The 56,739-nt window shown below is 67.9% G+C and carries 49 protein-coding genes and 1 other RNA gene (2 of these 50 cut by a window edge); 25 read left to right on the top strand and 25 right to left on the bottom strand.

Annotation, left to right across the window (positions count from 1 at the left end):
- The 6 genes from C3942_RS14920 to C3942_RS14945 all read right to left on the bottom strand — a co-directional run.
- On the bottom strand, positions 1-504 hold the 5' portion of the coding sequence (locus tag C3942_RS14920; protein ID WP_104231152.1) for an acetoacetate decarboxylase family protein. It extends 432 nt beyond the left edge of the window; the window shows 504 of its 936 coding nt (coding positions 1-504); its start codon is at positions 502-504; its stop codon lies off the left edge, out of view.
- Positions 504-1,337, bottom strand: coding sequence for an SDR family NAD(P)-dependent oxidoreductase (locus tag C3942_RS14925; RefSeq protein WP_366516623.1), 834 nt, complete (start codon positions 1,335-1,337; stop codon positions 504-506). The genes C3942_RS14920 and C3942_RS14925 overlap by 1 nt, the downstream gene beginning before the upstream one ends.
- A 71-nt stretch (positions 1,338-1,408) precedes the next feature.
- Entirely contained in the window at positions 1,409-4,531 is a 3,123-nt protein-coding gene (locus tag C3942_RS14930; protein WP_104231153.1) for an efflux RND transporter permease subunit, read from the bottom strand.
- 123 nt (positions 4,532-4,654) lie between these two features.
- Positions 4,655-5,098: an ExbD/TolR family protein gene (locus C3942_RS14935; RefSeq protein ID WP_104231154.1), complete on the bottom strand. Its 444-nt coding sequence runs from the start codon at positions 5,096-5,098 to the stop codon at positions 4,655-4,657.
- Between the two features lie 4 nt (positions 5,099-5,102).
- Positions 5,103-5,828 (bottom strand): MotA/TolQ/ExbB proton channel family protein, encoded by a 726-nt coding sequence (locus C3942_RS14940; RefSeq protein WP_104231155.1) that lies wholly within the window; start codon positions 5,826-5,828, stop codon positions 5,103-5,105.
- Between the two features lie 18 nt (positions 5,829-5,846).
- Positions 5,847-6,509: an energy transducer TonB gene (locus C3942_RS14945; RefSeq protein ID WP_104231156.1), complete on the bottom strand. Its 663-nt coding sequence runs from the start codon at positions 6,507-6,509 to the stop codon at positions 5,847-5,849.
- Between the two features lie 232 nt (positions 6,510-6,741).
- Between C3942_RS14945 and C3942_RS14950 the strand changes: the two genes are divergently transcribed.
- Positions 6,742-7,437 carry a hypothetical protein gene (locus C3942_RS14950; RefSeq protein WP_104231157.1) on the top strand — a complete coding sequence of 232 codons (696 nt, stop codon included), beginning with the start codon at positions 6,742-6,744 and terminating at the stop codon, positions 7,435-7,437.
- Positions 7,438-7,500: 63 nt separating this feature from the next.
- Here C3942_RS14950 and C3942_RS22985 read toward each other — a convergent pair whose 3' ends face one another.
- On the bottom strand, positions 7,501-8,895 hold the full coding sequence (locus C3942_RS22985) for a fatty acid desaturase (RefSeq protein ID WP_104231158.1): 1,395 nt from the start codon (positions 8,893-8,895) through the stop codon (positions 7,501-7,503).
- A gap of 181 nt (positions 8,896-9,076) precedes the next feature.
- On the opposite strand from C3942_RS22985, the gene C3942_RS14960 reads away from it, so the two are divergent.
- The gene (locus tag C3942_RS14960) at positions 9,077-9,997 is read left to right on the top strand and encodes an AraC family transcriptional regulator (protein ID WP_104231159.1); all 921 of its coding nucleotides are present in this window, start codon (positions 9,077-9,079) and stop codon (positions 9,995-9,997) included.
- Positions 9,998-10,154: 157 nt separating this feature from the next.
- Positions 10,155-10,901, top strand: coding sequence for a putative outer membrane beta-barrel protein (locus C3942_RS14965; RefSeq protein WP_104231160.1), 747 nt, complete (start codon positions 10,155-10,157; stop codon positions 10,899-10,901).
- A gap of 49 nt (positions 10,902-10,950) precedes the next feature.
- On the opposite strand, the gene C3942_RS14970 is transcribed toward C3942_RS14965, so the two are convergent.
- The 3 genes from C3942_RS14970 to smpB form a co-directional block, all read right to left on the bottom strand.
- Positions 10,951-11,961 (bottom strand): fatty acid desaturase family protein, encoded by a 1,011-nt coding sequence (locus C3942_RS14970; RefSeq protein ID WP_104231161.1) that lies wholly within the window; start codon positions 11,959-11,961, stop codon positions 10,951-10,953.
- Between the two features lie 617 nt (positions 11,962-12,578).
- Positions 12,579-12,932: a transfer-messenger RNA gene (gene ssrA, locus C3942_RS14975) on the bottom strand.
- A gap of 163 nt (positions 12,933-13,095) precedes the next feature.
- Complete coding sequence (gene smpB / locus C3942_RS14980; RefSeq protein WP_104231162.1) at positions 13,096-13,578, bottom strand: SsrA-binding protein SmpB; 483 nt, start codon at positions 13,576-13,578, stop codon at positions 13,096-13,098.
- A 114-nt stretch (positions 13,579-13,692) separates the two neighbouring features.
- Here smpB and C3942_RS14985 point away from each other — a divergent pair, with 114 nt between their 5' ends.
- Genes C3942_RS14985 through C3942_RS14995 form a run of 3 tightly spaced genes read left to right on the top strand, consistent with a single transcriptional unit; the run spans position 13,693 to position 15,795 of the window.
- Positions 13,693-15,075, top strand: a complete 1,383-nt coding sequence (locus tag C3942_RS14985; RefSeq protein ID WP_104231163.1) for a sodium-dependent transporter — start codon at positions 13,693-13,695, stop codon at positions 15,073-15,075.
- A complete protein-coding gene (locus C3942_RS14990) occupies positions 15,075-15,512 on the top strand; it encodes a type II toxin-antitoxin system RatA family toxin (protein WP_104231164.1) in 438 nt (145 codons plus the stop codon). The genes C3942_RS14985 and C3942_RS14990 overlap by 1 nt, the downstream gene beginning before the upstream one ends.
- Positions 15,499-15,795 (top strand): RnfH family protein, encoded by a 297-nt coding sequence (locus C3942_RS14995; RefSeq protein ID WP_104231165.1) that lies wholly within the window; start codon positions 15,499-15,501, stop codon positions 15,793-15,795. Before C3942_RS14990 ends, C3942_RS14995 begins: the two co-directional genes overlap by 14 nt.
- A gap of 3 nt (positions 15,796-15,798) precedes the next feature.
- Here C3942_RS14995 and C3942_RS15000 read toward each other — a convergent pair whose 3' ends face one another.
- Together C3942_RS15000 and C3942_RS15005 are read right to left on the bottom strand one after the other, a co-directional pair.
- Complete coding sequence (locus C3942_RS15000; protein WP_104231166.1) at positions 15,799-17,154, bottom strand: DUF1329 domain-containing protein; 1,356 nt, start codon at positions 17,152-17,154, stop codon at positions 15,799-15,801.
- Positions 17,155-17,236: 82 nt separating this feature from the next.
- Positions 17,237-17,683 carry an outer membrane protein assembly factor BamE gene (locus tag C3942_RS15005; protein WP_104231167.1) on the bottom strand — a complete coding sequence of 149 codons (447 nt, stop codon included), beginning with the start codon at positions 17,681-17,683 and terminating at the stop codon, positions 17,237-17,239.
- A gap of 61 nt (positions 17,684-17,744) precedes the next feature.
- Between C3942_RS15005 and fur the strand changes: the two genes are divergently transcribed.
- Positions 17,745-18,161: a ferric iron uptake transcriptional regulator gene (fur, locus tag C3942_RS15010; RefSeq protein ID WP_104231168.1), complete on the top strand. Its 417-nt coding sequence runs from the start codon at positions 17,745-17,747 to the stop codon at positions 18,159-18,161.
- A 38-nt stretch (positions 18,162-18,199) separates the two neighbouring features.
- Here fur and recN read toward each other — a convergent pair whose 3' ends face one another.
- A complete protein-coding gene (gene recN / locus C3942_RS15015) occupies positions 18,200-19,885 on the bottom strand; it encodes a DNA repair protein RecN (RefSeq protein ID WP_104231169.1) in 1,686 nt (561 codons plus the stop codon).
- Between the two features lie 17 nt (positions 19,886-19,902).
- Positions 19,903-20,793: an NAD(+) kinase gene (locus tag C3942_RS15020; protein ID WP_104231170.1), complete on the bottom strand. Its 891-nt coding sequence runs from the start codon at positions 20,791-20,793 to the stop codon at positions 19,903-19,905.
- A gap of 104 nt (positions 20,794-20,897) precedes the next feature.
- On the opposite strand from C3942_RS15020, the gene hrcA reads away from it, so the two are divergent.
- The 5 genes from hrcA (at position 20,898) to C3942_RS15045 (ending at position 26,425) form a co-directional block, all read left to right on the top strand.
- Positions 20,898-21,938, top strand: a complete 1,041-nt coding sequence (gene hrcA / locus C3942_RS15025; protein ID WP_104231171.1) for a heat-inducible transcriptional repressor HrcA — start codon at positions 20,898-20,900, stop codon at positions 21,936-21,938.
- Between the two features lie 113 nt (positions 21,939-22,051).
- The gene (gene grpE, locus C3942_RS15030; protein WP_104231172.1) at positions 22,052-22,600 is read left to right on the top strand and encodes a nucleotide exchange factor GrpE; all 549 of its coding nucleotides are present in this window, start codon (positions 22,052-22,054) and stop codon (positions 22,598-22,600) included.
- Positions 22,601-22,687: 87 nt separating this feature from the next.
- Complete coding sequence (dnaK, locus tag C3942_RS15035; RefSeq protein ID WP_104231173.1) at positions 22,688-24,616, top strand: molecular chaperone DnaK; 1,929 nt, start codon at positions 22,688-22,690, stop codon at positions 24,614-24,616.
- Between the two features lie 122 nt (positions 24,617-24,738).
- Entirely contained in the window at positions 24,739-25,860 is a 1,122-nt protein-coding gene (dnaJ, locus tag C3942_RS15040; RefSeq protein ID WP_104231174.1) for a molecular chaperone DnaJ, read from the top strand.
- A 10-nt stretch (positions 25,861-25,870) separates the two neighbouring features.
- On the top strand, positions 25,871-26,425 hold the full coding sequence (locus C3942_RS15045) for an SRPBCC family protein (protein WP_104231175.1): 555 nt from the start codon (positions 25,871-25,873) through the stop codon (positions 26,423-26,425).
- 3 nt (positions 26,426-26,428) lie between these two features.
- Here the strand turns inward: C3942_RS15045 and C3942_RS15050 are convergent, their stop codons facing one another.
- Entirely contained in the window at positions 26,429-26,926 is a 498-nt protein-coding gene (locus tag C3942_RS15050; RefSeq protein WP_494546243.1) for a DUF7931 domain-containing protein, read from the bottom strand.
- A gap of 22 nt (positions 26,927-26,948) precedes the next feature.
- Positions 26,949-28,316, bottom strand: a complete 1,368-nt coding sequence (gene purB / locus C3942_RS15055) for an adenylosuccinate lyase (RefSeq protein ID WP_104231177.1) — start codon at positions 28,314-28,316, stop codon at positions 26,949-26,951.
- 63 nt (positions 28,317-28,379) lie between these two features.
- Between purB and C3942_RS15060 the strand changes: the two genes are divergently transcribed.
- The 10 genes from C3942_RS15060 to rraA all read left to right on the top strand — a co-directional run bounded on the left by C3942_RS15060 (position 28,380) and on the right by rraA (position 39,074).
- Entirely contained in the window at positions 28,380-29,783 is a 1,404-nt protein-coding gene (locus C3942_RS15060) for a class II fumarate hydratase (protein WP_104231178.1), read from the top strand.
- 192 nt (positions 29,784-29,975) lie between these two features.
- On the top strand, positions 29,976-31,445 hold the full coding sequence (locus C3942_RS15065) for a sulfurtransferase (RefSeq protein ID WP_243393620.1): 1,470 nt from the start codon (positions 29,976-29,978) through the stop codon (positions 31,443-31,445).
- 355 nt (positions 31,446-31,800) lie between these two features.
- The gene (locus tag C3942_RS15070) at positions 31,801-32,304 is read left to right on the top strand and encodes a cytochrome c3 family protein (RefSeq protein WP_104231179.1); all 504 of its coding nucleotides are present in this window, start codon (positions 31,801-31,803) and stop codon (positions 32,302-32,304) included.
- A gap of 1 nt (position 32,305) precedes the next feature.
- Complete coding sequence (extI, locus tag C3942_RS15075) at positions 32,306-33,481, top strand: selenite/tellurite reduction operon porin ExtI (RefSeq protein WP_104231180.1); 1,176 nt, start codon at positions 32,306-32,308, stop codon at positions 33,479-33,481.
- A 13-nt stretch (positions 33,482-33,494) separates the two neighbouring features.
- Positions 33,495-34,955, top strand: a complete 1,461-nt coding sequence (locus tag C3942_RS15080; protein WP_104231181.1) for a YeeE/YedE family protein — start codon at positions 33,495-33,497, stop codon at positions 34,953-34,955.
- Between the two features lie 19 nt (positions 34,956-34,974).
- On the top strand, positions 34,975-35,235 hold the full coding sequence (locus tag C3942_RS15085) for a sulfurtransferase TusA family protein (protein WP_104231182.1): 261 nt from the start codon (positions 34,975-34,977) through the stop codon (positions 35,233-35,235).
- Positions 35,214-36,461, top strand: coding sequence for a cytochrome c family protein (locus C3942_RS15090; protein ID WP_243393621.1), 1,248 nt, complete (start codon positions 35,214-35,216; stop codon positions 36,459-36,461). The genes C3942_RS15085 and C3942_RS15090 overlap by 22 nt, the downstream gene beginning before the upstream one ends.
- A gap of 69 nt (positions 36,462-36,530) precedes the next feature.
- The gene (locus C3942_RS15095; RefSeq protein ID WP_104231183.1) at positions 36,531-38,063 is read left to right on the top strand and encodes a fumarate hydratase; all 1,533 of its coding nucleotides are present in this window, start codon (positions 36,531-36,533) and stop codon (positions 38,061-38,063) included.
- Positions 38,064-38,088: 25 nt separating this feature from the next.
- Positions 38,089-38,595, top strand: coding sequence for a disulfide bond formation protein B (locus C3942_RS15100; protein WP_104231184.1), 507 nt, complete (start codon positions 38,089-38,091; stop codon positions 38,593-38,595).
- Complete coding sequence (gene rraA / locus C3942_RS15105; protein WP_104231185.1) at positions 38,592-39,074, top strand: ribonuclease E activity regulator RraA; 483 nt, start codon at positions 38,592-38,594, stop codon at positions 39,072-39,074. Before C3942_RS15100 ends, rraA begins: the two co-directional genes overlap by 4 nt.
- A gap of 60 nt (positions 39,075-39,134) precedes the next feature.
- Here the strand turns inward: rraA and C3942_RS15110 are convergent, their stop codons facing one another.
- A complete protein-coding gene (locus tag C3942_RS15110; RefSeq protein ID WP_104231186.1) occupies positions 39,135-41,564 on the bottom strand; it encodes a hypothetical protein in 2,430 nt (809 codons plus the stop codon).
- A gap of 287 nt (positions 41,565-41,851) precedes the next feature.
- Between C3942_RS15110 and aceB the strand changes: the two genes are divergently transcribed.
- Positions 41,852-43,438 carry a malate synthase A gene (aceB, locus tag C3942_RS15115; RefSeq protein WP_104231187.1) on the top strand — a complete coding sequence of 529 codons (1,587 nt, stop codon included), beginning with the start codon at positions 41,852-41,854 and terminating at the stop codon, positions 43,436-43,438.
- Positions 43,439-43,508: 70 nt separating this feature from the next.
- Positions 43,509-44,816 carry an isocitrate lyase gene (aceA, locus tag C3942_RS15120; protein ID WP_104231263.1) on the top strand — a complete coding sequence of 436 codons (1,308 nt, stop codon included), beginning with the start codon at positions 43,509-43,511 and terminating at the stop codon, positions 44,814-44,816.
- A gap of 309 nt (positions 44,817-45,125) precedes the next feature.
- Here aceA and C3942_RS15125 read toward each other — a convergent pair whose 3' ends face one another.
- Both C3942_RS15125 and C3942_RS15130 read right to left on the bottom strand, forming a co-directional pair.
- Positions 45,126-45,821 (bottom strand): 4'-phosphopantetheinyl transferase family protein, encoded by a 696-nt coding sequence (locus tag C3942_RS15125; RefSeq protein WP_104231188.1) that lies wholly within the window; start codon positions 45,819-45,821, stop codon positions 45,126-45,128.
- 13 nt (positions 45,822-45,834) lie between these two features.
- Positions 45,835-46,605 carry a ParA family protein gene (locus tag C3942_RS15130; protein ID WP_104231189.1) on the bottom strand — a complete coding sequence of 257 codons (771 nt, stop codon included), beginning with the start codon at positions 46,603-46,605 and terminating at the stop codon, positions 45,835-45,837.
- Between the two features lie 224 nt (positions 46,606-46,829).
- Between C3942_RS15130 and C3942_RS15135 the strand changes: the two genes are divergently transcribed.
- Entirely contained in the window at positions 46,830-48,353 is a 1,524-nt protein-coding gene (locus C3942_RS15135; RefSeq protein WP_104231190.1) for an amino acid permease, read from the top strand.
- Positions 48,354-48,418: 65 nt separating this feature from the next.
- Here the strand turns inward: C3942_RS15135 and acnA are convergent, their stop codons facing one another.
- The 6 genes from acnA to C3942_RS15165 form a co-directional block, all read right to left on the bottom strand.
- A complete protein-coding gene (gene acnA / locus C3942_RS15140; protein ID WP_104231191.1) occupies positions 48,419-51,088 on the bottom strand; it encodes an aconitate hydratase AcnA in 2,670 nt (889 codons plus the stop codon).
- Positions 51,089-51,268: 180 nt separating this feature from the next.
- Positions 51,269-53,860 (bottom strand): bifunctional aconitate hydratase 2/2-methylisocitrate dehydratase, encoded by a 2,592-nt coding sequence (gene acnB / locus C3942_RS15145; protein ID WP_104231192.1) that lies wholly within the window; start codon positions 53,858-53,860, stop codon positions 51,269-51,271.
- Positions 53,861-54,026: 166 nt separating this feature from the next.
- Entirely contained in the window at positions 54,027-55,130 is a 1,104-nt protein-coding gene (mnmA, locus tag C3942_RS15150) for a tRNA 2-thiouridine(34) synthase MnmA (RefSeq protein ID WP_104231193.1), read from the bottom strand.
- A gap of 24 nt (positions 55,131-55,154) precedes the next feature.
- Positions 55,155-55,610, bottom strand: a complete 456-nt coding sequence (locus C3942_RS15155) for an NUDIX hydrolase (protein WP_104231194.1) — start codon at positions 55,608-55,610, stop codon at positions 55,155-55,157.
- The gene (locus tag C3942_RS15160; RefSeq protein ID WP_104231195.1) at positions 55,607-56,395 is read right to left on the bottom strand and encodes a type II secretion system protein N; all 789 of its coding nucleotides are present in this window, start codon (positions 56,393-56,395) and stop codon (positions 55,607-55,609) included. The genes C3942_RS15155 and C3942_RS15160 overlap by 4 nt, the downstream gene beginning before the upstream one ends.
- A protein-coding gene (locus C3942_RS15165; protein WP_104231196.1) for a type II secretion system protein M crosses the window boundary here: on the bottom strand, positions 56,395-56,739 show its 3' portion. It continues 147 nt past the right edge of the window; 345 of the gene's 492 nt are visible here — the last part of the coding sequence; its start codon lies off the right edge, out of view; the stop codon is at positions 56,395-56,397. Before C3942_RS15165 ends, C3942_RS15160 begins: the two co-directional genes overlap by 1 nt.

Below are 56,739 nucleotides of genomic sequence, written 5' to 3' on the forward strand. Positions count from 1 at the left end.
GCCCAGGGCCGGGTCCTGCCCGCCGCGCAGCGCCTCGCGCAACAGCGACCAGGCCGGCAGGCGCCGCGGTGTATCGAGGAGCATCGGGGTGGCGATGTTCAGTTCCTGGTAGCGGCCCAGGCCGCCCCGGTGGAAATGGTAGGCCGATACCAGCAGCACGCCATGCCAGGGCGTCAGGCGCGCCGGCGCCAGGCGTGCGGTCTGCGGCAGCAGCGGTCGAAGGCTGTCCAGCGGCACGGCAAACGCCGCCGACACCATGCTGACGTCGGTGTGGACCATGGGGAAGCGGTTCGGCGGTCCATACCAGCCCGACCAGTCGATCTCCACCAGCGGCTGTGCAGCGAGCTCCTCGAACAACCGGGGAGCGATCAGGTTGTCGCGGCCCTCGGCCTCGTCGGCCAGCAGGGTCTGCGGGGCGGGCGCGACGCCGTCGCGCGTGCGCGTGCGCAGCTGGCCCGGCAGTTCCACCGGTACGACGGGCGGCAGGGCGGGCAGGCGCAGCATCAGGGATTCCGCATCAGGCGCGCCGCCAGCCAGGCCAGCACGGGGCGCGGCGTGAGACGCGTGAGGAAAGCCGACAGGGCGTTGAACCGTCCGGGCACGATCAGGTAGCGCCGCGCCAGCATGGCGCGGATGCCGGCCCTGGCGACAGCCGGGCTGCTCATCATCGTGGCGTTGTGGAACCAGTTGCGCTTCTGTCCCGAGACATCCAGGAATTCCGTGGCGGTGACACCGGGACAGATCACCGTGCAGGACACGCCGCTGCCGCGCAGCTCGAAGTTGAGGGCGTGCCCGTAGTTGAGCACGTAGGACTTCGCGGCGCCGTAGGCGGCGTAGCTGGGCGAGGGCTGGAAGGCCCCGGTGGACGCGACCTGCAGGATGTAGCCGGCACCGCGCTTGACCATGTCGCGCGCGAACAGCTGCGTCAGCTGGGTCAGGGCCACCACGTCCAGTTGCAGCATCTCGGTGCTGCGCCGCGGCGGCAGCTCCACGTCGCGGCCGAACAGGCCGAAGCCGGCATTGTTGACCAGGATGTCCACGTCGCGTTTCTGCTGGCGCAGCAGGTCGTGCAGGGCCCGGGGCGCTTCCGGCTGGGACAGGTCCAGGGTCACCACGGTCACGTCGGCGCCGTGGGAGGCCTTGAGTTCCTGCTGCAGCTGCTTCAGGCGATCCTCCCGGCGGGCCACGATGACCAGCCGGCAGCCGCGCGCGGCGAGCTCGCGGGCAAAGTCCACCCCGAGGCCCGAAGAAGCCCCTGTGACAAGCGCAGTTCTCCCCGCGATGACGGAATCCGCCACGACGTCCCCCGATTGGTCGTTCCACCCCAATTCTTGCACGCGGCGGCGGCGCGTGCTGAATCACCGGCGTAGGGATTTTCCCATCCCTGCCTGCGGATGCCGGCAGCGTCTCAGGCGATCGGCAGCTCCGGGGATCCCGCCTCTTCCCGCTGCAGGCGGGCCGCGTGGCGTCCGGGCGATCCGGTGCCGCGGCACAGCGCGGAGTAGAAGGCCGGGACCACGTACAGCGTCAGGACGGTCGAGAACAGCACACCGAAGAAGATCACGATGCCCAGGATGGCGCGAGCCTCATGGCCGGCGCCGGTGGAGAAGATCAGGGGCACGGCGCCGGCCATGGTGGCCACCGAGGTCATCAGGATCGGGCGCAGGCGGATGCGGCTGGCTTCCATCAGGGCTTCCTCGAAGCCCTTGCCGGCGTCGCGCTGCTGGTTGGCGAACTCCACGATCAGGATGCCGTTCTTGGCCGCCAGTCCGATCAGCATGACGATGCCGATCTGGGCATAGACATTGAGGGTGATGCCCAGGGCCCAGAGCGCCCCCAGCGCGCCGAATACCGCCAGCGGTACCGTGGTCATGATGACGATGGGGTGGACAAAGCTCTCGAACTGCGCCGCCAGGGCGAGGTAGACGATCAGCAGCGCCATGCCGAAGGTGAACAGCAGTGCGCTGCTGGATTCCTTGAAGTCGCGCGACTCGCCCTTGTAGCTCAGGCGGACCTGCTGCGGCAGTTCCTCGCGGATGAGGTCCTCCATGTAGTCCAGCGCCTGTCCCAGCGTATAGCCGGGCGCCAGGCTGGCACTGATCGTGATCGAACGCAGGCGGTCGGTGCGGTTGTAGGTGGCGGCGGCCGCCTTCTCCTTCAGCGTCACCAGAGAGGTCAGCGGTACCAGGCTGCCGTCGGTCTGCGAGCGCACGTAGATGTCGGAAAGGTCCTGCGGATCGCGGCGCTGTTCGTCGGGCGCCTGCAGGATGATGTCGTACTCCTCGCCGGCCTGTTCGAAGCGCGTCACCACGCGGCCGCCCATGAAGGTTTCCAGTGCGGTGGAGATGGCCGAAACGGGTACGCCGCGGTCGCCGGCCCTATCGAGGTCCATGTCCAGTTCGATCTGCGGCTTGGTTTCCTTGTAGTCGGAATCCAGGCGCTGCAGGCCCGGGTTCTCGGCGGCGCGGCTCAGGATGCGGTCGCGCCATTCGGCCAGCTCGGCATAGTTGCTGCCGCCCAGCACCACCTGCACCGGCTGGCTGGCGCCGCCGCGCTGGCCGAAGCCGGCGCGCTGGTTGACCACCGCGCGCACGCCGGGCAGGTCGCGCAGGGCCTTGCTGTACTCCTCGCCGATCTCCGCGGAACTGCGCTCGCGGGACTTCCAGTCCACCAGGGACAGGGACAGGTTGCCGTTGTTGACGTCGTCGTTGCCGCCGCCGATGGAGGGAATGCGCAGCATCACCCGCTCGATCTCGCCCTGGCCGATGCGCGGCGTGATCAGCGCCTCGATGCGCTCCATCTCGCGGCCGGTGTAGCCCAGGCTGGCACCCTCCGGGGCGGTCACCTGGATGATGAAGCCGCCGCGGTCCTCGGCCGGGGCGAACTCCTGGGGCACCATGCGGAACAGCAGCCAGGTGCCCAGCCCCAGCGCCGCCAGCGCGGCCCAGGCCAGGGCCGGGCGCCGGACGAAGCCGCCGAGCGTGCGGCCGTAGGCCTGCGACAGCCGTTCGAAGCCGTTCTCGATGCCCTCGACAAAGCGGCTGCCGTGGTCGTTCTTGCGCAGCAGCGCGGCGCTCAGCACCGGCGACAGCGTCAGCGCCACCACGGCGGAGCAGATCACGCTGCCGGCCAGGGCCAGTGCGAATTCGCGGAACAGGCGGCCGACGTTGCCCTCGAGGAAGCCGATCGGCACGAATACCGCCACCAGCACCGCGGTGACGGCGACGATGGCAAAGCCCACCTCGCGCGCGCCGCGGTAGGAGGCCAGCAGCGGCGATTCCCCCAGCTCGATGCGGCGATGGATGTTCTCCACCATGACGATGGCGTCGTCCACCACCAGGCCAATCGCCAGCACCAGCGCGAGCAGCGTGAGGATGTTGATCGAGAAGCCGAAGGCATGCAGGAAGATGAACGAGGCCAGCAGCGAGATCGGCACCGTGATCGCCGGGATCAGCGTCGCGCGGGCATTGCCCAGGAACAGGAAGATCACCAGGATCACGAACAGCGCCGCATAGATCAGGGTGAGCTCCACCTCGTGCAGCGAGGCTTCGATGAAGCTGGAGGTGTCGTAGTTGACCTCCAGCTTCATGCCCTCGGGCAGATCCGGACCGATGGCGCTGGCCATTTCCTTGGCCTGCTGCGCCACGGTCAGCGTGTTGGCCGTGGAGGTCTTGACGATGCCGATGCCCAGCGCGCCGGCGCCGTTCGCACGGAAGGCGCCGCGCGGGTTCTGCGGACCCAGCTCCACCTTGGCGACGTCGGACAGGCGCACCGGGAAGCCGTCGGCGCCGCGGGATACGACCAGGTTGTTGAAGTCCTCGGCGCTGCGGAAGGGCCGCGCGGTGCGCAGGCCGAACTCACGCTCGTCCGACTCGATGCGCCCCGCGGGGCGCTCGATGTTCTGCTGGCGCAGCGCGTTCTCGATGTCCTCGGCGGTCAGCCCGCGCGCGGCCAGGCGGCCGCGGTCCAGCCAGACGCGCATGGCGTAGCGGCGGTCGCCGCCGTAACGCACCTGCGAAACACCGTCGATGGTCGAGAAACGGTCGACCAGGTAGCGCTCCGCATAGTCGGTGAGCTGCAGGGTATCCATGCGGTCCGAGGTGAGCACGAACCAGAGGATGGGACTGGAGTCCGCGTCGGCCTTGGCGATCTCCGGCGGGTCCACCTGATCGGGCAGGCGTCCTACTACGCCCGAGACGCGGTCGCGCACGTCGTTGGCGGCGTCGTCGATGTTGCGCGACAGCTCGAACTCCACGTTGATCTGCGAGCGGCCGTCGCGGGAGGACGAAGTGACGGTGCGGATGCCCTCGATACCGGCGACGCGGTCCTCGATCAGCTGCGTGATCTGGGTTTCCACGACGGCCGCCGAGGCCCCGGTATAGGCCGTGCTGATGGAGACGATCGGCGGATCGATGTCCGGGTACTCGCGGACCGAGGTCGAGCTCAGGCCGAACAGGCCGAAGACCACCAGCAGCAGGTTGATCACCGTGGCGAGGACGGGGCGCTTGACCGAGGTGTCGGTGATCCACATGGCGGGGCAGGTATGGGTTCCGGAATTCGCCTTCAGACTGGACAGGGCCCCGCGGGTTCCGCAAACGACGGCGCCGGGCCCCGGAGGCGCCCGGCACAGTGTGACAGCAGCCTGTGACGACAGCTACCGCTGGGGCGTGGCCGCGGCGTCCTGCACGTTCGGATCCGAGACGAAGCCGATCTTGCCCAGGCCGGCCTTGGCCGCTTCCGCCATCACCTCGGCGATGACCTGGTACTTGGTGTCGCGGTCGGCACGCAGGTGCAGCTCCGGCTGCGGCTGCTGCTGACTGGCTTCCTGCATGCGGGTCACGGCCGTGGCCTTGTCCACCGGCTCGCCGTTCCAGAACAGCGCGCCGGCCTGGTCGATCGAGAACTCGATCTTGTTCGGGGCGGGGGGCGTGGAATCCGCCGTGGTGCGGGGCAGGTCGATCTTCACCGCGTGCGTCAGCAGCGGCGCCGTGATGATGAAGATCACCAGCAGCACCAGCATGACGTCGATCAGCGGGACCATGTTGATCTCCGCCATCGGCGAGGTGTTGCCCTTCTGTTCGAAGCCGCCGAATGCCATGGCCTCAGGCCCCGGTCTTGAGCTTCACGACGTTGTTGCCGCCGCCGGCGAACTGCTGGCCGGTGGTGAGGAAGGCGAACAGGTCGTGCGCGAAGGCATCGAGGGCACCCAGCACGACGCGGTTGCTGCGCACCAGGTAGTTGTAGCCGAGCACGGCCGGGATGGCGACGGCCAGGCCCACGCCGGTCATGATCAGGGCCTCGCCGACCGGGCCGGCCACCTTGTCCAGGGTGCCGGCACCGGACATGCCGATGCTGACCAGCGCGTGATAGACGCCCCAGACGGTGCCGAACAGGCCCACGAAGGGAGCGGTGGAGCCCACCGAAGCCAGCACGCTGAGGCCGGATTCCATCTTGGTGGTTTCCTCGTCGATGACCTTGCGGATCGTACGGGTCAGGAACTCCGAGGCCGTGCCGGCTTCCTCGAGGCGGCTGGCACCGAAGCGGGCGTGGTGATCGCGCGCCGTGATCGCGTGGTGCGCCAGATGCGAGAATGGCTCCTCGGCACGGTGCGCGGCGACGGCGTCGTGCACCTGGTCCAGGCTCTTGGCGTTCCAGAAGAAGTCGAGGAATTCCTTGCTGCGCTTGCGCTCGAGATGGCCGCGGATCGCCTTGACGACGATCAGGTACCAGGAGGCGATGCTCATGACCAGCAGCACGAAAAGCAGGAACTTGCCCACCGCGTCCGACTGGCCGATGAAGTGGGAAAAGCCGAGGGTCTGGGTTTCCATGGGACTCCGGAAAAGCGGTTATTTGGCCAGCGTGAAAGGCATGGAGAAGGTGACGGTCTGTTCGAACGGCTTGCCGCCCTTCGTGCCCGGCTTGAATTTCCAGCGGCGCACGCCGCTGACGGCGGCGTCGTCGAGACGACTGAAGCCGCTGGACTTGCTCACCTTGATCGACTTGGGCAGGCCGTCCGCGGACACCAGGACGGTCAGTTCGACGACCCCTTCCTCGCCCAGTTGCCTGGAGCGCATGGGATACGCCGGAATCGGATTGTTGAGATAGGCCGCGTCGAACTTCGGCGGCTCGACCACCGGTTCGGGTTCGGGGCCGGGCGCCGGCGGCGGCGCGGCCTGGATCGGCGGCAGCGGCTCGGGCTCCACCGGCTCCGGCGGCGCCTGGATGGCCTGCGGCGCCGGCTCGGTGGCCTTGGTGGTGATCAGCGGCTTGGGCTTGGGCTTTTCCAGCGGTGGCGGCGGCTGCGGCGGCAGCGGTTCGGGCGGCTTGACCGGCTCCGGCACCTCGGGCTGGATGAAGCTGACGTAGAGCGGTGCCGGCGCGACCTGCTCGGGAGCGATCTCGGACAGGGCCAGGATGCCCCAGAGCCCCAGCACGTGTGCGCCGATCACCAGGGCCAGGCTGCCGAGATTCAGCGGACGTTCGTTACCTTGGGAAAGGGTGGCCAGCATCGGGGGAGGCGATCGGACAGCGGCGAAAAATCGAGAAATCCCTGGTCCGGCTGGAACCGCCGGATTCGTTGAGAATGTTTCTCATTCTAACTATCCGCTGCACGGCAGCGCAAGCAGGAATGTTGTTTGTTAGCTAGCTAGGTATTTCCATGAGAGAATACGTCAATGCCATGTCACTGCGGTGACATAATGGAATGATCCCCCGGAGCGCGGCTCCACAGGCTAGAGGACCATGATGATCAAGTTTTCGACGGCGGTACGGGTCGCCCTGGCGGTATTGCTGATCTATTCGGGCTACCTGGTGCTGCTGGCGTCCAGCCTCCCGCCGGAAATCTTCAAGCCGCTGTTCTCGGAGCAGGGGCCCTTCGAGGAGATGAGCATCGTGCTGTGGGTGGCGCTGGGCGCCATGCTGATGTTCCACGACGCCCGTTCGCCGAGAGTCCTGGCCCTGGCGGCCCTGTCTTTCGTTTTCGCCGCCCGCGAGGCCGACCTGCACAAGGCCTTCACGGTAATGAGCATCGAGAAGATCAAGTTCTACCTCAGCCCCGACGTGCCGGTCCTGCAGAAGATCATCGGCGGACTGGTGTTCCTGGCGGTGATCGCGCTGATCCTGCACCTAGCCCGCCTCTGCTGGCAATTCTTCTTCCGCCAGGGCGGCCTGCGCACACCCGTCGGCCAGGTGCTGATCCTGCCGGTGCTGCTGCTGCCGCTGTCTAAAATCCTGGACCGCTTCTCCAACGTGCTGAAGGAGGCCTTCGACATCCATCTTTCGTACACGGTGAACCAGTTCATCGCCGCCTTCGAAGAGGGCATGGAGATGGCCATGCCGGTCCTGTTCATCGTGGCGCTGCTGCTTTACCGTGCCGGCCGGCGCGAGGCGGCCGGCGCGGCAGCGGACACGTCGCTGCTGCAGCAGGGCAAGCGCTGAAGGACTGCCGGCAAAGGAAAAAGGGCTGCCGGATGGCAGCCCTTTTTCGTTGCGGTGGGCATTTCAGCCCAGCGGGATGAAATCCGGCTTCTCGCGGACGGCGCAATCCGGGCAGGGCCAGTTGTCGGGAATCTGCGACCAGGGGGTGCCCGGCCGGAAACCCTCGTGCGGACAGCCGATGGCCTCGTCGTAGACGTACCCGCAATCGCTGCACTGGTAGCGCGCGGCGTTCGCGGCGGAGGCGGCCGGGGCGTGCTCCCCGGGGAAGGTCTCCGGGTGCCCATCGTCCAGGGGCTTGCGGTGCCAGCGCGCCATCAGCTCGGCCCGCTTCGGCGGATGGAGATTGGCCAGGCTCAGGTCGCCCTGGTAGTGGCGGGCCACCAGCGGGTCCATCTGGCGGAACCACAGCCAGGGGATGTAGGCGGGGATCAGCATCGAGGCGTAGCCGGACGGCAGCTGCGGCGATTCGTCGAAATGACGCAAGGCCTGGAAGCGGCGCGTGGGGTTGGCGTGATGGTCCGAGTGCCGCTGCAGCTGGTACAGGAACAGATTGGTGACCACGTTGTTGCTGTTCCAGGAATGCGCCGGCGTGCAGCGCTCGTAGCGGCCGCTGGGCAGCTTCTGGCGCAGCAGGCCGTAGTGCTCGATGTAATTGATCACCTCCAGCAGCGAGGCGCCGTAGAAGGCCTGCGCCAGGAGGAAGGCCAGGGCCGGCCAGCCCAGCCAGGCGGTGAGGGCGCCGAACAGCAGCACCGACATGCCCCAGGCCTGCAGGTTCTCGTTGTGCAGGCTCCACAGCGGCTGGCCGTTGCGGGCCAGGCGCTCCTTCTCGATATGCCAGGCCGAGCGCAGGCTGCCGATCATCGTGCGCGGCAGGAAGTCCCAGAAGCTCTCGCCCATCTTCGAGCTGGCCGGATCGTCCGGGGTCGCCACGTTCTTGTGATGGCCCTTGTTGTGCTCGATGAAGAAGTGGCCGTAGGCCACCGGCGCCAGCGTCAGCTTGGCCATCCAGCGGTCCAGACCGTTGGTCTTGTGCCCCAGCTCGTGCGCGGTATTGATGCCGATGCCGTTGATGGTGCCGACCGTGAACATCAGGCCGATCCACTCCCAGGCCGCCAGGCCACCGGTGGTGGCCAGCCAGGCGCCCCAGGCCGTCAGCAGGAACTGCGTGGGCAGGTAGGCCAGCACGATGGCGCGGTAGTAGCGGTCGTTCTCCAGCTGGGCCACGGCGCTCTCGGGCGGGTTGCTGCGGTCCACGCCCACCAGCCAGTCCAGCACAGGGATGATGACGTAGACCAGGATCGGGCCGCCCCAGAGCCAGGCGCCGTAGCCGGTCAGGTGGTAGAGGATCACCGCGAGGGTGCCCAGCACCGGGATCATCGGGCTGAGCAGCCAGAGTGCGCGCTTGCCGTCTACCCAGGGCGTGGCATCGGGCGTCGCCACTGTTGTTGTATTCATTGTTGCCTCCAGCTCCTGCACCCGCGAAAGGCCGCGGTGAGCCGCTCTCCGGGTTCTACGCCCGGGGCGGTGCTATAGTCAAACCTGCGGCAGGCAGGGGGGAAGTCGCCATCCGCCGCTGTAACATTGTCAGACGCCGCCACTGGCGCGGAACTCCGGAATTCCTATTAGAAACGCCGGCATGGACACGCTGAGCCTGATCCTCGACGACATCCGCCTGAAGGGCGCCGTGTTCCGGCACTACGAACTCGCGCCGGCCTGGGCGATGCGCCTGGAAACGCCCGGGCTGTCCAGCTTCCACATCGTCACCCGCAGCCAGGCCTGGCTGCTGCGCGAGGGCGAGGCGCCCCTGCTGCTGCAGGCCGGCGACCTGGTGCTGCTGCCCCGGGGAATCGAGCACCGCGTGCAGGACGGCCCGGAATCCAGGGCCGCAGCGCGGAACATGCTGCCGGACCTGGACAACCCCTCCGATGAGGCCATGCGCGTGGGCGAGGGGCCTGCCGGCACCGGCCTGCTGTCCGGCTACTTCCGCTTCGAGGTGGAGCTGGCGCGGCCGCTGATGGCCGCGCTGCCGCAGCTGCTGCACCTGCGCAGTCTCGGCAGCAGCCCGCCGGTCTGGCTCCGCGTTGGGCTGGAGTTCATTGCCGACGAATTCAGCCGGCCGCGGCCCGCGCGGCAGGCGATCGTCAACCGCATCGCCGACATCCTGCTGATGGAGTTCCTGCGTCATCACGTGGAGAGCCTGCCCGAGGGGTCCGGCAACTGGCTGCTGGCCCTGCGCGACCAGGCACTGTCGGCGGCGCTGTCGGCCATGCACCGCGAACCGCAGCGCGCCTGGACCGTGCCGGAACTGGCGGATCTCGCCTGCCTGTCGCGTTCCGCCTTTGCCGAGCGCTTCACCCAGGTGCTGGGCCAGCCGCCGCTGGCTTACCTCACCGAGCACCGCATGCGCCTTGCGGCCTGGCAGTTGCGCTCCGGCAGCCAGTCCGTCGCTCGCATCGCAGAGGCCAGCGGTTATGCCTCCGAAACGGCCTTCAGCCAGGCCTTCAAGCGGGCCTATGGCAGCAGCCCCAGTGTGTGGCGCCGGGAGCGCCAGGGGTAATTCCGCCTCCATGGCCGCAACGGACGGTGGAATTGTCATGAACTTGGGGTAAAGTCGGGCCGCTAACGTTGCGGTCGGACGGTTTCGGCCGCCACACCACCACTGGCGTTGAACAATCACCCGGACGGATCCGGGGCAAAAAAGGGGAGAGTTGTCCATGCACATGCGGAATGCTGCCGCGCTGGCGATGCTGGTTTCGGCGCCGGCCTTTGCCATCACCACCCAGGGCTACGATATCCCGTATGCCGGCGTGTTCTACGGCTACGAGATTCCCGATAGCTCCCGTGACTCCGACGGCGCCGACGGCCTGCAGATCAACATCGGCAGCTCGATCGACTGGGGCACCAACAACGCCATCGAACTGAGCCTCTACGACGCCGGCCGCAAGCGCGACGTGGATGGCGGCAAGGACTACCAGACGGCCTTCTTCGTCGACCTGGTGCACCACTACGCGGCCACCAACGGCGGCATCCAGGCGGTGCCCAAGTTCACGCCCTACGTGCTCGGCGGCGTCGGCGCCATCCAGGAAGACGTGGGCGGCGACGACCACATGCACCTTGGCGGCAGCGTCGGCGGCGGCCTGTTCTTCCCGCTGCCCTGGCACGGCCTGGCGGTCCGCACCGAGGCCCGCGCCCAGCTCCAGCTCAACGACAAGTCGGTGGACGGCGAGGACTTCCTGATCGACTACCGCCTCAATGTCGGCCTGCAGATTCCGCTGTACTTCCTGTCCGAGGGCGGCTTCACCCCCGCCCCGGCGCAGGAATGCGTCGTCACCGTGGTCGATCCGGTCACCGGCCGCAAGGACTGCGCGGTGGACAGCGATGCCGACGGCGTCAACGATACCGCCGACCAGTGCCCGAACACGCCGGCGGGCGTGGCGGTGCAGGCCAACGGCTGCCAGTAAGCTTCAGGCTTGCCCCAAAAAGCCCCGCCTTGGCGGGGCTTTTTTTGTTTCAGGCCGCGCTCCGCGGCCGGGTGGCCAGGCGCAGCACCTCGCCATAGCCGGGCGGCTCGGCGGTCTCGCCGCGCTGGCGCAGCAGGGCATGCAGCTTCGGCAGCCGGTAGAACGGCACCGAGGCCATCGCATGGTGTTCCTGATGGTAGTTCACGTTCATCGGTGCGAAGAACAGCCGCTGCCAAGCCCTGGCCCGCGTGGTCCGAGTGTTCTGGAACATGTCCGGTACGCGCGGCAGCATGCCGTGCTCGGCGATCGAACGGATGCGGACGAACAGCGGGAAGGGCGTGATGTAGGCCAGGACCCACAGCAGATAGAGCCAGGCGTGGCCGCTGGCGGCCAGGACGCCGGCCAGCAGGGCATTGGTCAGCAGCATGCCTCCGGCATTGCGCAGGAAGTCCTCCGGGTAATTCCACCAGCGCCGGCCTTCCTGAGGCAGCTTCTTCACGTCATTGGCCACGGTCCATTTCAGGACGCCGGCATCCATCAGCAGCAAGCCCAGCATCAGCTTCAGGCCGGTGTATCCGGAGAGGTCGCGCAGCATCTTGCGGCGCAGCGATGCCGGCGTGGTCGGATAGCCGGCATGCAGGGAGATGTCCGGATCCTCGTCGCTGCCGGTGCGCGTGTGGTGCACCAGGTGATGGGCACGGTACTTGTGCAGGTTCTGCCAGACCGGACGGGCGCAGAACCAGTCGCCGAAGAAGTCGTTCAGCCGGCGTGTGCGGAACAGCGTGCCATGCGCGGCCTCGTGTTCCAGGATCGCCAGCGCCAGCTGCCTGCCGGCGAGCAGGGGCAGCGCCAACAGCACCGTCAGCACGCCCGGCCACCGGGCGACCATCGCGAAGCTCGCCGCGATCAGCCCCCAGCAGGCTGCGACCGCCAGCAGGCCGCGCGCATCGGAGCGGGCCGTGAGTCCGGCGAGCTCTTCCGCAGACAGCAGCGCGCGTAGGCGACGCCGCGTGACGGAGGGCAGTTCGGTGGGCGTGGAGGTGGGGGCATCAGCGGACATGAGATCCCTCGGCAATCAGGTGATCGATTCTTACTTCACGAAAATTAAAATGACTACATGTGTAATATTACAGTAAATGCCATTCGCTGCAATTGGTGGAAATCAATGCCCGGGCGGCCGTTCGGCGGTCCCGGCTGGCATTCCATCGTGCTCCGGCGGGCGGAACCAAATCGCCGGAGCAGACTCAGAACCTCTCCTCTCCCAAGGAACCATTGGCCCGCCTCGCGCGGGCCGCTCTTTTTTCGCGGGCAAAAAGAACCCCGCGGGAGCGGGGTTGGGGAGTAGGTGGGCCAGGGCCCACCCAGGGAGAAATCCGCGCCGAGGCGGGCGGAATGGGTGGACTCTGGCCGCGTCATGTTGCTGCTGCTGTGGCCGGCGTCACAGTCGGTGAAGCTGTCGGGGTTTCCCTACGAGGTGACGGGATTTTGGCTGGCGGGCGTCCCGGCCTCAGATGCCGGAGGGGCTGAAATGCCGCCAGGCCCAGGCCGCGCTGGCCGCTGGAATGCCATACAGGAACAAGCTGCGCCAGCAACTCTTCCCGGAGCGGGTAGCCCTGCGTGAGGCCCCGCCGCCAGGGTCGTGCAGTGAAAACGCCACCGTGTGGTGGCGTTTGTTGTTGGTGGAGGTGAGGGGAATCGAACCCCTGTCCGTCAGCTTTCCGCCCTTGGATCTACATGCGTAGCCTTCTCATTGATTTTGGTCTTCGGCTGCCGGAGGGGCACGGAACGCCGTCGCTTATCCCCTTAAGTGTTTAGCAGATCGGCCAAGGGCGGGCTTCACTGCGAGTTGATGAGAGTCGACATCCGATTCAGGGGCATCAACACCGTCTGGTCGGACGCTCGCCGGGATTAGGCGGCGAGGGCGTAGTTGGAGTCGTTCGCAACTAGCTTGGTTGCCACGGGATTTACGAGGACATGACACCTCGGCATGCACTTCGGGTTTCCAACCGGCGTCGAAGCCAAGTCACCCCCTGTGAACCTGTATTGTAACACTCAGACCCTAGGTGGGGGGCGGGGGTTCCGGAATCAAGGGCGGGAAGCCCCTTGGCCGTAGCGACGCGAGCCACGGCGCCGCGAAGCAGCGCCCGGGCGAAGTCGGCGCAGCGATTGGCCGGACGGCGCCCGATCAGGTGAGCTAGGCCCGCTTCCTCATGATCCGCTCCTTATCCCTTTGCCAATCGCGCTCCTTGATGTCGGCGCGCTTGTCGTGCTGCTTCTTGCCCTTGGCCAGGCCCACCTGCAGCTTGGCGCGGCCGCGGGTCCAGTGCAGGTCCAGCGGCACCAGGGTGTAGCCGGCGCGCTCGACCTTGCCGATCAGCATGGACAGCTCGCGCTCGTGCAGCAGCAGCTTGCGGGTGCGGGTGGAGTCGGCGATCTCGTGGGTGCAGGTGTGCTTGCCCGGCGTGAAGTGGGCGCCGATCAGCCAGGCTTCGCGGTTCTTCAGGACGACGTAGGCTTCGGTGATCTGCGCACGGCCCTCGCGCAGGCTCTTGACCTCCCAGCCCTGCAGCATCAGGCCGGCCTCATGGCTTTCCTCGATGAAGTAGTCGTGGCGCGCGCGGCGGTTCTCCGCGATGCGGCGCTCGCCATCCTTCTTGCTGTCTTCCTTCTTGCTCATCGGGGAATTATAGGCTGCGCGGGCGTCCGGCGTTCCGGCATGCCCTGAATGGGGGCGTCCGCCGCCGATCCAAGAGGATCATGCGCATGGCCCGGTTCCCGCTAGACTATCCGCATGAACATCCGCGAAAGCAGTTACGGCTATTGGGGGTCGTCGCGCAGCTTCCTGTGGGTTGCCGCCGGGGCCACGGTGGGCATCGGCAACGTGGCGCGCCTTCCGTACCTGATGGGCGAGCACGGCGGCGCGGTCTTCCTCGGCTTCTACCTGCTGTGCCTGCTGCTGGTCGGCTTGCCGCTGCTGGCCACGGAATGGGTGCTGGGCCGCTGGATGCGCGATGACGTCATCAGCGGCTTCCGCCGCGTGGTGGACGCGGCCGGCGCCTCGCGCTTCTGGGTGGTGATCGGCTACCTGTCGCTGGCCAGCGCGGTGATGGTACTGTCCTACTACAGCGTCATCGCCGGCTGGAGCCTGGCCTATGCCGTGCGCGCCGCCGGCGGGGTCTTCGACGGCATCGGCGTGGAGCATGCGCGCGAGGCTTTCCTGAGCTTCGCCCAGGATCCGGAGCGTGCGCTGTCCTGGCACACGATCTTCATGGTGACGGCCTGCATCATCGTGACGCACGGCTTCCGTGACGGCATCGAGCGCGCCGCCCTGCGCCTGCTGCCGACGGCCTTCCTGGTGGCGATCGGACTCTGTGTCTACACCATGCTCACCGGCAGCACCGCCGAGGCGCTGCGCTTCCTGCTGACCCCGGACTGGCAGAAGTTCGGCTGGCGCGGCGCGCTGGAGGCCCTGCAGCAGGCCTTCTTCACGATGGCGCTGGGCATCGGCTCGATGCTGGCGCTGGGCAGCTACCTGCCGGCGCGTGCGCCGCTCAAGCGCCTGGCGCTGGGAGTGGTGCTGATCGACACGCTGTTCAGCCTGCTGGCGGGCCTGGCGATCTTTGCGCTGATCTTCAGCGCGGGCGTGGAGCCGGCCAGCGGCGTGGCGCTGCTGTTCCAGGCCCTGCCGGCGGCGTTCCCGGCCGGCGTGGTCGGCATCGTCGTGGCGCTGCTGCTGTACACCATGCTGTTCATCGTCACGCTGACGGCCGCCAGCGCGCTGCTGGAAACCACCACGCGCTACCTGATGGACCGCTTCCGCACCACGCGCGTATTCGCTGCCACCTCCAGCTCGCTGCTGATCTGGTTCCTGGGCCTGGGCACCCTGCTGTCCTTCGGCGTGCTGCAGGACGCGACCCTGATGGGCCGCAATTTCTTCGGCTGGATGCAGTGGCTCACGGCCAACTGGTTCGCACCGGCCACGGCGCTGCTGATCTGCATCTTCACGGCGCGGATCATGCCGGAAGAGATGGCGCGCTCGGCCTTCGGCGAGCGCGAGGGCTGGCTGTTCAGCCTCTGGCGCACGCTGCTGCGCTACCCGACGCGCCTGGCGCTGATCATCATCCTCGGCTACTCGGCCGGCCTGCTCGACTGGATCGCGGAACTCTGGGGCTGATGGCGACGCTGGAACGATCCGCGCTGCTGCGCTTCCCCGCGGCCGCCATGTACGAGCTGGTGGCCGACATCGAGGCCTACCCCGGCTTTCTTCCCGGCTGTGTCGCCGCCGCCGTGGAGCATCGGGAGGACGAACTGGTGAGGGCGCGCCTGGGCTTCAACGTCAAGGGGCTCAAGGACAGCTTCGCCACCGAGAACCGCCTGCAGCCGGGCCGCAGCATCCGCATGCGGCTGGTCGACGGGCCGTTCCGCCAGCTCGACGGCACCTGGGAGTTCCTGCCGCTGGCCGAGGATGCCTGCAAGGTGACGCTGAAGCTCTCGCTGGATTTCGGCAGCCGCATCCTGGAGGGCACGCTGTCGCCCTGGCTGGACCGTGCGGTCAACGGACTGATCGAGGCTTTCCGCCGCCGGGCGGAGGCGCTGCATGGCCAGCGCTGAGGCGATCCGCGTGGAGGTGGCCTATGCGCGGCCGGAGGAACAGCTGATCCTGGAACTGGAGGTGCCGGCCGGCACGCCGGCGGCCGAAGCGGTGCGTCGTTCCGGCATCCTCGAGCGCTTTCCGGAGATCGACCTGGCCAGCAGCCGCCTCGGCATCTTCTCGCGCCCGGTCGCGGCGGAGGAGCCCCTGCACGATGGCGATCGCGTGGAGATCTACCGGCCGTTGCTGGCGGACCCCAAGCAGGTGCGGCGCCAGCGCGCCGCGGCGGCGCGCAAGCGCTAGGCGCTACTTGGTCACCCGCTTCTGCACCGTGGCGGCGGTGAAGAAGTCCGGCTTGTAGTCCGGCGTGAAGTCGTAGGGCTTGTCCTCGTTGAACATCGCCGTGACGAAGTAGCGGCCGCTGTCGAAGTGGTAGATCACTTCCGGTGCCGCCGAGCTGGCCAGGATGTTGGTGCCGAACTGCGTGTGGCCTTCCTGGAACTGGTAGAGCTCGCCGCGGTTGTTGTAGTTGTCGACCATGACGATGTTCCAGCCGTCCTCGTCGAGGTAGAAGCGGCGCTTCTTGAAGGTGTGCGCCATGCCCGGTCGCAACTCGGCATCGACCACCCACACGCGATGCAACTCATAGCGCGGCAGGTCCTGGTTCAGGTGCCCCGGGCGGGCCAGCTGCGAGAAGCGGATGGTGTTGCTGCCGATGCGGTGGGAGTTGTACGGAATGACCATCTCGCGCTTGCCCACGAGCTTCCAGTTGTAGCGCTCCAGGGTGCCGTTGAACATGTCCACCTGGTCGTAGAACTGGCTGCCGTCGGTGCCCTCGGCCGGGTTGTCGCAGCAGACCGTGGGTGCGCGGCGGACGCGCTTGATCGCGGGCGTGTAGAGCCAGGCGGCGCGGCCCTCGCTGCCGGTGCCGGCCCGGTCGTGGACCAGGATCGTGGTGCCGGCGACGCGCGGCGGGGCGATGGTGGAGGCGAGATAGCGCAGGAACTCGGCATCGCCGCGATGCAGCGTCACCGGCTTCTTGATCGAGCCGTAGGTGAACTGCACGTCCTCCAGGATCTTGGTCAGCTGGTACTGGCCGTTGGCCTGCACGATCATCTGGTTGTTGTAGCGGCGCACGGCGTCGCCGCGCCAGCGCAGCTTGTGGTTCCAGATCGGCTCCGGTCCGGACTTGGGGATCGGGAAGGGCACGCCCACGCTGCAGCCGTCGAGTTCATCCAGGCCGTGCAGTTCGCAGAGGCTGGCGTTGGCCTTGGTGGCGGCGTAGATCGCCTCGGGCATCGCCACCGGGCGGTGCGAAGGGTAGACCAGCATCTTGTAGGTCGGGTGCAGCGACAGCAGCTTCTTGTGGCCTTCCGACAGGCGCTCCAGCGAGCGCGACATGTTGGACGCGGACAGCACCAGGATCGGCTGCTCGGAGTCGATGACCGGGTCCGAGAAGAACTCTCCGCTGAGCTTGCCGCGCTGCTTGCCCGGGGTCCAGGCCGGAATGCTGCCGTCCTTGCTGCCGGCACGTTCGGCGCCGACCGGGGTCAGGGGGCCGCCGAGCCTGGCGGCCTCGGCGATGTCGGCCTTGGCGGCGGCCGGGCCGGCCAGGACCAGCAGCATCAGGGCCGCCGCGATCCGCAGACTGGAACGGTTCATTCTGCTCTCCCCTCGAGCCATGTTGAGGACGCCGCCCCTGCGGCGTCGCGGGCCCGGTCGTGGCCGGGCCTTGGATGCCGCCTCAGGGCGCGCTGCGGTCCGGCGTCAGGATGACGCCTGATTCCTTGCCCTGCTCGCTCTCGATGCGCGTGTCTTCGGCCTGGGCCTTCTTGTCCTCGCGCAGCACGGTCTTCACGTCCGGGTTTTCCAGGGCCTTGTCGCCGTCCGGCGTCTTGACACCGTCCATGCGGGCGACCTTGTCGCTCTCGAACCAGATGCTGACCACGCGGGAGGAAACCTTGCCGCGGGGCGACTTGTAGTAGCCCACGTAGTCCCAGCGGCGATCCTCGAAGGGGCTGGCGGCCACGGGGGTGCCCATCAGGAAGCGGACCTGCTCCCGGCTCATGCCGACCTGGAGCTGGTCGAGCTGCTTCTGCTCGATGACGTTGCCCTGTCGGGTGGGAAGCTTGTAGACAATCTGGCAGGCGCTCAGGGCCAGGGCCGTGAGAACCAACAAAATAACGCGCATGGGTTGATGCCTCGTAGGGGAGTGCGATAATACCGGAAATCCTTCCTTTGACAGGCATCCCGTGGAATCGTCCGATCTTCGCAGCGCCGGCCTCAAGGTCACCCTTCCGCGCCTGAAAATCCTGGAGATGCTGGAGAGCCATCCGGCCCGCCACATGTCCGCGGAAGACATCTACCGCAAGCTGATGGACTCGGAGGAAGACATCGGCCTGGCCACCGTCTACCGCGTCCTGACCCAGTTCGAGGCGGCCGGCCTGGTCAAGCGCCATCATTTCGAGGGCGGCCATGCCGTGTTCGAGCTGGAGCGCGGGCCGCACCATGACCACATGGTGAATCTCGACACCGGAGAAGTGGTGGAGTTCGTTTCCGAGGAAATCGAGAAGCTGCAGAAGCAGATCGCCGAGAAGCATGGCTTCACGGTGGAGGACCACAGCCTGGTGCTGTACGTCCGGCCCAAGGGCGGCAAGAAGAAGCCGTAGGGCTTTTTATCCCTCTCCCGCAGGGGAGGAAACGCGGATCAGGCTTTCGCCGCTCGTTGCAGCAGGTCCTTCGCGTGGTTCAGCGCCGCGCTGGTGATCTCCACGCCGCCCTGCATGCGGGCCAGCTCCTCCACGCGCTCCTTGTCGGCCAGCGGCCGCACGCGGGTGTAGGTCTGGCCTGACTTCACTTCCTTGGCGATGGCGAACTGGCGGTGGCCCTGGGCGGCCACCTGCGCCAGGTGGGTCACGCAGAGCACCTGGCCCTGCTGGCCGCCCAGCTCGCGCAGCTTCTGGCCCACCACCTCGGCGACCCCGCCGCTGATGCCGGCGTCCACCTCGTCGAAGATCATGGTGGCGGCGCCGGAGCGCTGCTGGCCCACGACCTGCACCGCCAGGGACACGCGCGACAGCTCGCCGCCGGAGGCCACCTTGGCCAGCGGGCGGGGCGGCTGCCCCGGGTTGGCGCTGAAGTCGAAGCGCACCTCGTCATCGCCGCTGGCGCGGGGACGGCCCTCGGCGTCGCTTTCCACCACGGCCAGGAACTGGGCATTGGCCATGCCCAACTGGCGCACGATGGCCGAAACCTGCTCGCCGAAGCCCTTGGCGGCCTTGCGCCGGGCCGTGCCCAGTTTCGCGGCGGCTTCGCGGTAGCGCTTCAATGCCGCGGTACGGCGTGCCTCCAGGGCCTCCATCTGGCCGGCGGCATCTTCCAGCCCCCCCAGCTCCTCGCGCAGGCCGGCCAGCTTCTCCGGCAGCTCCGCGGGACGGATGCGGTGCTTGCGCGCCAGGTCGTGGATGTCGGCCAGGCGCTGCTCCAGCTGCTCCAGCTGCTCCGGGTCCAGGTCCAGGCGGCCGAGCAGGCGGCTCAGCGAGTCGGCGGCCTCGCGCACCTGGGCCTGGGCGCTTTCGGCCAGGTCCAGGGCTTCGCGGAAGCCCTCGTGCAGCGGCACCAGGCCGGTCAGCAGGGCGCTGGCGGTGGCGAGCTGGTCGTAGAGGCTGGCCTCGGCGCCGTAGAGCAGTTCCCGGGCCTGGTTGCCCTCCTGCAGCAGGCGCCCGGCATTGGCCAGCCGGCGGTGCTCGGTCTCCACCTGTTCGATCTCGCCTTCGCCCAGGTTCAGGGCTTCCAGCTCCCGCAGCTGGAAGCGCAGGTAGTCCAGCTGCGCCGGGTCGCGGCTGCCGGCGTTGCGCAACCGCTCGATCTGCCGTTCCACCTCGCCCAACTCCCGGGCGGCGTCGCGCACCGCGTCCAGCGCCGCCCCATGCCCGCCGAACTGGTCGAGCAGGCCGCGCTGCACCTCGGGCCGCAGCAGGGTCTGGCTCTCGGACTGGCCGAAGATCTCGATCAGGCGCTCGCCCAACTCGCGCAGCGGGCCGGCGTTGACCGGCTGGCCGTTGACGAAGGCGCGGGTGCGGCCCTCGGCATAGACCACGCGCCGCACCAGGCAGCGGCCCGGCTCGTCCTCGTCACGCAGTTCCTGCTCGGCCAGCCAGGCGGCGGCATCGCCGGCGTCGTCCAGCGCGAACTCGGCACTGACCTCGGCCTTCTCCTGGCCGCTGCGCACCAGGCTGGCGTCGGCGCGGCTGCCGACGATCAGGCCGATGGCGTCGATCAGGATCGACTTGCCGGCACCGGTCTCGCCGGTCAGCGTGGTGAAGCCCCGGCCGAAATCCAGGGCCAGCTCGTCGATGATGGCGAGGTTCTTGATCTGCAGGTGGGTCAGCATGGGAAAGCGGGTAAGGGTCAGCCCGGCGTGCGCTGCGCGGGGCCGCGGCCCCAATGAAGTTTGTTGCGCAACAGGTTGAAGTAACTGTAGTTCTTTGGATGTATCAGGCTCAGCGGCCACTCGGCGCGAGACACCTCCACGGCATCGCCCGGCTGCAGGATCTCGCTGGTCTGGCCATCGCAGGTCAGCATCACGCGGGAGCCCTCGTGGCCGCCGAGCACGATGCGGACGGCCTGGCTGGCGCTGACCACGATCGGGCGGTCGGACAGGGTATGGGGGCAGATCGGCACCAGCGCCAGGGCGTCCAGCGACGGGTGCACCACCGGGCCGCCGCCGGACAGGGCATAGGCCGTGGAGCCGGTGGGCGAGGCGATGATGAAGCCGTCGGCGCGGTGCTGCGAGATGAATTCGCCCTCGATCCAGGTCTCGAACTCCACCATGCGGATGGCCGCCTGGTTGCGGATGACCACGTCGTTGACCGCCAGGGTGGACTGCTCCGGCTTGCCGTTGCGCAGGATGCGGCAGCGCAGCAGCAGGCGGTCCTCGCGCAGGTATTCGCCGCGGAAGATCGCCGCCAGGCTCTCGCGCATGTCCTCGGGCGTCACGTCCACCATGAAGCCGAGGCGGCCCTGGTTGACGCCCAGCAGGGGCACGCCCGCCGGCGCCAGCTCGCGGGCGGCCGACAGCAGGGTGCCGTCGCCGCCGACCACCACGACCAGGTCACAGCGCTTGGCCAGTTCGGCGCGGGTGACGAAGCTCACCGGCTCGTCGACCAGGTCGGCGCTGTAGGTATCCACCAGCACGTTGCGATCCAGCTCCGCCAGGTGACGGCACAGGGCATTGAGCACGGGCGCAACCTGGGGGCTGCGGTGCTTGCCGATCACACCGACGGACTTGAAATGGGTCATGGGAAGCTTGGAGACCGAGATGGCCGGAAAATACCATGAAACCTCGCGCTCCTGATGCGTTCGTGCTATTGAATTGCCGCAACAAGTCCTTCATTTTTTAAGGTATGTCTAACCCATTGGACTCCCGCGCCGCCGAGCTGCTGAAGCTCTTGGTCGAGCGCTACATCCACGATGGCCAGCCGGTCGGCTCGCGCACGCTGTCGCGCATGGCGGCGCTGGGACTGTCGCCGGCGACGATCCGCAACGTCATGGCCGACCTGGACGAGCTGGGCTTCGTCGCCTCGCCGCATACCTCCGCAGGCCGCATCCCCACTACCCGGGGCTACCGCTACTTCGTCAACAACATGCTGGCGCCGGAACCGCTGTCCGACACCGAGCGCGAGCACATCGTCGATACGCTGGTGCCGCACCGCGCCCGCTCCGAGGCCGACCTGGTGCAGGCGGCCTCCGCCCTGCTGTCGCAGCTGTCGCACATGGCCGGCGTGGTCACCGTGCCGCGCCGCAACCTGGCGATCCTGCGCCAGGTGGAGTTCCTGCCGCTGTCCGGCAACCGCGTGCTGGCCATCCTGGTGGTGAACCAGGCCGAGGTGCAGAACCGCGTGATCCATACGGATCGCCCCTATGGCGCGGATGAACTGGGCCGCTATGCCGCCCTGCTCAACGAGCAGTTCGCCGGGCGCGACCTGGTGAGCCTGCGCAATGCGCTGATGAGCGATGCCCTGGACACCCAGAACCGCCTGAACCTGCACCTGCGCGATGCCGCCTCCATGGCCGAGCAGGCGGTGACCGGCGAGCGGGCGCCCGACTACGTCCTGGCCGGCGGCAGCAACCTGATGGGCTTCCAGGAGCTGGCCGACGTGCAGCGCCTGCGCGGCCTTTTCGATGCCCTGGACCGCAAGCGCGACCTGCTCAACCTGTTCGACCAGTGCCTGGGGGCGGACGGCGTGCAGATCTTCATCGGCGACGAGTCCGGCTACCGCGTGCTGGACGAGTGCAGCGTGGTGACCGCCCCGTACTTCGTCGAGGGCCAGGTGGCGGGGGTCCTGGGCGTGATCGGCCCGACCCGCATGGCCTACCACCGCATCATCCCCCTGGTCCAGGAGACCGCCCGGGTGCTCACCCAGGGCTTGAAAACCGGCGGCTAGCCCCCAAAACCGCTGTCAGGAGACGCCCGCGGCAGGCGCGGGCGGCTTTTTTTCATTATCCTGCGCGCCCCTGAACGGGCTCCAAACCCGCTAGAACCTTCAAAAACGCCGACATGACCACGCCGGAAACCCAGGCCACCGCGGACGAAGTGCCGCCGACCAACGATCCCAATGCCGAGATTGCCGCCCTCAGCCAGGAGCTGGAGCAGGCCCGGGCCGAGGTCGCCGCCGCCAAGGACGCGCAGCTGCGCGCCGCCGCGGACCTCGAGAACACCCGCCGCCGCCTCGAGCGCGACGCCGCCAACAGCCTCAAGTTCGCCAACGAGCGGGTGCTGGGCGACCTGCTGGCGGTGGCCGACAGCCTGGAACTGGGCCTGAAGGCCGCCGGCGAAGGCGAGGGCAGCGCCAAGGCCCTGGCCGACGGCATGCAGCTGACCTACCGCCAGCTGATGTCGGTGCTGGAGAAGCACGGCGTCAAGCAGATCGACCCCACCGGCCAGCCGTTCAACCCGGACCATCACCAGGCCATGACCATGGCCGAGTCCGCCGAACTGCCGGCCAACCACGTCCTCAGCACCATGCAGAAGGGCTACCTGCTGCACGAGCGCCTGCTGCGCCCGGCGATGGTCGTGGTGTCCAGGGCGCCGGCCACGGCGGCCTGATATACGGTTGTGCAGTGGCCTCTTGAATCGCCATTCCGCGCCATCAAATAACGCACAAGCAAACGAAATTCACGGAGTACCTGAGCAATGTCCAAGATCATCGGTATCGACCTCGGCACCACCAACAGCTGCGTGGCCGTCATCGAAGGCGGCAACGTCAAGGTCATCGAGAACGCCGAGGGTGAGCGCACCACGCCGTCCATCGTGGCCTACACCGACGACGCCAACCCGATCACCGGCCGCGCCGCCAAGCGCCAGGCCGTGACCAACCCGCACAACACCCTGTTCGCGGTGAAGCGCCTGATCGGCCGCCGCTTCGAGGACGCCGAGGTGCAGAAGGCGATCAAGCACTCGCCGTTCAAGATCATCAAGGCCGACAACGGCGACGCCTGGGTCGACGTCAAGGGCAAGAAGCTGGCCCCGCAGCAGGTCTCGGCCGAAATCCTGATGAAGATGAAGAAGACCGCCGAGGACTACCTCGGCCACCCGGTGACCGAGGCGGTCATCACGGTGCCGGCCTACTTCAACGACAGCCAGCGCCAGGCCACCAAGGACGCCGGCCGCATCGCGGGCCTGGAGGTCAAGCGCATCATCAACGAGCCGACCGCGGCCGCGCTGGCCTTCGGCCTGGACAAGGTCAAGGGCGACAAGAAGATCGCGGTCTATGACCTCGGCGGCGGCACCTTCGACGTGTCGATCATCGACATCGTCGAGGCCGACGGCGAGAAGTCCTTCGAGGTCCTGGCCACCAACGGCGATACCTTCCTGGGCGGCGAAGACTTCGACCACCGCGTGATCGAGTACATCGCGGCCGAGTTCCAGAAGGAGCAGGGCATCGACCTGCACAAGGACCCGCTGGCCCTGCAGCGCCTGAAGGAAGCCGCCGAGAAGGCCAAGATCGAGCTGTCCTCGACCACCCAGACCGAGGTCAACCTGCCGTACATCACGGCGGACGCCTCCGGCCCCAAGCACCTGAACATCAAGCTGACCCGCGCCAAGCTGGAGTCGCTGGTGGATGACCTCATCGCCAAGTCGATGGAACCCTGCAAGATCGCGCTGAAGGACGCGGGCCTGAAGGCCAGCGAGATCAGCGACGTGATCCTGGTCGGCGGCCAGACCCGCATGCCCAAGGTGCAGGAGGCGGTCAAGAACTTCTTCGGCAAGGAGCCGCGCAAGGACGTCAATCCGGACGAGGCCGTCGCCGCGGGCGCCGCCGTGCAGGGCGCCGTGCTGTCCGGCGACCGCAAGGACGTGCTGCTGCTCGACGTGACCCCGCTGTCGCTGGGCATCGAGACCCTGGGCGGCAAGATGACCAAGCTGATCGAGAAGAACACCACGATCCCGACCAAGAAGTCGGAGACCTTCACCACGGCCGACGACAACCAGACCGCCGTGACGATCCAGGTCTACCAGGGCGAGCGCGAGATCGCCTCGGCCAACAAGTCGCTGGGCCGCTTCGACCTCACCGGCATCGCGCCGGCGCCGCGCGGCATGCCGCAGGTCGAGGTGATCTTCGACATCGACGCCAACGGCATCCTGCACGTCACCGCCAAGGACAAGGCCACCGGCAAGGAGCAGTCGATCCGCATCACCGCCAACTCGGGCCTCTCGGAAGAAGAGATCCAGAAGATGGTGAAGGACGCCGAGGCCCATGCCGAGGAAGACAAGAAGTTCAACGAACTGATCACCGCGCGCAACCAGGCCGAGGGCATGGCCCATGCGGTCGAGAAGTCGCTGAAGGACCTGGGCGACCAGGTGCAGGCCGACGAGAAGAAGGCCATCGAGGACGCCCTGGCCGCGCTGCGCGAGGCGGTGAAGGGTGACGACAAGGCCGACATCGAGGCCAAGACCACGGCCCTGACCGAGGCCTCCGGCAAGCTGATGGAGCGCGTCTACGCCGCCAAGGCGGCCGAGGGTGGCGCTCCGGGTGCCGAGGCTCCGGGCGCGGCACCGGGCGGCTCCCAGGACGGCGACGTCGTGGATGCCGAGTTCACCGAGGTGAAGGACAAGAAGTAAGGCCCGCAAGCGGGATGAAGGGGTGAGGTCACGGCATGCCGCCGCGCCTCGCCCCTTTTTCGCGTTTCCGGGTTCGGGTTTTGCATTGTGGTCATTGAGTGGGATTTTGGGGACGTAGCCGGATGAAGCGCGACTACTACGACGTACTCGGGGTGGAGAAGACCGCCAGCGAGGAAGAGCTGAAGAAGGCCTATCGCAAGCTGGCGATGAAGTACCACCCGGACCGCAATCCGGGCGACAAGGCGGCCGAGGAGAAATTCAAGGAAGCCAACGAAGCCTACGAGGTGCTCTGCGACGCGCAGAAGCGCGCGGTCTACGACAAGCACGGCCACGAGGGCCTGCAGCGCGGCGGCCCGGGCGGCTTCGGTGGCGCCGGCGGTTTCTCCGACATCTTCGGCGACGTCTTCTCCGACATCTTCGGCGGTGGCGGCGGACGCGGCGGGCCGCGCCGCGGGGCCGACCTTCGCTACATGATGGAACTGACCCTGGAACAGGCGGTGTTCGGCACCACCGAATCCATCCGCATCCCCACCTGGGGCGACTGCGAGCCCTGCCACGGCCACGGCACCGCCGACGGCAAGAAGCCCTCCTCCTGCCCGACCTGCAAGGGTTCCGGCCAGGTGCGGGTGCAGCAGGGCTTCTTCGTGCTGCAGCAGACCTGCCCGCATTGCCGCGGCCGCGGCACCACCATCACCGATCCCTGCAAGAGCTGCCGCGGCGCCGGCAAGATCAAGCGCGAGAAGACGCTGGAAGTGAAGATCCCGGCCGGTGTCGATACCGGCGACCGCATCCGCCTGACCGGCGAGGGCGAGCCGGGCGACCAGGGCGCGACGCCGGGCGACCTGTACGTGCAGATCAACGTGCACCCGCACGATTTCTTCGAGCGCGACGGCAACGACCTGCACTGCACCGTGCCGATCTCCATCGTCACCGCGGCGCTGGGCGGCAAGCTGGAGGTGCCGACCCTGGACAGCCGCGCCGAGATCGAGATTCCCGACGGCACGCAGAGCGGCAAGCAGTTCCGGCTGCGCGGCAAGGGCGTGCGCTCGATCCGCAGTTCCGCCACCGGCGACCTCTACTGCACCGTGATGGTGGAAACCCCGGTCAAGCTCAGCCGCCAGCAGAAGGACCTGCTGCGCGACTTCGGCAAGACCCTGGAGGGCAAGGAAGCCAGCCACCACCATCCGGAAACCTCGTCCTGGCTGAACCGCGCCAAGCAGTTCATCGACGAGCACCTGAAGTAGGGTTCCGGCGATGCCGTTCAGCGTCCTGCGCAACTTCGTGCTCGGCACCCTGGTGCTGATCGCCGGGCTGATCGCCGGCGGCTTCCTGCTGCCGGACACGGCGCGCGTCGAGCGTTCCGTCCGGGTCCAGGCCGGCCCGGCGCAGGTCTTTCCGCTGATCAACGGCTTCACTCGCTTCAACGAGTGGCAGCCCTGGGCCAGGATGGACCCTGGCATGAAGATCGAGCGCAGCGGTCCGGCCGAAGGCGTCGGCGCGCGCCAGGCCTGGTTCAGCGAGAACCAGGGCGTCGGCTCGGGCAGCCTGGAGATCGTCGAGTCGGTGCCCCTCGAGCGCGTGCGGATGCAGGTGGCCTACACCGGCTTCGACGGCGACAACCTGTCGACCTTCGCGCTGAAGCCCGAGGGCGAGGGCACGCTCGTGACCTGGACCTACGAGACCCATGTCGGCGGCAACCTCATCGGCCGCTACTTCGGCCTGATGCTGGACGGCATGGTGGGCAAGGATTACGAGACCGGCCTGCTCAACCTCAAGCTGCTGGCGGAGCGCGAGGCGGCGCTCCGCTGACCTTCAGATGCCCAGGCTGCGCAGCTCCTGGGCCGGCACCGATTCCTCCCACAGCGCATTGAACGTGCGCAGCTGCTGGCGTGCGTCCAGCGGCGCATGGGGCAGGTACTTCGCGTCGATCTCTTCCGGTGCGCTGCGCAGCAGCAGCGCCTTCTCGTCGGCCAGCAGGTACTCGTCCTGCGGCAGCTTGCGCTCCGCCGGCGGCTCGCGGAACTCGATGCGGCTGCTGAGCATGCGGCCCAGTTCCACCAGGCGATGGGCGCCGCGCATCGCCAGCACCGGCTGGCGCACGATCACGCGCAGGCGTGCACGCCGGTGCTGCAGCACGAAGCTGCGCACCGCGGCGACGAAGGCCTCGTCGCCGTAGATGCGGCGGTCCAGCGTGTCGCTGTAGATGGCAAGGTCCATGCGCGCCGCCTTGGCGATGCGCACGGCATGTTCGGTGAAGGCCGCCACGCCGCTGACCACGGCGGCGGCCGTGGTCGTTTCGTCGGGCGGCATGGCGTCCACGGGAGAGCTGCCCTCAGACGCCCTTGGCCTGCTGCACCGCGTTGCCGGTGTAGCTGCCCGGGGTCATCGCCAGCAGGCGCTGCTTGTCTTCCTCCGGCAGGGCCAGGCCCTTGACGAACTCGCGCAGCTGTTCCTTGCCGACCTTCTGGCCGCGGGTGAGGCGCTTGAGCTGCTCGTAGGGTTCCGGCAGGCCGTGGCGGCGCATGACGGTCTGGATGGCCTCGCCCAGCACCTCCCAGTTGCCCTCGAGATCCTGGCCCATCTTCCAGGCGTCGCCTTCCAGCTTGCCGATGCCCTTGGCGATGGCCTGGTAGGACACCAGGGAGTGGGCGACGCCGACGCCCAGGTTGCGCAGCACGGTGGAGTCGGTCAGGTCGCGCTGCCAGCGCGAGATCGGCAGCTTCTCGGCCAGGTGCTGCATGATCGCGTTGCCGATGCCGAGGTTGCCCTCGGCGTTCTCGAAGTCGATCGGGTTGACCTTGTGCGGCATGGTCGAGCTGCCGACTTCGCCGGCGACGGTCTTCTGCTTGAAATAGCCCAGGGAGATGTAGCCCCAGACGTCGCGGCAGAAGTCGATGAAGATGGTGTTGATGCGCGTCAGCGCATGGAAGTACTCGGCGATGTAGTCGTGCGGCTCGATCTGGGTGGTCGCGGGGCTCTGGTCCAGGCCCAGGCCCTTGATGAAGCCGGCGGAGAAGGCCGGCCAGTCCACGTCCGGGTAGGCCGCGTAGTGGGCGCTCCAGTTGCCGACGGCACCGTTGGCCTTGCCCAGCAGCTGCACGGCGGCGAGCTGGTCGCGCTGGCGGCTGAGGCGGTGCACGAACACGGCCATCTCCTTGCCCACCGTGGAGGGCGAGGCCGGCTGGCCGTGGGTGCGCGACAGCATCGGCTGCTCGGAGTAGCTCCGCGCCAGGCCGGCGATGGCGGCGATCAGCTTGTCGATCTGCGGCAGCAGCACCTGCTCGCGGGCTTCCTTGAGCATCAGCGCATGCGAGAGGTTGTTGACGTCTTCCGAGGTGCAGGCGAAGTGGATGAACTCCTTCACCGTGGCCAGCTCGGGATGGCTGCCGATCTTTTCCTTCAGGTAATACTCCACCGCCTTGACGTCGTGGTTGGTGGTGTCCTCGATGGCCTTGACCCTTTGTGCTTCCTGGATGTCAAAGGCCGAGGCGATCTTGTCCAGCTTCTCGCGGGCCGAGGCCGACAACGGCTTGACCTCGGGGATGCCGGGGTGCTCGGCCATGGCCTCCAGCCAGCGGATTTCGGCCAGCACGCGGAAGCGCATCAGGCCGAACTCGCTGAAGATCTGGCGCAGCTTGACGGTTTTCTCGGCGTAGCGGCCGTCGATGGGGGAGACGGCGGACAGGGAAGTCAGGTTCATCGAAAGGGCGATTTGCTAGGATTTATTGACCATTTTACCAATTAACCCCTCCGGAGGCGCCGCATGGCCCGTTTCCGTGTCGAAAAGGACAGTCTTGGTGAGCTGGAAGTCCCCCAGGAAGCGCTCTGGGGAGCGCAGACGCAGAGGGCGGTGCTCAACTTCCCCGTTTCCGGCCTGCGCCTGCCGCGGGAGTTCATCCGGGCGCTCGGACTGATCAAGGCCAGCGCGGCCGAGGTCAACGCCGAGCTGGGGCTGGTGGACGCGGGCGCCGCCGCCGCCATCGCGGCCGCGGCGCTGGAGGTGGCGGAAGGCCGGCACGATGCCCAGTTCCCGGTGGACGTGTTCCAGACCGGCTCCGGCACCTCCAGCAACATGAACGCCAACGAGGTGATCGCCCATCTGGCCTCGAAGGCGGCCGGACGTGCCGTGCATCCCAACGACGAGGTCAACTACGGCCAGTCCTCCAACGACGTGATCCCCACCGCGATCCACGTGGCGGCCGCGCTGGCCTGCGAGGAAAGCCTGCTGCCGGCGCTCAAGCACCTGCAGAAGGCCCTGGAGAGGAAGGCGGCGAGCCTGGCCGGGCAGGTCAAGACCGGACGCACCCACCTGATGGACGCCATGCCGGTGCGTTTCGACCAGGAGATGGGCGCCTGGGCCCAGCAGATCCGCTACGGCCGCGACCGCGTGGCGATGGCGCTGGAACGGGTCCGGCTGCTGGCGCAGGGCGGCACCGCCGTGGGCACGGGCATCAATGCCCATCCGCGGTTCGCGCTGCGCTTCGCCCGCAACCTGTCGAAGCGGACCGGGGTCAAGTTCAAGCCCAGCCCGGATTTCTTCGAGAGCCTGTCGGCGCAGGACGCGGCGGTGGAGCTTTCCGGGCAGCTCAAGACGGTGGCGGTCAGCCTGATGAAGATCGCCAACGACTTGCGCTGGATGAACTCCGGGCCGCTGGCCGGCCTGGGCGAGATCGAGCTGCCGGCCTTGCAGCCCGGCTCCAGCATCATGCCGGGCAAGGTCAACCCGGTGATTCCCGAGGCCACCGCGATGGTGGCGGCCCAGGTCATCGGCAACGACGCGGCCATTACCGTGGCGGGGCAGAGCGGCAATTTCCAGCTCAACGTCATGCTGCCGCTGATCGCCCACAACCTGCTCGAATCGATCCGCCTGCTGGCCAATGTCTCGCGCCTGCTGGCGGACAAGAGCATCGCCGGCTTCAAGGTGCGCGAGGCGCATATCGGCGAGGCGCTGTCGCGCAATCCGATCCTGATCACCGCCGCCAATGCCGTGATCGGCTACGAGAAAGGCGCGGCGATCGCCAAGCAGGCCTACAAGGAGGGCCGGCCGGTGCTCGACGTGGCGCGCGAGCAGACCGGCCTGGACGAGGAGACGCTGCGCAGGCTGCTGGACCCTGCTGCACTCACCGAAGGGGGCATCCACGGCGGTGGCGGCGGAGCAGGCGGCTGAACCCTGCTTCGATCCGCCGGGAGATCCGTAATTTTCTACTGACCCGCCGGATACTTGCCACAGAGCGATCATCCATTCGGCAGGGATCGGTAAGCTTATTCCATAACCCTGCATATAAGCAGTCTCATATATTCCTTTGTCTGCTGAAGCCAGCATGGCAATTTCCGCCCCCTCGTAACCGAAGGGGCTTCAATGACACGCCGTATCCCAACGGGCTGGCTGCTGCCGGCCGCACTCCTCAGTTCGCTGTTCCTGGCCGCCTGCGGCGGTGAACGCCAGGCGCCGGCCGACGGTGACCCGGCTGCCGCCATCAAGGTCAACACCCCGGCGCAGATCGCCCAGGAATCGGCAGAGAACTACGACGACAATCTCAATGGCCTGATCACCGGCAAGACGCTCAAGCGCTGGAAGGACAACTGGGAGCAGGAGCGGCCGGCCGGCATCACCGGCAAGCTGGTGATCTTCCAGCAGGCGCAGGGCGTGGCCGGCAAGCGCTTCATCAAGCCGGACAACGACAACGTCTTCACCTATCGCGAAGCCGAATGGCGCGAGTCGCGCTCCAACGGCGTCATCGAGATCGAAGGCATCGTGCTGTCCGGCGCCAAGGTCGATCAGCTGCTGCGGCGCTACGCCATCGATCCGCGCAAGGACCTGATCGTCTGCGCCCAGGGCGTGGGCGGCGGCAGCAATGCCATGAACATGGGCCGCTGCTGGTACACCTTCCGCTACTGGGGCGTGGACAGCAGGCACCTCGCGATCCTCGACGGCGGCAACGATTACCTCAGCGGTGCCTGGACGGCCGCCGACTTCTCGGACAGCGCCAGCCCGGTCATCAACCGCGCGCTGGCCAGCGTCAAGGACCTGCCGGCCGACAACACCGCGCTGCAGGCCACGTTCGTGGACCTGATCAACGTGCTGCCGGTGGTCGACCAGAACGTCCGGAATGACGGTGTGTTCCTCTGGGACGGCCGCAGCCTGGACCAGTACAGCGCCGGTGAGTCCTCCGAAGCGGGCACGCCGCTGGCGGACTACACCAAGAGCTTCCAGAACGGCGGCTCGCGCCAGGGGCACCCGCGCGGCGGCGTCCAGCTGAACTGGACCAACCTGATGATCAACGGCGGCACTGGCGGCCTGTTCAAGCCCAAGGCCGAACTGCGCAACTACCTGCAGGGCGGCACGGATGCCGCGGGCAAGGGCTTCGTCGACGGCAGCTACCAGCTGCTGGGGGCGGGCAATGCCTACCAGGCAGGCGACACCGTCTATCTCTGGTGCGAGACCGCGGCCCGCGCGGCGGTGGCCAACCTGGTCAGCGCCGTGATCCTGGGCCTGCCGACGCGCCTGTACGACGGCTCGATGATCGAGTGGAACTCGCTGACGGCGACGGTCGACAAGGACGGCAACCCGCTGCTCCCCGCCGATTCGCCCTGGCGCACGGACGAGCTGTCGTTCTTCAAGCTCAACCAGCCGGGCAACATCGCCTCCCGCACCAGCGAGGGCGTGCTGCCGCGCATCCGCGATGCCTACGCCGCGAGCGCCGACGCCATCATCAAGGCGGACAAGGCCTACAAGCAGCCCGCCACCGGCGGCAGTGGCGGGAGCGACGGCGGCAGCGGCGGCGGTGGCGGTGGCGTCGTGCTGCCGCCCAATCCCTGCGGCGGCTGAGGCCGCGCCACCTGCCCGGGTGAAGCTCGGGCAGGTGGGCGGGCCGGGACATGAGACCCCGCATTTCGCATCCACGGGCCGTTCCGGCCGGGCTGGCCGCGGTCGTCCTGCTGCTCTGCTCCGCATTCGCCGCCGCTGAAGCGCCGGCCGGCGGGCCGGAGGCAGGGATGCCGGCGATGTCGTCCGCCGCCGAGGCGCCGTCCCCGACGGTTCGCCGAAGCCGCCTGCGCTTCCGCGGCAACGGGCCGACCTGCATGTGTGCCGACGGCCTCGGCGAACGCGACATCCGCAGGGCCGAAGCCGCGGCCCGGGCTTCCACCATCACCCCGTCCACAGAGCCATGAGAGAGAGAGCCGTGAACAAGGCATTCATCCGCATCTGGGGCCGCTTCGGCCTGCAGGCCCTGGGCCTGTGGCTGCTGCTGCTGGCCGTCGGCTTGCCGCTGTACCTCAGCTCCGGCCCCGCCGCCGGACCCGACGAGGCAGCCTGGGGCTCGGAGTCGCTGCAGGCACGTCCGGAAGGCATCGGCCGTTTCCTGCCGGTGCCGCTGGCCAACGCCTGCGGCCTCGGCGCCTCCAGCTGCTTCCGCTGCCACAACGGCAAGCGCGCGCCGTCGCCGACGGCCGATGCCGTCATCGCGCCCTGGCATGCGAATCACGCCAAGGTGAACTACTCCTGCGCAGGCTGCCACCAGGGCAATCCGCGGATCCTCAAGCAGGAGATCGCGCACAAGGGACTGCTGGCCGATCCGCGCACCGAACCCGCCAAGGCCTGCGGCGGCTGCCACGCCGCCGCCGACGTCGGCAGCCTCGTCTCCAGGTATCAAACGCCGCATCCGAATACGAACACAGGGAAATAACGTGTCCAAGCATTCCAAGCATCCCCAGCTCCATGCCGTCGCTGCCGCGGCAGCCGCCTGGTTCGGTGTCGCCGTTCCGGCCCAGGCCGGGCCGGTCATCAACTTCGGCGAGAACAACGAGAGCTTCCTGCAGATCGGCTACGCCCTGCAGGTCTGGGCCGAGAACCGCAGCTACACCTCGGCGACCAACGACGCCAGCCTCAACGACACCTACCTGCGCCGCAATCGCCTGACCTTCAGCGGGCAGTACAGCGACCTGATCGGCTACTACGCGCAGATCGAGGCGGCCAGCGACAGCCGAGGCGGCGATGACGACCGCGAGGTCTACTTCCGCGACGCGTACCTCACCTTCGATTTCCGCGACGAGGCGCGCCTGATCGTGGGCCGCTTCAAGAACACCTTCTCTCGCGAGAATCTCGAGGCCTGCCTGGAGCCGCTGACGCTGGACCGCTCCGACCTTTCCTACACTCCCTTCGGCGGCACGCGCGATACCGGCGTGGCGCTCTGGGGCAATCTCGCGGACGCGAAGTTCCAGTACCGCATCGCGGTGATGGACGGCCGCGAGGGCGACGAACTGCCGCAGGATGCGCCGCGCGTCACCGCCCGCGTGCACTGGAGCACGCTGGACCCGGAATCCGACTACGGCTACCGCGGCACCTACCTGGGTACGCGCAAGGTGTTCACGATCGGCGCGGCCTACGACTACCAGGCCAAGGCGGCCTACGCCGATTACGAGGCGCTGCAGGATCCCAAGGACTACAAGGCCTGGACCGTCGATGCCTTCGCGGAATATCCCTTCGGCAGCGGCACCTATACGCTGGCCGGCGCCTACTTCAACTACTCGCTGGGCGACGCGATCAACCAGGCGCCGGATCCGGCGCTGCCCGCCAACACCGAGCTGGAGGGCTTCTACGTCAAGGCCGGCTACCTGCTGCCGGGCAAGGTCGGCCCGGGCCGCCTGCAGTTCTTCGCCCGCCACAACGGCGCCGAGTACCAACTGGCGGGCGGGGCCCTGGACCGGCGCGTCAACGCGGCCGGGTTCAACTACTACTTCAACGGCCAGCAGCTCAAGCTGACGCTGGAGCACCAGCGCGCCGACTACGCCAATCCGTCGGCCACCAACCCGGCCCTGCAGGACAACCACCAGACGATCCTGGGCCTGCAGTTCATCCTCTGACCGCGGGGACGACGTGAGCCCGGATCAAGTTCTCGATGCCGGTCGCCCGGCGGCCCCGGCGCCCGCGGCGGTGAAGCGCCGCGGGCCGTTGGTCTCGGCGGCGCTGCTGGCCGCTGCCTTGCTGGTGTCGCTGGCCTATCTCGCGGCGGACCTGCGCTTCGGCTACCTGCTGGTGTATGCCTGGTTCGGCATCGGCTACGGCGTGCTGCTGCAGTACGGGCGCTTCTGCATGGCCTCCGCCGTGCGCGACCTGTTCGCGGTCGGCGTGCCGCGCATGGCGGTGGGCGTGCTGGTGGCGGTGATCCTCTACGCGTTGATCTCCGCGGGCATCCAGGCGGCTGGCTTCAACAGCTTCCATGCGCATCCGCTGGGCTGGCATGTGCCCGCCGGCGGCCTGCTGTTCGGCCTGGGCATGGTGCTGGCCGGCGGCTGCGCCTCCAGTTCGCTGTACAAGAGCGGCGAGGGCAACCTGGGCTCGGTGCTGGTGCTGTTCGCGATCTCCTTCTCGCAGGCCTGGATGGTCAGCGCTGGCGGCGGGCTCAACCGCCTGGTGCCGGAAGCCTGGGCACGGCAGGCGGCGGCACAGGACATGCCGGCGGAGCTGTCGATCACCGACGGCTGGTTCGACCAGTTCACCGCGGGCTACCTCTGGCCGCTCGGCGGCGGCACCTTGGTGGATCGTCTCGAATGGCCGGCGCAGTGGTGGAGCTACCTGTTCGGCAACGCGCTGCTGGTGGCGATCCTGCCCTCGCTGATCCTGTTGTCGCTGCTGTACGCCCTGAACTATCGCAAGGTCTACCTGCGCCAGCAGGGCCTGCGGGTCCTGTCCTGGCGCGGCGAACTGCGCGGGCTCTGGTCGCTGCTGACGCAGTCGCGCAACACGGCGCTGGCGGGCGCGGGGCTGGGCCTCCTTGCCGGGCTGCAGATGCTGGTGACCGGCGAACTGCGCGAGCTGCACGGCATCTTCAACTTCGGCGAACTGCTCGCGGCGATGGGGCACACCGGCGGCCTGTCGCTGCAGGACAGCGTGTTCGACCCCGGCTACTGGTACATCACCACGCAGGAGGCGCAGTGGGGCGGCTGGGCCCTGGCCCAGGCCGGAGTGGAGATGAGGGACAACCTGTTCTTCGGCCTGGACAACGGCTTGCCCAGCCCCTGGCTGAATGCCCCCGGCATGATGTCGCTCGGCATCATCGTCGGTGCCGCCGTGCTGGCCAACATCAGCGGCGAGTTCAAGTGGAAGTGGCCCAATGCCGAAACCGCGCTGCTGGCGATCGCGGGCGGTGTCCTGATGGGCGTCGGCTCCCGTATCGGCATGGGCTGCAACATCGGCGCCTTCTTCGCCACCGTGACCAATGGCGATGCCAGCGGCTGGGTCTTCCTGCTGGGCATGGCCCTGGGCGGCTATCTCTCGGTGAAGCTGCTCAAGGCCTGGATCGACTGGCGCCTGGCCCGCAGCGGCCTGGATTTCTGAAACAAGGGATAATGCAACGATGGCTGGGGCAAACATCCGCTTCGACAAGCAGGCCGACGGCGGCTACCTGCTGGACGTGAAGGGCTACGGCTGTCCGCACGTGCAGATCTATACCGAGAAGGCGCTGAAGAAACTGGCCAGCGGCGAGGAGTTGTCGGTGGTGTTCGACAATCCGTCCTCGGGCGAGTCGATCTCCTTCATGTGCATGCTCGACGGCCATAGCCTGCTCGAGCGCAAGGACGAGGGCGGAACCTTCGCGTGGAGAATCCGCAAGGCCTGAAGCGACGGCGCCTGCTGGCCGCATTGGCGCTGCTGGTGCCGGCGGCCCTGGCCGCCGCCTGGCTGCTGGCCAGGCCGGCGCCGGCGGCGGATCCCGTCGCGGCGTTCCTGGACCGACACTGGCAGCGGCCGATCGCGCCGCAGGGCCGGCCGCCGGCCGGGCACTCCGCGCTGGAGGCCTCGCTGGACCCGCGTGCCTGCGGGCAGTGCCACGTCAGGCAATACCAGGACTGGCAAGGCAGCCTGCACCGCCAGGCCATGACCGCCGGCGTGCTCTGGCAACTGCGCCTGCTGCCGCAGGACCAGGCCAACGAGTGCCTCGACTGCCACGCGCCGCTGGCGGAACAGAAGGCGCTGGTGGCACTGGCCCAGGGCTGGTCTTCGGCGCCCAAGGCACCGCCGCCGGCCCACGTGCCCGCCACGCTGGGGCATGACGGCCTGGTCTGCGCCGCCTGCCACGTGCGCGGGCACGCTCGCTTCGGCCCGCCGCCGCGGTCCGGCGCCCCTGATGCGAACGGACCGCATGGCGGCTTCGAGGTCTCGGCGGCCTTCGAGGACAGCCGTTTCTGCGCGGCCTGCCACCAGTTCCCGGAAGACGGGCCGCGCGTGGCCGGAAAGCTCCACGAGGACACGCTGGCGCAGTGGCGGCAGAGCCGACATGCCGCCGAGGGCCGGCAGTGCCAGTCCTGCCACATGCCGGACCGCCAGCATCGCTGGCCCGGCATCCACTCCGCCGACATGGTGCGCCGGGCGCTGGACGTGACGCTGGAAGCCACTGCGGACGGTCGCGCCGTGGCGCACCTGGGCAATGTCGGCGCGGGGCACTATTTCCCGACCTACATGGTGCCCAAGGTCGAGGTGGAACTGTGGCTGGCGACGCCCGACGGCCAGGCCCGGCGGCTGGCGCAGGAAACCATCGGCTGGGAGGTGAACGTGGAACTGACCGGGGAACGCTTCGATACGCGCATCCCCCCGGGGGGCTCGCGCCGGCTCGAGGCGGTCCTGCCCCCGTCCTGGCCGGCCGGTTCCGAGCTGGAACTGCGGATCCGCGTGGCGCCCCGGGAGCACTACGAGCGGACCTACCGGTCGGTGCTGGAGCAGGCCGACAAGCTGGATGCCGGGACCCTGCGCCTGCTGCGGCAGGCCTACGACGAGGCTGTGGCGACCCGCTTCGAGGCCCTGCGGCTGCGCCGGCCGCTGCCGCCGGCCGGCAAGACGGGTGGGTGAGGGGGGCGGGCAACATCGGGTAAAATTCGCGCGCCTTTTCTCGCCCGATATTCCCAGCCAGGCCTTTTCATGACCACGATCCGCCAGGAAGACTTCATCCAGTCCATCGCCGACGCTTTCCAGTACATCAGCTACTACCACCCCCTGGACTACATCCAGGCGCTGGGCGCGGCCTATGAACGCGAGGAGTCGCCCGCGGCCAAGGACGCGATCGCGCAGATCCTGACCAACTCGCGCATGTGTGCCGAGGGTCACCGCCCGATCTGCCAGGACACCGGCATCGCCGTGGTCTTCCTCAAGGTGGGCATGAACCTGAAGTGGGACGCCACGCTGTCCGTGCAGGACATGGTCAACGAGGGCGTGCGCCGCGCCTACAACCACCCGGACAACAAGCTGCGCGCCTCCGTGCTGCTGGACCCGGCCGGCAAGCGCATGAATTCCAAGGACAACACTCCGGCCGTCGTGCACTACGAAATCGTGCCGGGCGATCACCTCGAGGTGATCTGCGCCGCCAAGGGCGGCGGCTCCGAGAACAAGTCGAAGATGGTGATGCTGAACCCCTCCGATTCGATCGTCGACTGGGTCATCAAGACCCTGCCGACGATGGGCGCCGGCTGGTGCCCGCCGGGCATCCTCGGCATCGGCATCGGCGGCACGCCGGAGAAGGCGATGCTGCTGGCCAAGGAATCGCTGATGGCCCCCGTGGACATCCACGAACTGCGCGAGCGCGCCGCCGCCGGCGTGGAGCTGAGCCGCATCGAGGAGCTGCGCCTGGAACTGATGGACAAGGTCAACGCGCTGGGCATCGGCGCCCAGGGCCTGGGCGGCCTGACCACGGTGCTGGACGTGAAGATCATGGACTACCCGACCCACGCGGCCTCGCTGCCGGTGGCGATGATCCCGAACTGCGCCGCCACCCGCCATGTGCACTTCCACCTCGACGGCTCGGGCCCGGCCGTGCTGGAAACGCCGAAGCTGGAAGACTGGCCGCAGGTCACCTGGAAGGCCGACGAGAAGACCGCCAAGCGCGTGAACCTCGACACCCTCACCGATGCCGAGATCGCCAGCTGGCAGCCGGGCGACATCCTGCTGCTGAACGGCAAGATGCTGACCGGCCGCGATGCCGCCCACAAGCGCATCGCCGACATGCTGAAGAAGGGCGAGAAGCTGCCGGTGGATTTCACCGGCCGTGCGATCTACTACGTGGGCCCCGTGGACGCGGTGCGCGAGGAGGCCGTGGGCCCCGCCGGCCCGACCACCGCCACGCGCATGGACAAGTTCACCGAGATGATGCTGGCCGAGACCGGCCTGCGCGTGATGATCGGCAAGTCCGAGCGCGGCCCGGTGGCCATCGAGTCCATCAAGAAGCACAAGGCGGCCTACCTGATGGCGGTGGGCGGCGCGGCCTACCTCGTGTCCAAGGCGATCAAGACCGCCAAGGTGCTGGGCTTCGCCGACCTCGGCATGGAGGCGATCTACGAGTTCGAGGTGAAGGACATGCCGGTGACCGTGGCCGTCGACAGCCAGGGCACTTCCGTGCACAACACCGGTCCGAAGATCTGGCAGGCCAAGATCGGCAAGATTCCGGTCGCGGTCGCCTGAACCCCTCCACCGAACTGGGCCCACGATGACCCTCAACTTCCGCCTGCTGAACCTGCTCGGCTTCCTCGGCTGCGTCTTCGGCCTGCTGTTCGCGCTGTACCTGCAGCACTTCCGCGGCTACGAGCCTTGCCCGTTCTGCATCTTCCAGCGCGTGGCGATGCTGGCGACCGGCCTGGTGTTCCTGGCGGCCGCCATCCAGGGGCCGAAGGCCTGGGGCCAGTGGGTCTACGTGTTCCTGTCGAGCCTGGCGGCGCTGGTCGGCGCCGGCATCGCGGCCCGGCACGTCTGGCTGCAGAGCCTGCCGCCCGACCAGGTGCCCGCCTGCGGCCCGACGCTGGACTACCTGCTGGACATGATGCCGCTGCAGGAAGTGGTCACCACCGTGCTCAAGGGTGACGGCAACTGCGCCAAGATCGACGCGCAGTGGCTGGGCATCAGCCTGCCGGGCTGGACCCTGATCTCCTTCATCGGCTTCGTCGTCTACGCCGTCCTGACTCCCATCCTGCCCAAGTTCCTGAGGAAATCCGCATGAGCACCGCCACCACCGACCTTTCCGACGCCCACCCGGAAGCCCAGGTCGCCGATCCGATCTTCGCCGACTTCGGTGGCGTGCTGGCCTTCCATGGCCCCATCGTCACTCTGAAGGTCTTCGAGGACAACGCCGCGGTACGCACGGCGCTGGAAGAGAAGGGCGAGGGCCGCGTGCTGGTGGTGGACGGCGGCGGCTCCACGCGCTGCGCCCTGGTCGGCGGCAATCTCGGCGTGCTGGGCGTGAAGAACGGCTGGGCCGGCATCGTCGTCAACGGCTGCATCCGCGATTCCGAGGAGATCGGCGGCCAGGAGATCGGCGTGAAGGCCCTGGCCACGCATCCGCGCAAGTCGGAAAAGGGCCTGCATACCGCGCACCGCGACAAGGTGGTGAGCTTCGCCGGCGTGACCTTCAAGCCGGGGGCCTGGCTCTACGCCGATGCCGACGGCATCCTGGTCAGCGACACGGCGATCCACTCGTAAGCGCGTTCCGGAACGAAAAAGGCCGCCCTCGGGCGGCCTTTTTCGTTCATGCGGCGCGGACTAGAGGCCCAGCGACAGCGGATCGATACGGCGGATCGGCTGGATCGCGCAGGCCCGCTCGGCGCGTTCGCAGAGCGAGACCAGTTCGCCCAGTGCGGCCTGGTAGAGGTCCTGGAACGCGTCCACCATGCCGCTGGCATCCTGCAGGTAGCGGGCGGCGTCGGTCATGCGTTCCGGCCCGGCCAGCGGGCAGCGCAGCAGCAGGTAGCCGCTGACGGTGCCGCCTTCCAGCACGGTCTGGGCGGCGCTGTGGCCGGTGTTGAGCAGGCGCGTGGCATGCCCGCGGAACAGGCGCAGGGCCTCGTTCAGGTCCTTCTGGGCATCGGGGTGTTCGCCGTCCGCGGCGATCGTCTGCAGCGCCAGCACCGAACGCTGCAGTTCCCCCAGCATGGCCGCGTCGCCCTCCATCTCGTGCAGGCGCTGCAGCAGGCTGCGCAGGAACTCCGCCTGCAGGCGCTCCTGGTCCATCAGCGCGCGGATCGCGCAATCGATGCGGAAGGCATGCAGCTTCAGGTCTTCCGCCAGGCGATGGTGCGCATCGGTATCGCGACGGCGCACCTGCTCCAGCAATTGCCAGAGATGGGCCTGGGCCAGGTGGTCGTAGCCGCTGACGCCGAAGTGCGAGGGCTTCATCGCCAGCCCCGCCGCCAGCAGCAACGGTGCGCGGCGCCGTTCCCATTCCGCCGCCGCGACCCAGTCCTGGGTCATCTCCGGCGAGCGTCGGCGCAGGGTGTCGATGGTGCCCTGCCAGCCCAGCCCGGTGATGTCGGAATCCGGCGGCGGCACCGCCTGCAGCAGCGGCCAGGGGCGGAATTGCCCGTTGAAGTAGCGCTCCAGCGTTTCACGCTGCATCTCGCGCGCGGCGCGCATGGCGGGGGTCAGTCCCGGCTGCGCGGCGGAGGCCGCCGCGGCCGGCGCGGCGATGCCCTCGCGCTCATACCAGTCGCGGCTCAGCTTGAGGCAGTACAGCTCGCACTGCTCCAGCAGCAGGCGGGCCGGCAGCGAGGACGCGTAGACCGGGGGCGCCTGCTGCTGCCGCACGCGGGCGATGCGCTCGCCCCAGGGCGGCAGGCCGGGGGAGAACTCCTGGTGCTCGTTCTCCAGCTCGGCGTCGATGGCGGACAGGTTGGCGGCGTCGATGGCGCGGAACTGGGAGGCAATGGCCTCGAACAGGTCCTCCGGCAGCTGCCGGCCGGGATTGGCGGCCGGCGAGGAGGCCAGCGCGCGAACCTCGTCGGCGGCCTGTTCGACGGCGCGCTGGTTGCGCAGCATCAGCGGGAACAGGCGGCTGCCGACCAGCAGGGCGGCACGGCGGTCGGCTTCGTGGCTGGCGATGCGCAGCGCCTTGGCGCCCAGCCGCAGGCTCAGCCGGTAGAAGCCGGCCATCAGCAAGCGGCCGACGCCAAGACCGGCGACGAGGACCCGGCCGAGGGTACGGCCGGCACCGGAATCGGCCCGCTCCTGGCGGCGAGCCAGGGCCTCGTCCCAGAGATCGGTGTCATAGGCCCGCTGCTGCAGCCAGCGCTGGACTTCGAGCACGCGCAGCAGGCCGCGGCCGCCCGCCTGAAGGGCCAGCTGCTGTGCCACCAGGCCCACGACCTCGCGGGAGGGAAGGCTGGCCAGCAGCGCCAGGCCCAGGCGCAGGCGGACCCGGCCATCCGGCTGGGGCTTGATGCCGACGCCGGAGTCGCCGTCGATGATGACTTCGCCCGGCTCCGGCACGCCCAGGGCCGTGCACAGGCCGGAGAGGCCGCGGAAGAACTCGGCCTCCTGGGCGGGATCCAGCGCCAGCCGGCCAGGGACGGCCTTGCGGGGCGCCAGCAGCGGCCAGAGCAGCAGTCCGATCAGGGCCAGTCCGCCCAGGCCTGGCACCAGCAGGGAGTAGAGCGTGCTGAGCAGGCTGACGTCGGCCAGGGCCAGCACGTTGCGCAGCAGGCTCAAGGCCCAGGCGGCGGCGACGGCGAGGACCAGGACGACATAGGCCCCGCGCACGGCGGCGACCATCAGGCCGCCGCGGCGGATCTGGCGCTCGCGGTCCAGGTCCAGGCGACTGGCGGGCGGCGCCTGCGATGCCAGGGCCGCCAGTGCCGCCAACGGGGTGGCTGCCTGGACGGCGGACGGGGCTGCCGCCGCCGGCAACTCGGTGTGGGCCGCGGCGGGCACCGGGGCGGGCTCCATGCCGGCACCGGCCATGGGTTCCACCAGCGCTTCCATGCCGCAGGCGCGGAAGGCGCTGGCGACCTTGGCGGCGAACTTCACCTCCAGCGACTGGCGCACGATCAGCGGGCCGACCAGCAGCTGCACGGCCTGGTCGGCACTCAGGCCGAACTGCTCGCGCAGGCGCTGCAGCAGGTCGGCATCGGTGACAGGGCTCAGGCGGCGGCCGGTAAGGGTGACCTGGAAGCTTCCCGCGGGGACCGCCTGGGTCATGAACCCTCCATGGTTCGGTGTGAACGCTTCTTCAATGAAATCAACCGTCGGGCGACGGGGCTCCCAGTGTAGATTCGAATGTGACGCAACGCGACCACAATCGACATTTTCTGTAGGCTTTTTATGCTTTCAGCAAGGTTCGCGCCGGGCGTTCCGCACGCTGCCTTCGAACACTTGTGCACCGCCATGTTTCGCTTCTTCGCGGATGTTTCTGTTGCATTGCAATAAAGAGGGCGCTTCTGTATCCTTCCGCGGCTTTTTTCAACCCCATAAAAGACGAGGCCCGAATGAGCGCTGTGAAGGGAGTGGAAATCCTCGGCCAGATGACTCCGGCCGCCAGGAAAATCCTCACGCCGGACGCGCTCAAGTTCGTTGCCAAGCTGGTCCGCAAGCACGCTGCCCGTCGCGAAGTGCTGATGGCCTACCGCGATGTGCGCCAGGCCGCCGTCGACGCCGGCAAGCTGAAGCTCGGCTTCCTGAAGCAGACCAAGAAGATCCGCGACGGCAAGTGGAAGATCGCCGGCATCCCGGCCGATCTGCAGGACCGCCGCGTCGAGATCACCGGTCCGGTGGACCGCAAGATGATCATCAACGCCCTGAATTCGGGCGCCAAGTGCTTCATGGCGGACTTCGAGGACTCGGCCAGCCCCACCTGGGAGCTGATGATCGATGGCCAGGTGAACCTGTACGACGCCGTGCGCCGCAAGATCGCGTACACCTCGCCCGAGGGCAAGGACTACAAGCTCGGCAAGGACATCGCCACGCTGATCGTGCGCCCGCGCGGCTGGCACCTGCTGGAAAAGCACATCCTGGTCGACGGCGAGCCGGCTCCCGGCGGCATCGTCGACTTCGCGTTGTACTTCTTCCACAACGCCAAGGAACTGCTGAAGCGCGGCAGCGGCCCGTACTTCTACCTGCCGAAGATGCAGTCGCATCTGGAGGCGCGCCTGTGGAACAGCATCTTCAAGGATGCGCAGGCCGAGCTGAAGATCCCGCAGAAGACCATCAAGGCCACCGTCCTGATCGAGACCATCTGGGCCTCGTTCGAGATGGACGAGATCCTGTACGAACTGCGCGACCATATCGTCGCCCTGAACTGCGGCCGCTGGGACTATATCTTCAGCTTCATCAAGACCTACCGTGCCCACGCCGACCGCATCATCCCGGATCGCCTGGGCGTGACGATGGACAAGCACTTCCTGGACAGCTACTCGAAGCTGCTGTGCCAGACCACGCACAAGCGCGGCGCCCAGGCCATGGGCGGCATGGCGGCCTTCATCCCGACCAAGGATGCGGCCAAGAACGAGGAAGTGTTCGCCAAGGTCCGCGCCGACAAGCTGCGCGAAGTGAACAACGGCCATGACGGCACCTGGGTGGCGCACCCGGGCCTGGTGCAGGTCGCCATGGCGGTGTTCGACGAGCACATGCCCACGCCGAACCAGATCGACAAGAAGTTCGCCGATCGCAAGATCAAGGCCGACGACCTGCTGAAGCTGCCGGAAGGCCAGATCACCGAGGCCGGGCTGCGCAACAACATCAATGTCGGCGTCCAGTATCTCGAGGCCTGGATCAAGGGCAACGGCTGCGTGCCCCTGCACAACCTGATGGAGGATGCCGCCACGGCGGAGATTTCCCGCGTGCAGGTCTGGCAGTGGCTCAAGTACAACGCCAAGCTGGCCGACGGCCGCCACGTGACCCGCGAGCTGGTGCTCTCCATCATCGACGAGGAACTGGCCGGCCTGCGCAAGTCCTTCGGCGACGAGCGCTACTACAAGGGCCGTTACGCGGAAGCCGCCGGCATGTTCGCCCGCATGAGCACCGCCAGCCAGTGCGCGGACTTCCTGACGCTGCCGGCCTACGAGTACCTGAACTGAGGCGGCCGCAGGGCTACTTCGAGACTTTTTTCTTCACCATTTGGTTTTCACCGAGAGGACAGTTGCAATGATGACGCGTGACGAGCAGATCAAGGCCCTTGAGAAGGATTGGGCGACCAACCCCCGCTGGAAGCTGGTGAAGCGCGGCTACTCGGCCGCCGACGTCGTCCGCCTGCGCGGCAGCGTTGCCATCGATCACACCCTGGCCAAGCGCGGCGCCGAGAAGCTGTGGAAGCTGATCAATGGCGAAGCCAAGAAGGGCTACGTCAACGCCTTCGGCGCGATCACCGCCGGCCAGGCGATGCAGCAGGCCAAGGCTGGCCTGGAAGCCGTGTACCTGTCCGGCTGGCAGGTTGCCGCCGACGGCAACACCTCCGAAACCATGTACCCGGACCAGTCGCTGTACGCGTACGACTCCGTGCCGACCATGGTTCGCCGCATCAACAACACCTTCACCCGCGCCGACGAGATCCAGTGGAGCCGCGGCATCGGCCCCGGCGACAAGGGCTTCATCGACTACTTCCTGCCGATCGTGGCTGACGCCGAGGCCGGCTTCGGCGGCGTGCTGAACGCCTTCGAGCTGATGAAGAACATGATCATCTCCGGCGCCGCCGGCGTGCACTTCGAAGACCAGCTGGCCGCCGCCAAGAAGTGCGGCCACATGGGCGGCAAGGTGCTCGTCCCGACGCAGGAAGCCGTCGAGAAGCTGATCGCTGCCCGCTTCGCCGCCGACGTGCTGGGCGTGCCGACCATCGTGCTGGCCCGTACGGACGCCGAGGCTGCCAACCTGATCACCTCCGACTACCACCCGAACGACAAGCCGTTCCTCACCGGCGAGCGCACGCAGGAAGGCTTCTTCCGCGTCAAGAACGGCCTGGAGCAGGCCATCAGCCGCGGCGTCGCGTACGCGCCGTATGCGGACCTGGTCTGGTGCGAGACCGGCGTGCCGGACATCGGCTTCGCCCGCGAGTTCGCGCAGGCCGTGCACAAGGAGTGCCCGGGCAAGCTGCTGAGCTACAACTGCTCGCCGTCGTTCAACTGGAAGAAGAACCTGGACGACAAGCAGATCGCCAAGTTCCAGCAGGACCTGTCGGACCTGGGCTACAAGTACCAGTTCATCACGCTGGCCGGCATCCACATCAACTGGTACAACACCTTCCAGTTCGCGCACGCCTACGCCCGCGGCGAAGGCATGAAGCACTACGTGAACATGGTGCAGGAGCCGGAGTTCGCCGCTCGCGAGCAGGGCTACACCTTCGTGTCGCACCAGCAGGAAGTCGGCACCGGCTACTTCGACGACGTCACCACCGTGATCCAGGGCGGCTCGTCCAGCGTCAAGGCCCTGTCCGGTTCGACGGAAGAAGAGCAGTTCCATTAAAGCAGCGAACAGCGCGGAGGGGGCCCACGAAGTGGGAATCCTTGGCGTCGTGAGTCTGCGGTTGTAACCCAGGAAGGGTCGCCTAAACAGCGACCCTTCTTTTTTTGGATACGGCTGAAGGCGAAAGCCTGCCGTAGCGAATGGCGGCCCGTACTCCGAAAAGGCCGCTGATGAAGCGGTCTTTTGCGTATCTGCCGCAGATCACAGCCGTCACGAATTTGAGCAGTCGCGCTGCTTCATCGCGCACCTCGATAGGCGACGCTCCGCGGCGCTACTCGGTGTGAGCAGGTTGGAATTGCGGCGGCAGGCTTAACTCGCCGTCTGCTCCATCCACCAGGCCTCTTCGCCGAAGGCGAGGCCCTCCGCGTCCATCGCTTGCCCGCGCCGCAGGCCTTCTCCGCTCAAGGCCAACCGCAGTCCCGACGCGGCGTTGAGATAGCCCAGCCCGTTGACCGGCGCTCCCTCAGTGGCACGGCGCACACGCAAGCCGCGCATCAGCGAGAAGTCGATGCCCAGGCCGCGCTGCTTGAGCCAGGCCTCCTTCTGCGTCCACATACGGTAGAAGGCCGCGAGCTGCTGCTCCGGCGGCAGCGCGGCCAGCAGGGCCTGCTCCTCGTCACTGCAGCACTGGCGCGCCAGCGGGGCGACCTTGCGTGGGCGCGTGACGGTTTCGAGATCAATGCCGATGGCCGAGGTGGACACCACACAGGCCATCCAGTCGCCGCTGTGCGAGAGCCCAACGTGCAGGGCAGGGTCCGGCCCACGGAGAAGGCGCGGCGGCGTGTGGGGGATGGCGCCCAGTTCCCAGTGGCCCGGCGAACCGCCGCGCTGTTCGATCAGCAGGCGCCGCGCCAGCCAGCGTGCGGCGACGAACTGCTCGCGCCGCGCCGCCGCCTTGAAGCTGCCGAGCCGCTCGCGCTCCTCGCTGCCGAGGAAGTCCAGCCCCGCCGCCTGTGCCTCGGCCCAGATGGGCGCGTAGCGGGCCAGCCGCAGGGCCAGGATCATCGGTGCGGATGCCTCAGGCGGGCTTGAGCGAATCGAACAGCGCCAGGTATTCCTGGGTGATGCGGTGGCCGCGGTCGAAGTGGATCAGCGGCTTGTGCTGCTCGTGCGATTCCTTGACCTTGATCGAGCTGCCGATGGCGCAGTCCAGGATCGGCTTGCCTTCGGCCCGCAGCTCCTCGACCAGGCGGGAGGGCAGCCTGGAGCGCGACTGGAACTGGTTGACGACGATGCCCTCGATCTCCAGGTCCTCGTTGTGGTCGGCGCGGATCTCCTGGATGTTGTCCAGCAGGGTGTAGAGCGCCTGGCGCGCGAACTCGTCGCAGTCGAAGGGGATCAGCACGCGGTCGGCGGCGATCAGCGCCGAGCGGGAATAGAAGTTCAGCGCCGGCGGCGTGTCGATGAAGACCGCATCGTAGCCCTTCAGTTTCTTCAGCGCATCGCGCAGCTTGTAGATCTTCTGCTTGGACTCCAGCTTGACGGCCAGCTCGTCCAGGCGCGGCGAGGCGGCGATCACGTCGAGGTTGTCGAAGGCGGTGCCGCTGGCATAGCTGACGAAGGCCGGCGGCGTCAGCGAGAACGACAGGGACGCCTCGAAGAAATCCGCGATCGTGCGGTCCGGCTGCAGCGGTGCGCTGCCGGTGAGGTACTGCGTGGCGTTGCCCTGGGTGTCGAGGTCGATCACCAGGGTGCGCAGGCCGCGGCTGGCGGCGATGGCGGCGAGGTTGCAGACGATCGTGGTCTTGCCCACGCCGCCTTTCTGGTTGAAGACAACGCGCTTGGTCATGGCTCTGGTTCGGCTCGGGAGGGGAGAGTGTGGCGGCGTTCAGTTTAAGGGATAGCGGGGAGCAAAAGCCGCGCCACGGCGTTTTTCGTGCACCGTCAGGAGGCAGAAACCAGTGTTTTCGACGGCACCGTTCTTGCTGAATTCCCCCTGTCAAGGCCGGCGCACGATCGGGCTTGCAGCGGCGTGCGCCGGCTCCTCCACTTGATCCAAAAGGGGCCTGGGCGATGAGCGAGCAGAAAGGTGGCGTCAGCTACCAGTCGGTAGACAGCAGTTACTTCGAGAAGCGCGGCCTGCGGCGATATGCCGGCGTGGCGTCGCTGTGGGCACTGGGCGTGGGGGCAGTGATCTCCGGCCATTTCTCCGGCTGGAACTTCGGCCTGGGCGCGGCAGGCTGGGGCGGCATGCTGATCGCGACGGTGCTGATCGCGATCATGTACCTGGGCCTGACCTTCTCCATCGCCGAGATGAGCCCGGCACTGCCGCATACCGGTGCAGCATATTCCTTCTCGCGCGCCACGATGGGGCCCTGGGGTGGATTCATCACCGGCCTCTGCGAGAACGTGGAGTACGTCATCACGCCGGCGGTCGTGGTGTTCTTCATCAGTTCCTACCTCGGCTCCATCTTCGGAACGCCCGAGGCCTTCCAGCCGGTGTACTGGATCTTCTGCTACGTCATCTTCGTGGGGCTCAACGTCGTCGGCGTCGAGCTGTCCTTCAAGGTGACGCTGGTGGTGACGCTGGCAGCGCTGGCCTGCCTGCTGGCGTTCTGGGTCAGCGCGATTCCCAACATGGACTTCTCGCGCTGGGCGCTCAACATCGGCGTGGGACTCGACGGCAAGCCGGTGGAACTGCCCGAGGGCGGCGGCAGCTGGCTGCCCTTCGGCATCATGGGCGCCCTGGCGGCGATGCCCTTCGCGGTCTGGCTGTTCCTGGCGATCGAGCAGCTGCCGCTGGCCGCCGAGGAGTCGATGGACCCGAAGCGCGACATGCCCAAGGGCATCATCCTCGGCATGTGCACGCTGATCGTCTCGGCCTTCATGATCCTGCTGCTGAACTCCTCGGTGGCCAACGGCGCCTTCGCGCTGTCCACCTCGGGCGAGCCGCTGCTGGACGGCTTCAAGGCGATCTACGGTGACGGCATCGCCAAGCTGCTGGCGCTGGTGGCGGTGATCGGCCTGATCGCCAGCTTCCACACGATCATCTATGCGCAGGGCCGGCAGATCTACTCGCTGTCGCGCGCCGGCTACTTCCCGCGGCCGCTGTCGATCACCCATGGCACCCGCAAGACGCCGTACGCGGCGATGATCGCCGGAGCGGCGGTGGCCCTGGCGGTGATGCTGGCGATCTGGTTCGGCGCCGAGAACAGCGCCACGCTGATCGGCGGCACGCTGCTGAACATGGCGGTGTTCGGGGCGATGATCTCCTACATCATGCAGGCGGCTTCGTTCATCCTGCTGCGGCGCAGGTTCCCGGGCATCCCGCGCCCGTACAGGAGCCCCTTCGGCATTCCGGGCGCGGTGCTGACCATCGGCCTGGCGCTGGTGACGATCTGGTTCCAGCTGGCGGACCCGGTCTACCGCGCCGGCGTGATCGGCGTGGCGATCTGGTTCGCCGTGGGCATCGCCTATTTCGCGGTGATCGGCCGGCACAAGCTGGTGCTGTCGCCGGAAGAGGAGTTCGCGATGTCCGGCGGCACCGCCGAGTACAAGACCGACGACGCCATCGTTCCGGTCAAGGCCGAAGCCTAGGGTCTCCGGCCGGTGGAAACGAAGAAGGGGCGCCTCGGCGCCCCTTCTTCGTTTCCGCGTCCGCTTCAGGACCTCGCCATCTGCCGCAGCATGTAGTTCAGTACGCCGCCGTGCTCGTAGTACTCCCATTCCTTGGGCGTGTTGATGCGCACGCGGGCCTTGAAGCTGACCGTCTTGCCGTCGGACTTCCTGGCCGTGACGTCGACGCTGCCGGCGCCGCGGGTGAGACCGTCGATGTCGAAGATCTCGGTGCCGTCCAGGCCCAGGGAGGCGGCGTTCTGGCCGTCGACGAAGTTCAGCGGCAGCACGCCCATGCCGACGAGATTGGCGCGGTGGATGCGCTCGAAGGACTCCGAGATCACCGCCTTCACGCCCAGCAGGATCGTGCCCTTGGCCGCCCAGTCGCGCGAGGAGCCGGTGCCGTACTCCTTGCCGGCCAGCACGACCTGCGGGGTGCCGTCGGCGATGTGCTTCATCGCCACATCGTAGATCGGCTCGACCGGGCCGATGCTGCCGTCCTTGCCGATGTACTTCGAAACGCCGCCTTCCACCCCCGGCGTCATCGCGTTCTTGATGCGGGTGTTGGCGAAGGTGCCGCGCATCATGATCTCGTGGTTGCCGCGGCGCGAGCCGAAGCTGTTGAAGTCGGCCTTCTTCACGCCGTGGGCTTCCAGGTACTTGCCCGCGGGGCCGTCCTTCTTGATGTCGCCGGCCGGGGAGATGTGGTCGGTGGTGATGGAATCCCCCAGCACCGCCAGCGCGCGCGCGCCACGGATCGTCGGGATGCCCGGCGGGGTCATCGTCATGCCGGTGAAGTACGGCGGGTTCTGGACGTAGGTGCTTTTCGCATCCCAGGGGTAGGTCTCCGAGCGGGCCACCTTGATGCCCTGCCAGCGGGCGTCGCCCTTGAGCACGTCGGCGTAGCTGGACTTGAACAGCTCGCTGGTGACGGCCTGGGCGACGGTCGCCTGGATCTCGGCGTTGGAGGGCCAGATGTCCTTGAGGAAGACGTCCTTGCCGTCCTTGCCCTTGCCGATCGGCTCGCTGGTGAGATCGATGTCGGTGCTGCCGGCGATGGCGTAGGCCACGACCAGCGGCGGCGAGGCCAGGTAGTTCATGCGCACGTCCTGGTGGACGCGGCCCTCGAAGTTGCGGTTGCCGGAGAGCACGGCCGAGACGCTCAGGGTGTTGTCCTGGATCGCCTTGCCCAGCGGTTCGTTCAGCGGGCCGGAGTTGCCGATGCAGGTGGTGCAGCCGTAGGCGGTGACGTAGAAGCCCAGGTGCTCGAGGTCTTCGATCAGGCCGGCCTTCTCCAGGTACTTGGTGACGGCCAGCGAGCCGGGAGCCAGCGAGGTCTTGACCCAGGGCCGCGACGTGAGCCCCAGCGCGCGGGCCTTGCGGGCCAGCAGGCCGGCGCCGATCAGCACGTTGGGATTGGAGGTGTTGGTGCAGGACGTGATGGCGGCGATCATCACGGCGCCGTCCTTGAGTTCGAAGGTCCTGCCCTGATCGGTGACCGTGGCCGGGCCCTTGGAGGGGCGCAGTTTCTGCTCGGCCTCGAAGGCCTTGCGGTAGTTGGCCTTGACGTCGGACAGCAGCACGCGGTCCTGCGGGCGCTTGGGGCCGGCCAGGCTTGGCTTGATGCTGCCGAGGTCCAGGTGCAGCACCTCGGTGTACTCGGCTTCCGGCGCGTCCGGGGTCCACCACATGCCCTGGGCCTGGGCGTAGGCCTTGACCACCGCGATGCGCTCCTCGCTGCGGCCGGTGAGGCGCAGGTAGCTCAGGGTTTCCTCGTCGATCGGGAAGATGCCGCAGGTGGCGCCGTACTCGGGGGCCATGTTGCCGATGGTGTTGCGGTCCGAGGCCGAGAGGTTGGCCAGGCCAGGGCCGAAGAACTCCACGAACTTTTCGACCACGCCGCGCTTGCGCAGCATCTCGGTGACGGTCAGCACCAGGTCGGTGGCGGTGGAGCCTTCCGCCAGCTTGCCGGTGACGCGCACGCCGATGACATCCGGGATCAGCATGGACGACGGCTGGCCAAGCATGGCGGCCTCGGCCTCGATGCCGCCGACGCCCCAGCCCAGTACGCCGATGCCGTTCACCATGGTGGTATGGCTGTCGGTACCGAAGCAGCTGTCGGGGTAGAGCAGGCCTTCGGCGTTCTCGAAGATGACGCGGGCCAGGTATTCGATGTTGACCTGGTGGACGATGCCGGTGTCGGGCGGCACGGCCTTGAAGTTCTTCAGCGCTTCCTGGCCCCAGCGCAGGAAGGTGTAGCGCTCCTCGTTGCGCTGGAATTCGACCTTGGCGTTCAGGTCCAGAGCGTCGCGCGAGCCGTAGTGGTCGATCATCACGGAGTGGTCGATGACCAGTTCCACCGGGCACAGCGGATTGACCTTGGCCGCGTCGCCGCCCAGCTTCCGGATCGCGTCGCGCATGGCGGCGAGGTCGACCACGCAGGGCACGCCGGTGAAATCCTGCAGGACCACGCGGGCCGGGGTGAAGTTGATGTCCTTGGCCGGCAGCTTGCGGAAATCGGCGCCGGCCAGGGCCTCGATGTCCGCCTTCGTCGTGTTCAGCCCATCCTCGTGGCGCAGCAGGTTCTCCAGCAGCACCTTGATGGAGTAGGGCAGGCGGGTCAGGCTGTAGCGGGGTTCCAGCGCCTTGAGGCTGTAGTAAGAGTAGGTCCTGGAACCTACGGTCAGGCTGGCTTTGCTCTTGAAGCTGTCCGTCATGGCTGGTTTCCCGGTTTGGCTACCCGTGCATGCCGACAGGGGCAGCGGTGGCTGGAGGGGGGAGGTCCGTAGGACCTCGCCGGCCCCGGCCGGTTCCCGCCGGGGCAAGCCGGACGAGGGTAACAAAAAAGCCCGCCGGCGGTTGCCGGCGGGCCTGGGTTGCAGCGTACCGCCGGGGCCTTAGGCCGCCACCGACTTCGCGGTCTCCACGTACTCCTCGATCTGGTCGAAGTTCATGTACTTGTAGATCTTGTCCGCGTTCTTGGTGATCACGCCGGTCTCCGCCAGGTACTCCTCGCGCGTCGGCAGGCGGCCGAGCTTGGAGGCCACCGCCGCGAGTTCCGCCGAGCCGAGGAACACGTTGGTGTTCTTGCCTAGGCGGTTCGGGAAGTTGCGGGTGGAGGTCGAGATCGCCGTGGCGCCTTCCTTCATCTGCGCCTGGTTGCCCATGCACAGCGAGCAGCCCGGCATCTCGGTGCGCGCGCCGGCCGTGCCGAAGGTGTTGTAGATGCCTTCCTTGGTCAGCTCGGCGGCGTCCATCTTGGTCGGCGGGGCGACCCACAGGCGGACCGGGATGTCCTTCTTGCCTTCCAGCAGCTTGCCGGCGGCGCGGAAGTGGCCGATGTTGGTCATGCACGAGCCGATGAAGGCCTCGTCGATCTTGGTGCCGGCGACTTCGGACAGGAACTTGGCGTCATCCGGGTCGTTGGGGCAGCAGACGATCGGTTCCTGGATGTCGGCCAGGTCGATGTCGATGACCGCGGCGTACTCGGCGTCCTTGTCGGCTTCCAGCAGCTGCGGGTTGGCCAGCCAGGCTTCCATCGCCTTGATGCGGCGCTCCAGCGTGCGCGCATCCTTGTAGCCATCGGCGATCATGTTCTTCATCAGCACGATGTTCGAGTTCATGTACTCGATGATCGGCTCCTTGTTGAGCTTGATCGTGCAGCCGGCGGCGGAGCGCTCGGCCGAGGCGTCGGACAGCTCGAAGGCCTGTTCGACCTTGAGGTTCGGCAGGCCCTCGATCTCCAGCACGCGACCGGAGAAGATGTTCTTCTTGCCGGCCTTGGCGACCGTCAGCAGGCCGGCCTTGATGGCGTAGAGGGGAATCGCATGCACCAGGTCACGCAGCGTGACGCCCGGCTGCATCTCGCCCTTGAAGCGGACGAGCACGGACTCCGGCATGTCCAGCGGCATCACGCCGGTGGCGGCGGCGAAGGCGACCAGGCCGGAGCCGGCCGGGAAGGAGATGCCGATCGGGAAGCGGGTGTGCGAGTCGCCGCCGGTGCCGACGGTGTCCGGCAGCAGCAGGCGATTGAGCCAGGAGTGGATCACGCCGTCGCCCGGCCGCAGCGCGACGCCGCCGCGGTTGGAGATGAACGCCGGCAGCTCGCGGTGGGTCTTGACGTCGACCGGCTTCGGATAGGCCGCGGTATGGCAGAAGGACTGCATCACCAGGTCGGCGGAGAAGCCGAGGCAGGCGAGGTCCTTGAGTTCGTCGCGGGTCATCGGGCCCGTGGTGTCCTGCGAGCCGACCGTGGTCATCTTGGGTTCGCAGTAGGTGCCCGGGCGCATGCCCTTGCCTTCCGGCAGGCCGCAGGCGCGGCCGACCATCTTCTGCGCCAGCGAGTAGCCCTTGCCGGTGTCCTTGGGAGTCTGCGGCAGGCGGAACAGCGTCGAGGCGGGCAGGCCGAGCAGCTCACGGGCCTTGCCGGTCAGCGAGCGGCCGATGATCAGGTTGATGCGGCCGCCGGCGCGCACTTCATCCAGCAGCACCTGGCTCTTGAGCTCGAAATTGGCGGCAACGGCGCCGTTCTTCTCGATCTTGCCCTCGTAGGGGAAGATGTCGATGACGTCGCCCATCTCGAACTTGGAGACGTCGACCTCGATCGGCAGCGAGCCGGAGTCTTCCTGGGTGTTGAAGAAGATCGGCGCGATCTTGCCGCCGAGGGTAACGCCGCCGAAGCGCTTGTTCGGCACGAAGGGGATATCCTCGCCCGTGGCCCAGATCACGCTGTTGGTGGCGGACTTGCGCGAGGAGCCGGTGCCGACGACGTCGCCGACGTAGGCGACGATGTGGCCCTTCTTCTTGAGATCCTCGATGTACTGGATCGGGCCGCGCTTGCCGTCTTCTTCCGGCTTGAAGGCCGCGTCGGAGCGCGTCATCTTCAGCATGGCGAGGTAGTGCAGGGGGATGTCGGGGCGGCTCCAGGCATCCGGCGCCGGCGACAGGTCGTCGGTGTTGGTTTCGCCAGGCACCTTGAACACGGTGACGGTGATCTTCTTGGCGACTTCCGGACGGCTGGTGAACCACTCGGCGTCGGCCCAGGACTGGATCACGGCCTTGGCGTTGGCATTGCCGTTCTTGGCGAGTTCGGCCACGTCGTGGAAGAAGTCGAACATCAGCAGCGTCTTCTTCAGCGCCTCGGCGGCCACGGCGCCGACTTCGGCGTCCGGCAGCAGGTCGATCAGCGGCTTGACGTTGTAGCCGCCGACCATGGTGCCGAGCAGCTCGGTGGCCTTGGCACGCGAGATCAGGCCGCACTTCACTTCGCCGTCGGCCACCGCGGTCAGGAACGAGGCCTTGACCTTGGCGGCATCGTCCACGCCCGGCGGAACGCGGTGGGTCAGCAGGTCGAGCAGGAAAGCCTCTTCGCCCGCCGGCGGGTTCTTGATCAGTTCGATCACTTCGGCGGTCTGCTGGGCAGACAGCGGCAGCGGCGGAATACCGAGGGCAGCGCGCTCGGCAGCGTGTTGGCGATAGGCTTGCAGCATGGTGTTTGGCGGTCCGATGGTGAGAAGGCGGAGGGCTACGGGCGCCACGCCAACCCGCGATCCTGGAAGCAGAAGCTATCGGGCCGGCGCAGTGCGTCTCGCATTATATCACCGTCGGGCCTTGCGTCGGACCGCCCGGGCGGGGCAAAACGTCCCATCCCCCGGTTCAGGCGGCATCCGGGGAATTGGCCGGCAGGGCGGCACGGATTTCGCCGCCGCCCAGGCACTCCGCACCATCGTAGAGCACGCAGAACTGGCCGGGCACGACCGCACGCTGGGGCTGCCCGAAACTCACTTTCAGGCCGCCGTCGGCCTGTTCCTCCACCCGGCAGTCCTGCAGGGCCTGGCGGTGGCGGATGCGGGCCTGCAGCCGGGGCGGCAGCGCCGCGGGCCGCCGGATCCAGTGGAAGCGTTCCGTCAGCAGGGCGGGGCTCATCAGGCCCGGGTGCTGCGGGTCCTGGGAGACCCGCAGGCTGTTGGTGGCGGGATCCTTGGCCACGACGTACCAGGGGCCCTCGGCGGCGCCCCGGCGTCCGCCGATCTGCAGGCCGCGGCGCTGGCCGATGGTGTAGTACATCAGGCCCTGGTGCTGCCCGGCGAGGTGGCCGGCGTCGTCGAGCATGGGGCCGGGGTTGGGCTTCAGGTAGTTCGACAGGAATGCCCGGAATTCACGCTCGCCGATGAAGCAGATGCCGGTGGAGTCCTTCTTGCGGTGCACCGGCAGGCCGGCGGCCTGGGCGATCTCCCGCACCTGCGGCTTGGTCAGCCCGCCCACCGGGAACAGCACCCGGTCCAGGTGCTCGCGGGCCACGGCGGCCAGGAAGTAGGTCTGGTCCTTGTCCTCGGTCACCGAACGCAGCAGGCGGGCCCCGTCAGCGCCGTGCTCGATGCGCGCGTAGTGGCCGGTGGCGATCCAGTCGGCTCCCAGGCGCAGGGCGTACTCACGGAAGGGCTGGAACTTGACCTCGCGGTTGCACAGCACGTCGGGGTTCGGCGTCTTGCCGGCCTCGTAGTCGGCCAGGAAACGGGCGAACACGCGATCGCGGTACTCGCTGGAGAAATCCACGCGGTGCAGGGGAATGTCCAGTTCCTCGCAGACGGCGCGGGCATCCTGGTAGTCCTGCGCGCTGCTGCAGTAGCCCTCTTCGTCCTCGGTCCAGTTGACCATGAACAGGCCGCTGACGCGGTAGCCCTGTTCCTTCAGCAGGTAGGCCGAGACGGAGGAGTCGACTCCCCCGGAGAGGCCGACGACGACATGCTCTCTGGACACGGCAGCGTCCGCGGGCGGGGCCGCTCAGGCCTCGTTGAGATGCGCCAGCATCGACAGCGGGAAGCGCTGGCCGGCGATATGGTCATCGACGCAGCGCAGGACCATCGGGCTGCGGTGCAGGGACACGGTGGCGGCGACCTCGTCGCGGGTCAGCCAGACCGGGCGCTCGATGCCCTCGTCCAGCTTGTAGCCGGGCCGCTCGCGCAGGGCACGGGCGACGAAGGCGATGCGCAGGAAGCCGTACTCCAGGTCGGCCGGGTCGTAGTGGTAGATGCCGAGCACATGGGTCGGTTCGACCTCCCAGCCGCTTTCCTCCAGCGTTTCGCGGATCGCTCCCTCGACCAGGGTTTCGCCCTGCTCCCAGTGGCCCGCGGGCTGGTTCATGCGCAGCTCGCCCGCGATGCGCTCCTCCACCAGCAGGAAGCGGCCGTCGCGCTCGACCACGCAGGCGACGACCACGTGGGGTGTCCAGGCACTCACTGGGCGACGTCCTCGGGCGGCGGCGCGCCGGGTAGCAGGCCCTGGCGGCGCAGCCTGTGGAAGCCCTGGGCATCCGGTGGGCCCATCTGCATCAGCAGGTTCGGCAGCATCGGCGGCGCACCCGGCTTGGCGCGCGCGCGCAGGTCCAGTTCATAGCTCTGGTCCGGCGCCAGGCGCGCCTCTCCGCTGAGTTCCAGCGGGCCGGAGACCGACGACAGCTGCGCAACGATGTGGCCGTCCTCGGTCGTGACCTCGGCGCGGAAGTCACCCAGCGGCGTCGGCTGGCCCAGCGCCCAGGCCAGGCCCTGCAGGTCGACCGTGCCCTCGGCCTGCAGCAGGCGGCCCTTGGCCATGCGCAGCTGGCGGATGTCGAGGCCCAGCTGCCCGTCGAGCGGGACGAAGGGGAAGCCGGCGGCGGCGGCCACGGGGCGCAGGCCGCCGTTGGCGCGCAGGCCCGCCAGGCGCAGGGTGCCCAGCGGCGATACGGAGAGCTTGCCGTCCAGCAGCACGGGGTCGCGCGTCGACTGCAGTGCCAGCCCGACGCGGCCCAGCAGCAGCTGCGCCGGCTGCAGCTGCCAGCGCAGGTCCGAGACCAGGGTGCTGCCGTTGCGCACGACACCGGCCACGCGGCCGTCGACCAGGCGGCCTTCCAGGCCGAACAGCTCCACCGGCAGCGGCCGGTCCTTGGGCTTGAGCCAGGCATAGACGCTGGCGGCAGGGGCCTGGACCAGCAGGGCGACGGCCAGGAAACCCAGGCCGATCAACAGGAGGCTGCGGATCTTCATCAACGCACCAGGGACAGTTGCACGCTGACCAGGCCCGGCGTGGACTGCTTCTCGATCTCCGCCGTCTGGGCGTGGATGCCGAAGCGCGTCTCCAGTTCCTGCAGCCAGCGCAGCAGGTTGTCGGAGGGCACGTCCTCGATCCAGACCTTGACCTCGCGGTCGCCTTCCGGCTGGATGCGGCTGGGCGCCTTGCCCAGGGTGCCGCCGGCGCCCTGGTCGACGATGCTGAGGATCGAGGTGGTCCGGTTCACCGGCATGCCGCGGCCGGCATTGGCCTGCAACAGGGCGGCCAGTTCCTCGATGCGCGCCGCGACCACCCGCGCGGAAGCCAGGGCTTCCTCGCG

It is taken from the genome of Solimonas fluminis (assembly GCF_002930645.1).
Lineage (GTDB): Bacteria > Pseudomonadota > Gammaproteobacteria > Nevskiales > Nevskiaceae > Solimonas_A > Solimonas_A fluminis.

What these genes read in the sequence shown, in the direction of transcription:
- C3942_RS14930 (WP_104231153.1), bottom strand. Translation starts at nt 4,531, where the DNA reads ATGTGGATCACCGACACCTCGGTCAAGCGCCCCGTCCTCGCCACGGTG.
- C3942_RS14935 (WP_104231154.1), bottom strand. Translation starts at nt 5,098, where the DNA reads ATGGCATTCGGCGGCTTCGAACAGAAGGGCAACACCTCGCCGATGGCG.
- C3942_RS14940 (WP_104231155.1), bottom strand. Translation starts at nt 5,828, where the DNA reads ATGGAAACCCAGACCCTCGGCTTTTCCCACTTCATCGGCCAGTCGGAC.
- C3942_RS14945 (WP_104231156.1), bottom strand. Translation starts at nt 6,509, where the DNA reads ATGCTGGCCACCCTTTCCCAAGGTAACGAACGTCCGCTGAATCTCGGC.
- C3942_RS14950 (WP_104231157.1), top strand. Translation starts at nt 6,742, where the DNA reads ATGATGATCAAGTTTTCGACGGCGGTACGGGTCGCCCTGGCGGTATTG.
- C3942_RS22985 (WP_104231158.1), bottom strand. Translation starts at nt 8,895, where the DNA reads ATGAATACAACAACAGTGGCGACGCCCGATGCCACGCCCTGGGTAGAC.
- C3942_RS14960 (WP_104231159.1), top strand. Translation starts at nt 9,077, where the DNA reads ATGGACACGCTGAGCCTGATCCTCGACGACATCCGCCTGAAGGGCGCC.
- C3942_RS14965 (WP_104231160.1), top strand. Translation starts at nt 10,155, where the DNA reads ATGCACATGCGGAATGCTGCCGCGCTGGCGATGCTGGTTTCGGCGCCG.
- C3942_RS14970 (WP_104231161.1), bottom strand. Translation starts at nt 11,961, where the DNA reads ATGTCCGCTGATGCCCCCACCTCCACGCCCACCGAACTGCCCTCCGTC.
- smpB (WP_104231162.1), bottom strand. Translation starts at nt 13,578, where the DNA reads ATGAGCAAGAAGGAAGACAGCAAGAAGGATGGCGAGCGCCGCATCGCG.
- C3942_RS14985 (WP_104231163.1), top strand. Translation starts at nt 13,693, where the DNA reads ATGAACATCCGCGAAAGCAGTTACGGCTATTGGGGGTCGTCGCGCAGC.
- C3942_RS14990 (WP_104231164.1), top strand. Translation starts at nt 15,075, where the DNA reads ATGGCGACGCTGGAACGATCCGCGCTGCTGCGCTTCCCCGCGGCCGCC.
- C3942_RS14995 (WP_104231165.1), top strand. Translation starts at nt 15,499, where the DNA reads ATGGCCAGCGCTGAGGCGATCCGCGTGGAGGTGGCCTATGCGCGGCCG.
- C3942_RS15000 (WP_104231166.1), bottom strand. Translation starts at nt 17,154, where the DNA reads ATGAACCGTTCCAGTCTGCGGATCGCGGCGGCCCTGATGCTGCTGGTC.
- C3942_RS15005 (WP_104231167.1), bottom strand. Translation starts at nt 17,683, where the DNA reads ATGCGCGTTATTTTGTTGGTTCTCACGGCCCTGGCCCTGAGCGCCTGC.
- recN (WP_104231169.1), bottom strand. Translation starts at nt 19,885, where the DNA reads ATGCTGACCCACCTGCAGATCAAGAACCTCGCCATCATCGACGAGCTG.
- C3942_RS15020 (WP_104231170.1), bottom strand. Translation starts at nt 20,793, where the DNA reads ATGACCCATTTCAAGTCCGTCGGTGTGATCGGCAAGCACCGCAGCCCC.
- hrcA (WP_104231171.1), top strand. Translation starts at nt 20,898, where the DNA reads ATGTCTAACCCATTGGACTCCCGCGCCGCCGAGCTGCTGAAGCTCTTG.
- grpE (WP_104231172.1), top strand. Translation starts at nt 22,052, where the DNA reads ATGACCACGCCGGAAACCCAGGCCACCGCGGACGAAGTGCCGCCGACC.
- dnaK (WP_104231173.1), top strand. Translation starts at nt 22,688, where the DNA reads ATGTCCAAGATCATCGGTATCGACCTCGGCACCACCAACAGCTGCGTG.
- dnaJ (WP_104231174.1), top strand. Translation starts at nt 24,739, where the DNA reads ATGAAGCGCGACTACTACGACGTACTCGGGGTGGAGAAGACCGCCAGC.
- C3942_RS15045 (WP_104231175.1), top strand. Translation starts at nt 25,871, where the DNA reads ATGCCGTTCAGCGTCCTGCGCAACTTCGTGCTCGGCACCCTGGTGCTG.
- C3942_RS15050 (WP_494546243.1), bottom strand. Translation starts at nt 26,926, where the DNA reads ATGCCGCCCGACGAAACGACCACGGCCGCCGCCGTGGTCAGCGGCGTG.
- purB (WP_104231177.1), bottom strand. Translation starts at nt 28,316, where the DNA reads ATGAACCTGACTTCCCTGTCCGCCGTCTCCCCCATCGACGGCCGCTAC.
- C3942_RS15060 (WP_104231178.1), top strand. Translation starts at nt 28,380, where the DNA reads ATGGCCCGTTTCCGTGTCGAAAAGGACAGTCTTGGTGAGCTGGAAGTC.
- C3942_RS15065 (WP_243393620.1), top strand. Translation starts at nt 29,976, where the DNA reads ATGACACGCCGTATCCCAACGGGCTGGCTGCTGCCGGCCGCACTCCTC.
- C3942_RS15085 (WP_104231182.1), top strand. Translation starts at nt 34,975, where the DNA reads ATGGCTGGGGCAAACATCCGCTTCGACAAGCAGGCCGACGGCGGCTAC.
- C3942_RS15095 (WP_104231183.1), top strand. Translation starts at nt 36,531, where the DNA reads ATGACCACGATCCGCCAGGAAGACTTCATCCAGTCCATCGCCGACGCT.
- C3942_RS15100 (WP_104231184.1), top strand. Translation starts at nt 38,089, where the DNA reads ATGACCCTCAACTTCCGCCTGCTGAACCTGCTCGGCTTCCTCGGCTGC.
- rraA (WP_104231185.1), top strand. Translation starts at nt 38,592, where the DNA reads ATGAGCACCGCCACCACCGACCTTTCCGACGCCCACCCGGAAGCCCAG.
- C3942_RS15110 (WP_104231186.1), bottom strand. Translation starts at nt 41,564, where the DNA reads ATGACCCAGGCGGTCCCCGCGGGAAGCTTCCAGGTCACCCTTACCGGC.
- aceB (WP_104231187.1), top strand. Translation starts at nt 41,852, where the DNA reads ATGAGCGCTGTGAAGGGAGTGGAAATCCTCGGCCAGATGACTCCGGCC.
- aceA (WP_104231263.1), top strand. Translation starts at nt 43,509, where the DNA reads ATGACGCGTGACGAGCAGATCAAGGCCCTTGAGAAGGATTGGGCGACC.
- C3942_RS15125 (WP_104231188.1), bottom strand. Translation starts at nt 45,821, where the DNA reads ATGATCCTGGCCCTGCGGCTGGCCCGCTACGCGCCCATCTGGGCCGAG.
- C3942_RS15130 (WP_104231189.1), bottom strand. Translation starts at nt 46,605, where the DNA reads ATGACCAAGCGCGTTGTCTTCAACCAGAAAGGCGGCGTGGGCAAGACC.
- C3942_RS15135 (WP_104231190.1), top strand. Translation starts at nt 46,830, where the DNA reads ATGAGCGAGCAGAAAGGTGGCGTCAGCTACCAGTCGGTAGACAGCAGT.
- acnA (WP_104231191.1), bottom strand. Translation starts at nt 51,088, where the DNA reads ATGACGGACAGCTTCAAGAGCAAAGCCAGCCTGACCGTAGGTTCCAGG.
- acnB (WP_104231192.1), bottom strand. Translation starts at nt 53,860, where the DNA reads ATGCTGCAAGCCTATCGCCAACACGCTGCCGAGCGCGCTGCCCTCGGT.
- C3942_RS15160 (WP_104231195.1), bottom strand. Translation starts at nt 56,395, where the DNA reads ATGAAGATCCGCAGCCTCCTGTTGATCGGCCTGGGTTTCCTGGCCGTC.